At 69.2% G+C, this 56341-nt stretch carries 55 protein-coding genes (1 of these 55 cut by a window edge); 17 read left to right on the top strand and 38 right to left on the bottom strand.

Annotated features, from left to right (window positions below):
• The 4 genes from B0293_RS37555 to ligD (B0293_RS37540) all read right to left on the bottom strand — a co-directional run.
• Positions 1–312, bottom strand: the start of a protein-coding gene (locus B0293_RS37555; RefSeq protein WP_005154136.1) for an amino acid permease. The gene continues 1077 nt to the left of window position 1, outside the view; only the first 312 of its 1389 coding nucleotides appear in the window; its start codon is at positions 310–312; its stop codon lies off the left edge, out of view.
• Positions 313–347: 35 nt separating this feature from the next.
• Positions 348–1712, bottom strand: a complete 1365-nt coding sequence (locus tag B0293_RS37550) for a pyridoxal phosphate-dependent decarboxylase family protein (protein ID WP_005154137.1) — start codon at positions 1710–1712, stop codon at positions 348–350.
• 78 nt (positions 1713–1790) lie between these two features.
• The gene (locus B0293_RS37545; protein ID WP_085939618.1) at positions 1791–2336 is read right to left on the bottom strand and encodes a MarR family winged helix-turn-helix transcriptional regulator; all 546 of its coding nucleotides are present in this window, start codon (positions 2334–2336) and stop codon (positions 1791–1793) included.
• Between the two features lie 142 nt (positions 2337–2478).
• Positions 2479–3396: a non-homologous end-joining DNA ligase gene (gene ligD, locus B0293_RS37540; protein WP_039916541.1), complete on the bottom strand. Its 918-nt coding sequence runs from the start codon at positions 3394–3396 to the stop codon at positions 2479–2481.
• 46 nt (positions 3397–3442) lie between these two features.
• On the opposite strand from ligD (B0293_RS37540), the gene ligD (B0293_RS37535) reads away from it, so the two are divergent.
• Complete coding sequence (ligD, locus tag B0293_RS37535; RefSeq protein ID WP_005154140.1) at positions 3443–4399, top strand: non-homologous end-joining DNA ligase; 957 nt, start codon at positions 3443–3445, stop codon at positions 4397–4399.
• Here ligD (B0293_RS37535) and B0293_RS37530 read toward each other — a convergent pair.
• The gene (locus B0293_RS37530) at positions 4396–4863 is read right to left on the bottom strand and encodes a MarR family winged helix-turn-helix transcriptional regulator (protein ID WP_005154142.1); all 468 of its coding nucleotides are present in this window, start codon (positions 4861–4863) and stop codon (positions 4396–4398) included. The genes ligD (B0293_RS37535) and B0293_RS37530 overlap by 4 nt on opposite strands.
• A 44-nt stretch (positions 4864–4907) precedes the next feature.
• Here B0293_RS37530 and B0293_RS37525 point away from each other — a divergent pair, with 44 nt between their 5' ends.
• Together B0293_RS37525 and B0293_RS37520 are read left to right on the top strand one after the other, a co-directional pair.
• Positions 4908–5810 (top strand): alpha/beta hydrolase, encoded by a 903-nt coding sequence (locus B0293_RS37525; protein ID WP_005154143.1) that lies wholly within the window; start codon positions 4908–4910, stop codon positions 5808–5810.
• Between the two features lie 107 nt (positions 5811–5917).
• On the top strand, positions 5918–6730 hold the full coding sequence (locus B0293_RS37520; RefSeq protein ID WP_005154146.1) for a DUF4097 family beta strand repeat-containing protein: 813 nt from the start codon (positions 5918–5920) through the stop codon (positions 6728–6730).
• A gap of 80 nt (positions 6731–6810) precedes the next feature.
• Here the strand turns inward: B0293_RS37520 and pip are convergent, their stop codons facing one another.
• The gene (gene pip / locus B0293_RS37515) at positions 6811–7755 is read right to left on the bottom strand and encodes a prolyl aminopeptidase (RefSeq protein WP_005154147.1); all 945 of its coding nucleotides are present in this window, start codon (positions 7753–7755) and stop codon (positions 6811–6813) included.
• Between the two features lie 149 nt (positions 7756–7904).
• Here pip and B0293_RS37510 point away from each other — a divergent pair, with 149 nt between their 5' ends.
• Positions 7905–8987 carry a carboxylate-amine ligase gene (locus tag B0293_RS37510; protein WP_245191897.1) on the top strand — a complete coding sequence of 361 codons (1083 nt, stop codon included), beginning with the start codon at positions 7905–7907 and terminating at the stop codon, positions 8985–8987.
• Between the two features lie 13 nt (positions 8988–9000).
• On the opposite strand, the gene B0293_RS37505 is transcribed toward B0293_RS37510, so the two are convergent.
• Positions 9001–9606, bottom strand: coding sequence for a response regulator transcription factor (locus B0293_RS37505; protein WP_005154150.1), 606 nt, complete (start codon positions 9604–9606; stop codon positions 9001–9003).
• 489 nt (positions 9607–10095) lie between these two features.
• Here B0293_RS37505 and B0293_RS37500 point away from each other — a divergent pair, with 489 nt between their 5' ends.
• Positions 10096–10794 carry a helix-turn-helix transcriptional regulator gene (locus tag B0293_RS37500; RefSeq protein ID WP_005154151.1) on the top strand — a complete coding sequence of 233 codons (699 nt, stop codon included), beginning with the start codon at positions 10096–10098 and terminating at the stop codon, positions 10792–10794.
• A 49-nt stretch (positions 10795–10843) separates the two neighbouring features.
• On the opposite strand, the gene B0293_RS37495 is transcribed toward B0293_RS37500, so the two are convergent.
• The gene (locus B0293_RS37495; RefSeq protein ID WP_039916507.1) at positions 10844–11839 is read right to left on the bottom strand and encodes a DUF1702 family protein; all 996 of its coding nucleotides are present in this window, start codon (positions 11837–11839) and stop codon (positions 10844–10846) included.
• 449 nt (positions 11840–12288) lie between these two features.
• On the opposite strand from B0293_RS37495, the gene B0293_RS37490 reads away from it, so the two are divergent.
• The 3 genes from B0293_RS37490 (at position 12289) to B0293_RS37480 (ending at position 14637) form a co-directional block, all read left to right on the top strand.
• Positions 12289–12894 carry a response regulator transcription factor gene (locus tag B0293_RS37490; RefSeq protein WP_039916510.1) on the top strand — a complete coding sequence of 202 codons (606 nt, stop codon included), beginning with the start codon at positions 12289–12291 and terminating at the stop codon, positions 12892–12894.
• A 167-nt stretch (positions 12895–13061) separates the two neighbouring features.
• On the top strand, positions 13062–13886 hold the full coding sequence (locus tag B0293_RS37485) for an AfsR/SARP family transcriptional regulator (protein WP_005154157.1): 825 nt from the start codon (positions 13062–13064) through the stop codon (positions 13884–13886).
• A 49-nt stretch (positions 13887–13935) separates the two neighbouring features.
• Positions 13936–14637, top strand: a complete 702-nt coding sequence (locus B0293_RS37480; RefSeq protein WP_005154158.1) for a winged helix-turn-helix transcriptional regulator — start codon at positions 13936–13938, stop codon at positions 14635–14637.
• A gap of 50 nt (positions 14638–14687) precedes the next feature.
• Here B0293_RS37480 and B0293_RS37475 read toward each other — a convergent pair whose 3' ends face one another.
• Entirely contained in the window at positions 14688–15308 is a 621-nt protein-coding gene (locus B0293_RS37475) for an L-threonylcarbamoyladenylate synthase (RefSeq protein WP_005154159.1), read from the bottom strand.
• A 362-nt stretch (positions 15309–15670) separates the two neighbouring features.
• Between B0293_RS37475 and B0293_RS37470 the strand changes: the two genes are divergently transcribed.
• Positions 15671–18022 (top strand): sensor histidine kinase, encoded by a 2352-nt coding sequence (locus B0293_RS37470; protein WP_005154161.1) that lies wholly within the window; start codon positions 15671–15673, stop codon positions 18020–18022.
• Here the strand turns inward: B0293_RS37470 and B0293_RS37465 are convergent.
• From B0293_RS37465 to B0293_RS44760, 8 genes are all read right to left on the bottom strand, one after another.
• Positions 18019–18627 carry a response regulator transcription factor gene (locus B0293_RS37465; protein WP_005154162.1) on the bottom strand — a complete coding sequence of 203 codons (609 nt, stop codon included), beginning with the start codon at positions 18625–18627 and terminating at the stop codon, positions 18019–18021. The genes B0293_RS37470 and B0293_RS37465 overlap by 4 nt on opposite strands.
• A gap of 231 nt (positions 18628–18858) precedes the next feature.
• Positions 18859–19050 carry a hypothetical protein gene (locus B0293_RS37460; protein WP_039916523.1) on the bottom strand — a complete coding sequence of 64 codons (192 nt, stop codon included), beginning with the start codon at positions 19048–19050 and terminating at the stop codon, positions 18859–18861.
• A 267-nt stretch (positions 19051–19317) separates the two neighbouring features.
• Positions 19318–19863: a carboxymuconolactone decarboxylase family protein gene (locus B0293_RS37455; protein ID WP_005154165.1), complete on the bottom strand. Its 546-nt coding sequence runs from the start codon at positions 19861–19863 to the stop codon at positions 19318–19320.
• Entirely contained in the window at positions 19835–20311 is a 477-nt protein-coding gene (locus B0293_RS37450) for a DUF6187 family protein (protein ID WP_005154169.1), read from the bottom strand. The genes B0293_RS37455 and B0293_RS37450 overlap by 29 nt, the downstream gene beginning before the upstream one ends.
• Positions 20304–21623, bottom strand: coding sequence for an FAD-dependent oxidoreductase (locus B0293_RS37445; protein ID WP_005154170.1), 1320 nt, complete (start codon positions 21621–21623; stop codon positions 20304–20306). The genes B0293_RS37450 and B0293_RS37445 overlap by 8 nt, the downstream gene beginning before the upstream one ends.
• Positions 21624–21630: 7 nt before the next feature.
• A complete protein-coding gene (locus tag B0293_RS37440) occupies positions 21631–22116 on the bottom strand; it encodes a DUF6423 family protein (protein WP_039916548.1) in 486 nt (161 codons plus the stop codon).
• Positions 22117–22392: 276 nt separating this feature from the next.
• The gene (locus tag B0293_RS37435) at positions 22393–22701 is read right to left on the bottom strand and encodes a DUF6235 family protein (protein ID WP_005154172.1); all 309 of its coding nucleotides are present in this window, start codon (positions 22699–22701) and stop codon (positions 22393–22395) included.
• 113 nt (positions 22702–22814) lie between these two features.
• Positions 22815–22937: a hypothetical protein gene (locus B0293_RS44760; RefSeq protein ID WP_280619600.1), complete on the bottom strand. Its 123-nt coding sequence runs from the start codon at positions 22935–22937 to the stop codon at positions 22815–22817.
• Positions 22938–23254: 317 nt separating this feature from the next.
• Between B0293_RS44760 and B0293_RS37430 the strand changes: the two genes are divergently transcribed.
• Positions 23255–23446 carry a hypothetical protein gene (locus tag B0293_RS37430; protein ID WP_005154177.1) on the top strand — a complete coding sequence of 64 codons (192 nt, stop codon included), beginning with the start codon at positions 23255–23257 and terminating at the stop codon, positions 23444–23446.
• A 113-nt stretch (positions 23447–23559) separates the two neighbouring features.
• On the opposite strand, the gene B0293_RS37425 is transcribed toward B0293_RS37430, so the two are convergent.
• The 16 genes from B0293_RS37425 to B0293_RS37355 form a co-directional block, all read right to left on the bottom strand.
• On the bottom strand, positions 23560–23754 hold the full coding sequence (locus tag B0293_RS37425) for an acyl-CoA carboxylase subunit epsilon (protein ID WP_005154178.1): 195 nt from the start codon (positions 23752–23754) through the stop codon (positions 23560–23562).
• Between the two features lie 11 nt (positions 23755–23765).
• Entirely contained in the window at positions 23766–25307 is a 1542-nt protein-coding gene (locus B0293_RS37420; RefSeq protein WP_407640120.1) for an acyl-CoA carboxylase subunit beta, read from the bottom strand.
• A 158-nt stretch (positions 25308–25465) separates the two neighbouring features.
• Positions 25466–25633: a DUF6222 family protein gene (locus tag B0293_RS43835; RefSeq protein ID WP_005154180.1), complete on the bottom strand. Its 168-nt coding sequence runs from the start codon at positions 25631–25633 to the stop codon at positions 25466–25468.
• A 16-nt stretch (positions 25634–25649) separates the two neighbouring features.
• Positions 25650–26222 (bottom strand): flavin reductase family protein, encoded by a 573-nt coding sequence (locus tag B0293_RS37415; RefSeq protein ID WP_005154181.1) that lies wholly within the window; start codon positions 26220–26222, stop codon positions 25650–25652.
• A 1-nt stretch (position 26223) separates the two neighbouring features.
• Complete coding sequence (locus tag B0293_RS37410) at positions 26224–26664, bottom strand: acyl-CoA thioesterase (protein WP_005154182.1); 441 nt, start codon at positions 26662–26664, stop codon at positions 26224–26226.
• 1 nt (position 26665) lies between these two features.
• Complete coding sequence (locus B0293_RS37405; protein ID WP_005154183.1) at positions 26666–32500, bottom strand: type I polyketide synthase; 5835 nt, start codon at positions 32498–32500, stop codon at positions 26666–26668.
• A 245-nt stretch (positions 32501–32745) separates the two neighbouring features.
• On the bottom strand, positions 32746–33696 hold the full coding sequence (locus tag B0293_RS37400; protein WP_005154184.1) for a carboxymuconolactone decarboxylase family protein: 951 nt from the start codon (positions 33694–33696) through the stop codon (positions 32746–32748).
• Positions 33697–33698: 2 nt separating this feature from the next.
• Entirely contained in the window at positions 33699–35351 is a 1653-nt protein-coding gene (locus tag B0293_RS37395) for a GMC family oxidoreductase N-terminal domain-containing protein (protein WP_005154185.1), read from the bottom strand.
• Complete coding sequence (locus B0293_RS37390; protein ID WP_005154186.1) at positions 35348–35905, bottom strand: DUF5987 family protein; 558 nt, start codon at positions 35903–35905, stop codon at positions 35348–35350. Before B0293_RS37390 ends, B0293_RS37395 begins: the two co-directional genes overlap by 4 nt.
• Positions 35906–35910: 5 nt before the next feature.
• Positions 35911–37263, bottom strand: coding sequence for a cytochrome P450 (locus B0293_RS37385; RefSeq protein WP_005154187.1), 1353 nt, complete (start codon positions 37261–37263; stop codon positions 35911–35913).
• A complete protein-coding gene (locus B0293_RS37380; protein WP_005154188.1) occupies positions 37260–38246 on the bottom strand; it encodes a hypothetical protein in 987 nt (328 codons plus the stop codon). The genes B0293_RS37385 and B0293_RS37380 overlap by 4 nt, the downstream gene beginning before the upstream one ends.
• A gap of 5 nt (positions 38247–38251) precedes the next feature.
• Positions 38252–40216 carry a CRTAC1 family protein gene (locus B0293_RS37375; RefSeq protein WP_005154190.1) on the bottom strand — a complete coding sequence of 655 codons (1965 nt, stop codon included), beginning with the start codon at positions 40214–40216 and terminating at the stop codon, positions 38252–38254.
• Positions 40213–41187 carry a DUF1702 family protein gene (locus tag B0293_RS37370; RefSeq protein ID WP_077241490.1) on the bottom strand — a complete coding sequence of 325 codons (975 nt, stop codon included), beginning with the start codon at positions 41185–41187 and terminating at the stop codon, positions 40213–40215. Before B0293_RS37370 ends, B0293_RS37375 begins: the two co-directional genes overlap by 4 nt.
• A gap of 143 nt (positions 41188–41330) precedes the next feature.
• Complete coding sequence (locus B0293_RS37365; RefSeq protein WP_005154193.1) at positions 41331–42233, bottom strand: helix-turn-helix domain-containing protein; 903 nt, start codon at positions 42231–42233, stop codon at positions 41331–41333.
• A 559-nt stretch (positions 42234–42792) separates the two neighbouring features.
• A complete protein-coding gene (locus B0293_RS37360) occupies positions 42793–44238 on the bottom strand; it encodes a SagB family peptide dehydrogenase (RefSeq protein WP_005154194.1) in 1446 nt (481 codons plus the stop codon).
• A gap of 42 nt (positions 44239–44280) precedes the next feature.
• On the bottom strand, positions 44281–46557 hold the full coding sequence (locus tag B0293_RS37355; RefSeq protein WP_005154196.1) for a TOMM precursor leader peptide-binding protein: 2277 nt from the start codon (positions 46555–46557) through the stop codon (positions 44281–44283).
• Between the two features lie 223 nt (positions 46558–46780).
• On the opposite strand from B0293_RS37355, the gene B0293_RS37350 reads away from it, so the two are divergent.
• The 4 genes from B0293_RS37350 (at position 46781) to B0293_RS37335 (ending at position 50371) form a co-directional block, all read left to right on the top strand.
• Positions 46781–47620: an AfsR/SARP family transcriptional regulator gene (locus B0293_RS37350; RefSeq protein WP_143254740.1), complete on the top strand. Its 840-nt coding sequence runs from the start codon at positions 46781–46783 to the stop codon at positions 47618–47620.
• Between the two features lie 41 nt (positions 47621–47661).
• A complete protein-coding gene (locus B0293_RS37345) occupies positions 47662–48345 on the top strand; it encodes a winged helix-turn-helix transcriptional regulator (RefSeq protein WP_005154200.1) in 684 nt (227 codons plus the stop codon).
• Positions 48346–48461: 116 nt separating this feature from the next.
• Complete coding sequence (locus B0293_RS37340; RefSeq protein ID WP_005154201.1) at positions 48462–49040, top strand: hypothetical protein; 579 nt, start codon at positions 48462–48464, stop codon at positions 49038–49040.
• Complete coding sequence (locus B0293_RS37335; protein ID WP_005154202.1) at positions 49037–50371, top strand: copper resistance CopC/CopD family protein; 1335 nt, start codon at positions 49037–49039, stop codon at positions 50369–50371. The genes B0293_RS37340 and B0293_RS37335 overlap by 4 nt, the downstream gene beginning before the upstream one ends.
• Here B0293_RS37335 and B0293_RS37330 read toward each other — a convergent pair whose 3' ends face one another.
• Positions 50372–50980 carry a maleylpyruvate isomerase family mycothiol-dependent enzyme gene (locus tag B0293_RS37330; protein WP_085939620.1) on the bottom strand — a complete coding sequence of 203 codons (609 nt, stop codon included), beginning with the start codon at positions 50978–50980 and terminating at the stop codon, positions 50372–50374.
• 307 nt (positions 50981–51287) lie between these two features.
• On the opposite strand from B0293_RS37330, the gene B0293_RS37325 reads away from it, so the two are divergent.
• Positions 51288–51944 carry a M protein gene (locus B0293_RS37325; RefSeq protein WP_245191899.1) on the top strand — a complete coding sequence of 219 codons (657 nt, stop codon included), beginning with the start codon at positions 51288–51290 and terminating at the stop codon, positions 51942–51944.
• On the opposite strand, the gene B0293_RS37320 is transcribed toward B0293_RS37325, so the two are convergent.
• Positions 51941–52303 (bottom strand): YciI family protein, encoded by a 363-nt coding sequence (locus tag B0293_RS37320; protein ID WP_005154207.1) that lies wholly within the window; start codon positions 52301–52303, stop codon positions 51941–51943. The two genes, B0293_RS37325 and B0293_RS37320, sit on opposite strands and share 4 nt — an antisense overlap.
• Positions 52304–52469: 166 nt before the next feature.
• Between B0293_RS37320 and B0293_RS37315 the strand changes: the two genes are divergently transcribed.
• The gene (locus B0293_RS37315) at positions 52470–52751 is read left to right on the top strand and encodes a metal-sensitive transcriptional regulator (protein ID WP_005154208.1); all 282 of its coding nucleotides are present in this window, start codon (positions 52470–52472) and stop codon (positions 52749–52751) included.
• 11 nt (positions 52752–52762) lie between these two features.
• Here B0293_RS37315 and B0293_RS37310 read toward each other — a convergent pair whose 3' ends face one another.
• The 3 genes from B0293_RS37310 to B0293_RS37300 are packed head-to-tail and all read right to left on the bottom strand — an operon-like array spanning position 52763 to position 55358.
• Complete coding sequence (locus tag B0293_RS37310) at positions 52763–54922, bottom strand: heavy metal translocating P-type ATPase (RefSeq protein WP_085939621.1); 2160 nt, start codon at positions 54920–54922, stop codon at positions 52763–52765.
• A gap of 47 nt (positions 54923–54969) precedes the next feature.
• Positions 54970–55155 carry a hypothetical protein gene (locus B0293_RS37305; protein ID WP_005154210.1) on the bottom strand — a complete coding sequence of 62 codons (186 nt, stop codon included), beginning with the start codon at positions 55153–55155 and terminating at the stop codon, positions 54970–54972.
• On the bottom strand, positions 55152–55358 hold the full coding sequence (locus tag B0293_RS37300; protein ID WP_005154211.1) for a heavy-metal-associated domain-containing protein: 207 nt from the start codon (positions 55356–55358) through the stop codon (positions 55152–55154). Before B0293_RS37300 ends, B0293_RS37305 begins: the two co-directional genes overlap by 4 nt.
• 96 nt (positions 55359–55454) lie before the next feature.
• Here B0293_RS37300 and cobF point away from each other — a divergent pair, with 96 nt between their 5' ends.
• On the top strand, positions 55455–56225 hold the full coding sequence (cobF, locus tag B0293_RS37295; protein ID WP_039916537.1) for a precorrin-6A synthase (deacetylating): 771 nt from the start codon (positions 55455–55457) through the stop codon (positions 56223–56225).
• Positions 56226–56341: the final 116 nt, after the last annotated feature.

Below are 56341 nucleotides of genomic sequence, written 5' to 3'. Positions count from 1 at the left end.
CCAGCCGACGGTGAATCCCGCCCAGCGCCCGAGCGCCTTCTCCGCGTACACCGAGAACGAACCACTGCTCGGCTCGGCGGCCGCCATCTCGCCCAGCATCCGCATGACGAGCACCATGAGCAGGCCGGCGACCACATAGGACAGCAGGATGCCGGGGCCGGCGGTCTTGATGCCCGCGCCGGTGCCGACGAACAGGCCGGCGCCGATCGCCCCGCTGATGGCGAGCATGGTGACATGCCGCCGCCGGAAGCCGGTGCCGAGCGATCGGGTCTCGATCGCGGTCACGGGTTCGGCGGGACCTGATGCGGGCATGGTGGATCCATTCGTTCGCGGCGGTACTCGAAAGCTCAACCGCGGGACAACTCTTCCAGCCGCTCGTGCAGGCGGTCGACGTGGTCCTCGCTTTCGGGCTTCATCAGCACGCTACGCAGGACCCTCGCCCCGTCCGCGTCCGCGTCGACCCCGGTGTGACGCAGACCGAACTGAGCCTCGCTCACCCGGAGCGTGCTGAGGAACACCGGATCCTTCGCCGCGGCCATCCCGACGCGCATGATCCGCGCGCTCGCCTCGTCGATCTTCGACAGCGAAAGCGGTTCCGTGCGGGGGAAGTAGGTGACGATGTCGAGCTCCGGCGGCTGGTACAGGTCGAACCGTTCGGAGTCCTCCAGCAGTTTCGCCCACCGCAACGCCGCGCGGCGGCCGGCGGCGAGGACCCGGCCCAGCCCGTCGGGGGTGGGCGGCAGCACCCGGAAGGTGAGCCACAACGCGGCGGCGGCCGCGCCCGCCCGGGAGCATTCGAGACTGATCTCGCCGAGGTGCAGGTCTTCCGAGGTGAAGTAGGTGTACGGCGAATCGTGCAGATAGAACCGGCCGACCGCGGGGTCCTTGAACAGCACCGCGCCGCAACCGTAGGGCTGCAGGCCGTGCTTGTGCGGGTCGATGACGATCGAGTCGGCTTCGGCGATGGCCTGCCACGGGGCTTCGGGCAGCCCTTCCGGACCGTCCAAACCGGACAGAAGCCGGAAGAACCCGCCATAGGCCGCGTCGACGTGCACCCGGACGCCGTAGCGTTCGCGCAGCGCCAGCACCTCGTGGACCGGTTCCACCGTACCGAGCGCGGTCGTGCCCGCGGTGACCACCACGGTGCCGATCTTCCCGGTGCGCAGCAGGTCTTCGAGCGCGTCCAGGTCCATCGCGCCGCGGGCGTCGACGGGCACCGTACGGCCCTCGACGCCGAGCACGCCGCACATCCGGCCGTGCGTGTAGTGCGCCTCGGCGCTGTACGCGATCCCCTTGCCCGGATGCGTTTCCCGCGCGACGAACAAGGCCTCCAGATTCGCCACCGTGCCGCTGGTGGTCAGGTGCCCCAGATGTTCCGAGTACCCGAACATGGTGGCGAGCTGCTGGACCACCTCGCGTTCCATCTCGGCCGTCGCGGGACCGCCGTCGAGCGCGTGGTTGTTGGGGTTGACCAGCATCGCGGTCAGGTAGCCGACCACCGCGGCCGGATGCGGTGGTTTGAGCATCTGGCCCGCGTAGGACGGGTGGAAGAACGGGTAGTTGTCCTTCAGGCGCTCGGTGAACTCCTCGAACGCGGTCTCGAACCGCCCGTCGGAGATCTCCAGCGACGGATGCGGCCGCACGGGGGTGAACGTCTCCGCCCACGCCTCGTTCGACGTCAACGCCTGACCGAGCCAGTACCGGAAGTCCATCTAGGGCGCCCTTCGATCGTTCGGCTCCAAAAAACGTAGGAGTCGCCGGAGGTCTCGCGCAACCGTCTTCGGTAGGGGTCAGCTCCCCCGGGTCACCGCGGCCTGACGCCGCTCTTCACCCTTCTCCTCCAGTTGCTTGACGATCTTCCGCAGCGAAACCGCCAACTCGGTGCATTCCGCCGGGCTGAGCATGTCGGTGACGAACGCTTCCTCTTGGTTGAACTCCGGGAACAGCTCCCGCATCAACCGCTCCCCCTCCGGCGTCAGCGCGAGCAACACGAGGCGTCCGTCTTCGGGATGTTTGCGCCGCGTGACCAGGCCGTGGGCCTCCAGGGTCTTCATCACCCCGGTCAGCGTTCCCTTGGTGATGCCGGACTCCGCGGCGACGTGCCTGGTCTCCTTCTCGCCGAAGATCCACACCACCCAGAGCACCACGAACGCGGTCCAGGTGAGCCCCGCGGTGCGCAGGACCGAGTTCTCGAAATGCAGCCGGACCGCCGTGGCAGCGCGGTGGAGGTTGGCCACCGCCTCCATCCGCTCCCACAACAGCGGGATCCCGCCCAGCTTGGCGCGCACGGCGTTCTCGGTCTCGGCCAGCGTGTGATACCCGGTCAACAGCCACATCCTCACCGGCCCCGGAGGTACCAGCCCGGTGGGCACGCACCCCCGCGCACCCGATCCGCCGATCGTATGCGGAACGGCGTGAGTCCACAGTGGTCTTTTCGGGGCCGGATCCTGTCCGGTTTCGGACAACGCCGGGACGGGCTCACCGGGCGGGAACGGCCGCCCGGTGCTCGGTGATGTCGCCGAACAGGTCGCCCATCTCCTCGACGCGCTCGATCACCTGCTCGGCGGTGAACAGCAGGTCGGCGGCCTTGCGGCAGGCCTCGACCTCCTCCCAGGTCACCGGGGTGGACACGGTCGGGACGGCGCGTCCGCGCAGCGAATAGGGCGCGATGGTGGTCTTGGCGGTGCTGTTCTGGCTCCAGTCGATGAACACGCGGCCGGGGCGGATCGCCTTCGCCATGCGGGCGACGACGGTTTCCGGTGAGCGGCGCGCGAGTTCCTCCGCGACCGCCTTGGCGTACTCGGAGGTGCGTTCGTCGGAGCGGGTGCGCACCGGGCAGTACAACTGCATTCCCTTGTTGCCACTGGTCTTCGCGTACACCGTCAGGCCGTCCCCGGTGAGCAGGTCGCTGAGCGTCTCGGCGACCCGGCAGCAGTCGACGACGTCCGCGGGCGGACCGGGGTCGAGGTCGAACACCAGCAGATCGGGCGGCTTCCGCGCGCCGCGCGGGCCGACCGTCCACTGTGGAACGTGCAGTTCCAGCGCGGCGAGGTTGGCCGCCCACATCAGCGTCGGGAGATCACCGACCACCGGATAGTCGAGCGTCTCCTCGCCGCCCCGGCGGCCGCGGTTGGTGAGCCGGGCGGTGCGCACCCATTCGGGCGCGTGCCGGGAAACGTTCTTCTCGTAGAACGGTTCGCCGTCGACGCCGTCCGGGAACCGGCGGAACGTGGCGGCCCGGTCGCGCAGATGCGGGAGCATGACCGGGGCGACCCGGCGGTAGTAGTCGAGGACCTCGCGTTTGGTGAAACCGTGCGCCGGGTAAAGCACCTTGTCCAGATTGGACAGCCCCAGCCGTCGTCCCTCGACCTCGACCGTTATCCGCTCCTCAGGCACCCTTCGACGATAGATCACCGGCGGGGTTTCCGGGGTACCGTGAGGCATGAGCACCGTGCCGGACGCGATCGCCCCGATGCTGGCGACCGACGGCGACCTGCCCACCGGCGGGTGGGGGTACGAATACAAATGGGACGGCTACCGCTGCTGCCTGCGCGTCGCGCGCGACGGCGAGACGCGCCTGACCAGCCGTCGCGGCCTCGACATCACGCCGACGTACCCGGACGTGACCGGCGAAGCGTTCGATGGCCACGAAGTCGTCCTCGACGGCGAGATCGTCGTCCTCGACGACAAGGGACGGCCCAGCTTCCCGCTGTTGCAGACCCGGCACCTGCGTGTTCCGGACGCGTCGCTGCTGGAGCGCAGCCCGGTGCACTTCTTCGCCTTCGACGTGCTGCTTCTCGACGGTGAAAGTCTGCTCGACGAGCCCTACGCCGCCCGCCGGGACGTGCTGACCTCCCTGGACGCCGGCGGTCGCGTCGTCATCCCGCCGGGGTACACCGACGACGACATCTCGCCCGATCAACTGCTCGACGTCGTCCGGCAGCACGGCCTCGAAGGGCTGATCGCGAAGAAGCTCGACAGCCGCTACCACCCGGGAAAACGGACGCGGCAGTGGATCAAGCGGGCACTGTGGCACACGCAGGAGGTCGTGATCGGCGGCTGGCGGCCCGGCGAGGGACGGCCTGCGGGGACGCTCGGCGCGCTGTTGCTCGGCGCGCACGACGAGGCTGGTGAGCTGCGGTATGTCGGCGACGTCGGGACCGGGTTCAGCGACAAAGTCCTCGACGACCTGCACAACCGGCTCACCCCGCTGGAGCGGAAAACGCCTCCTTTCGCTTCGGAGGTCCCGCGGGATCGGGCCCGGCGGGTGCACTGGGTGGAGCCTGAACTCGTCGGCGAGGTCGTGCACCGGAACTGGACCCCGGACGGACGGCTCCGGCACACGACCTGGCGGGGACTGCGGGCGGACAAGACACCCGAGGACGTCACCATTCCTTAGCCGGTGGGGATGCCGATCCGGTGTTGTTCGAGCGCGGATCGCAGCAGGCCGAGAGCGTCGGCGACAGAGCGCGTCCCGAGGGTGTCTTCGATCAGTTCGCTCAAGCAGGCTGTCACGGTGCGCTCGGCGGCCTCGACGCGCCGCCTGCCCTCGTCGGTCAAGGCCAACAGGGAGGACCTGCGGTCCGCGGGGTTGATCTGGCGGACGATCCACCCCTGCCGCTCCAGCCGGTCGACACCCTTGCTGGTGGCACCGGCGCCGATGGCGAATTCCGCGGCGAGGTCGGCCACGCGGGCTCCGGAGTGTTCACGAAGGAATCGCAGGAACTCGAACTGCGAGGTGGCCATCCCGTGCTCCGAACGCAAGCGCTCGTTCAGCGCGTTGTACAGGCGCGTCTCGCAACGGACGAGATCCGCGAAGAGCTTCTGCAGGTCGAGGTCGTCGCCGCGAGAGTTATATGCCATGGCATATAGTGTACTGGAAAACTACTTGGCAGAGGGGTCTCAGGATGAGCAAGCAGCAACTGGCCGACATCGACGCGATGCTCCGCCGCTTCCGCCCCACGGGACCACGCTCCGTCGCGGAGTTGCGCACCGGATTCAAGGCGCTCATGGACACGATGACAGTGCCGGAGAACGTCCACACAGCTCCGGTGATCCTCGGCGACCGGCCCGCCCTGCACGTGACACCGGCCGACGCGCCTCGGCGCGGCACGATCCTGTACTTCCACGGCGGCGGTTTCGTGTTCGGCTCGCCCGAGACGGCGCTGTCACTGACCGCGCAATTGGTCTCGAAGACGGGCTTCGAGGCGTACTCGGTGGACTATCGCCTCGCTCCCGAACATCCGTTCCCCGCCGGTCTGGAGGACAACCTGAGCGCCTATCGCGCGCTCCTCGATCAGGGCGTGAGCCCGTCCTCCCTCGGATTCGCCGGGGATTCCGCCGGTGGGGGTTACACCGTCACCACCGCACTGGCCGCCCGGGACGCCGATCTTCCCCTGCCTGCCGCGATCGTGGCCTTCTCCCCTGGGCTGGACGCCACCCGGACCGGGGAAAGCATGACGGCCAAGGAGGACGCGGACCCGATCTTCACCCGGGACGCCGTAATGAGCACGGGCGCGATGTATCTCGCGGGCCAGGACCCGAACCGACCGTTGCTGAGCCCGGCCGTCCACGCCGACCTGACCGGCTTTCCCCCGCTGCTGCTTCAGGTGGGCGCCAACGAGATCCTGCTCGACGACTCCACCCGGCTCGCCGCTCGCGCCCGCGACGCGGGAGTGGACGTCATCTTGGACGTCACCGCCGACGCCCCTCACGTCTTCCAGGCCTTCGCGGGCGGCGCCCTCGACGAAGCCGACCACGCGCTCGACCGTGCGGCCCTCTTCCTCACCCAGCACCTCCGAGCAGGCTGACACCGCGTTCCCGGCGTGTCAGCGCGGTGGCGGTCCGGTGTCAGGACGGTCGGCGATCGTTGCTTCAACAACAACGAGAGATCACCACCACCGAGGGAGTTCCCACCATGTCTGTTTTCACCACGCCGTCGCCGATCACCGCCACGCTGACCACCGCCGGCGCCCGGGTCCGCGTCACCGCGAGCGACCGCGAAGACACGGTCGTCCTGGTCGAGCCGATCGACGCCGCGAACAAGTCGGACGTGAAGGTCGCCGAGAAGACCAAGGTCGACTTCGCCAACGGAGAGCTCTCCATCGAAACGAGGAAAGCCGGCGGCAAGAGCTGCTCGGTGGCCATCACGATCGAGGTGCCCACCGGCTCCAAGCTGGTCCTGAACACGGCGTGGTCGGACGTGCTCGCCGAAGGCCAGTTCGGTGACTGCGAACTGGAGGTGTCCTCCGGCTGGATCCAGGTCGACCGCGTCGCGGCGGTGCGGGGCAACCTGGCCGCGGGCGAGGTCGCCGTCGGGCACGTCGCCGGGACCGTGAACGTCGAAGGCAGCACGGCCGGACTGCGGATCGGCGAGGCCGAAGGCACCTTCAAGTACGTCGGGGCGGGCGGGCAGGTCTGGATCGGGCACGCCCGGTCCAGTGTCGACTTCTCCGGATCGAGCGGGAGCTTCGACGTCGACCGCGCCGACGGCGACGTCGTCGCGAAGGCGGCCAACTGCCCGATCCGCGTCGGACGGCTGTCGCACGGCGCGGCCGAGCTCGTGAACGCGTCCGGCGGCATCGAGGTCGGCGTCGACGGGGACGCCGCGTCGGTGGACGCGAAGAGCACGAAGGGTTCTGTGCGGAACTCGCTCCTCGCGGGCGGCGAGGTCAAGGTGTACGCCCGCACTCGGCTCGACGACATCGTCGTTCAGCGCGCGGCCGCTTGAGTTCCTGACCGCGGCGACATCCTTTCAGGGTGTCGCCGCGGTTTTCTCTTTCGCGTTCAGTCGACTGAATGCGGGCCGTGTCACCACCCGCGGGAGGCGAAACGATCCAGCGCTTCCAGTTTCCAGGTCCGTTTGACGTCGCTCGAGTGATGCCCTGAGTCGTCGTCGATCAGCAGTTCCGAACCCGGCCAGGCGCGGGCGAGGTTCCACGCCGTGTCCACCGGGCAGCTCAGGTCCCGGCGCCCGTGGATCAGGACGCCGGGAATGTCCCGCAACAGACCGGCGTCGCGGATCAGCGCGCCGGGTTCCAGCCAGCCCGCGTGGGAGTAGTAGTGCGTGACGATACGAGCGAACGCGAGCTCCCATTCGCCGATCGGGCCATTGTGGACGGTCGCGCCGGGCTCCAGGGAAAGGACGGTGTCCTCCCAGGCACACCAGGAACGAGCGGCCTCGGTGCGCACGTGCGGGTCGGGGTCCTCCATGAGCCGCGCGTAGGCGGCGACCAGGTCACCGGAGAGATCACCGCGGAAGCGGGCCCACTCTTCGGGGAAGAACCGGCCGGCGCCGCGATACAGCCAGTCGATCTCGGAAGGACTTGTCGTACTGATCGAGCTGACGATGATCTCCGTGACCCGCTCCGGAAATCGTTCGGCGTAAGCGAGCGCGAGCGTCGTTCCCCACGAGCCGCCGGTGACGAGCCAGCGTTCGATGCCCAGGTGCTCCCGCAACAGTTCCATGTCGGAGAGGAGATGTTCCGTCGTGTTGTGCCGCAGGTCCGTCGCCGGATCGCTCGCGTGCGGGGTACTGCGGCCGCAGCCCCGCTGGTCGAACAGGACGACGCGGTAGCGGGCCGGGTCGAACATCCGCCGCATGCCCGGCACGCAGCCCTGTCCGGGACCGCCGTGCAGCACGACCGCCGGTTTCCCGGCCGGGTTCCCGCAGGTCTCCCAGTGGACGAGGTTGCCGTCACCTACCTCGAGCAACCCTTCTTCGTAAGGCTCGGCGGGTGGATACAGGTCGATCATGAACTCAGCCTAGACCGTCCGTGAGACCACGAAACACTTTCGCCGCAACGAAGTTCAGCACACCGGCCCTTTCCTCACCGGGCCTGAAGGGGGAGATTCGTCAGTACCGGCGAAATCACCAGAAACGGAGAACCATGGCGCCTGACGGCATGAACTTCACCCTAGGCGTGGAAGAAGAGTTCGTCCTCTTGGACCCGTTGGACGGCTCGGTCGCGTTGCGCGCGCCCGATCTTCTCGAAAACCTCGCCGCTGAAACGGACGTCACCGGTGAGCTGATGCGGTTCCAGATCGAGACCGCGACCGGCATCTGCCACGGCCTGGACGAAGTGCGCTCGGATCTGACCCGGCTGCGGCAGATGGTCGCGGCGGCGGCGGAGGCCGACGGCTGCCTGATGGTGGCGGCGGGGGTCCCGCCCGGTGACCTGCGGGGAGACGCGCTCATGCCCGAACCCCGGTACCGGCGGCTGGCCCAGGCTTTTCCCGATCTGATCGACGAAGCGGGAACGTGCGCCTGCCACGTGCACGTCGGCTTGCCGTCGCGGGACGTCGGCGCGCGGGTCCTCGCCGGGCTCCGGCCTTGGCTCGCGCCGTTGCTGGCGATCAGCGTCAACTCGCCGGTCGAGCACGGCACCGATTCCGGATGGTCGAGCAGGCGCTTCCCGCTTTGGGACCGCTGGCCGACGGCGAGACCGCCCGACGAATGGCCCGGCGCGGCCGCCTACGACCGCAGTATCCGGGAAGCCTTGCGCCACGGCGCCGCCCTCGACACGGCGGGCGTGTACTTCTACGCCCGCCTTTCCCCGCGTCACCCCACTGTGGAAGTACGGATCGCCGACGTCTGCCTGGCCGTCGACGACGCCGTGCTCCTCGCGGCGCTGGTGCGCGGGCTGGTCGCGACCTGCGTCAGGACGGCGATACTGCCGAGAGCCCGCGGGCCCCGGATCGCGACGGCCCTGACGGCCGCCGCGCGCCGGGGACTCGACGGGCCGGGCATCGACGTCTTCACCGGCGAGGAGGCCGACCAGCGGGACCTGCTCGGCGAACTCGTCGACTTCATCCGTCCCGCCCTCGACGCCGCCGGTGACACCGAAGACGTCGAACGGGGACTGGACTCGCTGTTCGAACACGGGACAGGCGCGGCCCGGCAACGCCGTTTGCTCGCGGAAGCGGCTTCCCCCGGCGAATTCGCCGCGGATCTCGCCCACGCGACGATGAACGTGCCCACCCGGTGAAGGTGAGCCGGCGTCACAGCCAGCCGGACTCCCGCGCGATCCGCACCGCGTCGACCCGGTTGCGGGCGCTGAGCTTCGAAACGATCGTCGTCAGATAATTCCGCACGGTACCGGCGGACAAGAACAGTTCCGCCGCGATCTCGGTCGGGTCGGAGCCGACCGACGCCAGCCGGAGCACCTCGATCTCGCGTGCGGTGAGCGGGCATTCCTCGCTGTCCCAGGCGGCGAGCGCGAGATCGCCGTCGACGACGCGCCGTCCGGCGGCGACCCCGCGGACCGCGTTGGCCAGCCTGTCGGCGGGCGCGTCCTTGCGAAGGAAGCCATTGACCTTCGCGGCCAACGCCCGCCGCAGGGTGCCGGGGCTGCCGAGCGAGGTGAGGATCAGCGTGCGCACCCCGGGCAATTGCTCGTGCAGTTCGGCGGCAGCGGTGAGCCCGTCCTTGCCCGGCAGGTCGATGTCGATGAGCGCGATGTCGGGGCGCGCGGACTGGGCGAGCGGGAGGATCTCGTCACCGCTGGCGCATTCCGCGACGACCTCGATGTCGGCTTCCAGCCCGAGCAGCGCGACCAGGGCCCCCCGGACAATGTGCATGTCCTCCGCCACCAGGACCTTGATCATCGATCCATCTGCCTTTCGCCTGTGCCCGCCCCACGAGCCGACAATACTATCCTCACACAACCTTACCGCGAAATGGAAACCGGCCCTTGACCGCCGCGGGGGGACGCGGTCAAGGGCCGGTTCTGTGTTGCCGCGGGAATACGTTCTTCGGACCGCGCCAACACGGCCGGGGGACTTCCGGCGTGAATGCGCTACCAGGAATTTTGCGGGCCCCGCCTGCGAAGATCCAGTGTTCACGCCATTGCCGACCAGTGGCTTTCGCATGGTCATCCCATGATGCGCGACCTTCCACGGACCCGCCGCGACGACCGTGAAATTTTCACGTCGCCGCACACATGAATCCATATCCGGCGGTGAATCAAGCACTTCAGGAGAAGCGGCGGCGAACACTAGTGTCGGAAACCGCAAAGCACGCCAGAATTCCTCGAGCGAAAGGACGGTACAATGGATGAGACTGTCCGGCGAGCCGTGGAGCGAGCCATTGCCGCCATGAACGAGAAACTGGGCGAAGAGCTCACTATCGACGACATCGCCCGTGCCGCGACGTTCAGCAAATTTCATTTCACCAGGGTGTTCCAGCAGGCCACCGGCGTTTCGCCCGGCAGGTTCCTGTCCGCGCTGCGGCTCGACGAGGCCAAGCGTCTGCTGCTGACGACCTCGATCACGGTCGCCGACATCAGCCACCGCGTGGGTTACAACAGCGTCGGAACCTTCAGCACGCGGTTCAGCAGCCGCGTCGGACTCTCTCCTTCCACGTACCGCCAGCAGGGCGGCTTCCAGCACCGCCTGGCGGGCGAACCCCGTCCCGGGACGAAGCCGGCGATCGTCCGCGGCTTCGTGTCGGCGCCACCGGAGATCTCGCCCGGCCTCGTCTTCGTCGGTCTCTTCCCGACGCGGATCCCCGAGGGCGCGCCCGTGCGGTACGCGGTCATCGACGCTCCCGGCCCCTATCAGCTGACCGACGTCCCGGAGGGCACCTGGCACCTGGTCGCGCACTGCGTGACCGGACCGCTCACCCGCCGCGGAACCGGGTACACCGGGCACCATGGCCCGATCACCGTCGAGCCGGGCGTCACCGCGCGGCTGGCGGACCTGCGGGTGCGCCCGAAGCGCCTGTTCGACCCGCCGGTCCTGATCGCGCTGCCCGACCTGCGGTACCGGCCGGAGCCGGTCAAGCGCGCGGCCTGACCCGAGCAGCGAAAAAGGGGCCTTCACGTCGAAGGCCCCTTTTCGGCGTCTACGCGGACAGGCGGCCCGCCGAAGGAGCGAGACCCTCCCGGATGTTCTGCCGCCAGAGTTCATAGGCGGGCGTCCCGTCCGCGGCGTTCTCGACGACCTCGGTCGAGTCGGCCAGGTCGACGGCCTCCTCGATGCTCAGCCCGGCGAGCGTCCGCGCGGCGCGCCGGGTGTGCGGCGGGACGAACGACGAGAACGTCCTCGCCTTCACCGCGAACACGACACCGAGGCCGAGTTCGTCCTGGTGCTCCCCCGCCGACTCGCGCAGCCTGGCCAGTCCGGGCTGGCCACAGCCGCCCGCGAAGGTCGAGGCCAGCCCGACCCCGGCCCACAGGTCCGGACGGCGTGCCGCGGGGAAGCGGTTCACCGCCGCCGCCACCTTCACCGGGTCGGCGCCGTTGATGAACCACAGCGCCCGCCCGATGCCCTGGTCGCAGGCGCGCGGGAAGTACGCGGGGGCGCCCGCCCACGGGTACGGCTTGGGCACGTACTGCTCGTCGACCCATTTGCGCGTGTCGAAGTACGCGCGGTCGAACGCGTAGCCGTCGACGGCCAGCCAGCTCATCGTCGGATGGAACGGCACCCCGTCCAGGTCCGGCAGGACCTTCTTCCACAGCGGCCGGGGCAGCCGGGCCATCGCGAACCCGATGCCGATGTAGGTCAGGAACACGTGCGGGAGGCCGGGTCCGCTCATCAGTTCGGCCGTGCGATCCTTCCGGCCGCCGGGCATGACGTCGAGGATGGTGAACGCCATCGCCGCGCCCTCGTAGGCGAACCCGCGCATCTCCTGCTCGACCATGTCCAGCCGCCGCTCGGCCTCCCACAGCGCCGGCCCGTGGATCCCCCATTCGAACCCGCACACCACCGCCTGCGGGATCGACTCCAGCCGGGCGGTCGACGGCGTCGGCGGCACCCCGAAGCCGCGTCCCTCGAAACCGACCGAGGCCAGCGAAGGTGCGAACAAGGCTTGTCGGAGGGCACCCAGCAGTGAGCTCATCACATACGTCCTTTGTGGATAGTGGGGGCTTCGCGCGCGAACTCGGCTCCTGCCGAGGACACCACGCCGCGCTCGCCGTCCGCTCGACAGCCGATCGAGGTAGGCGCCGGTACCGCCGAACAGTCCATTCCGCCCCGTCGACAATGGGAATTTCACCCGTTCGCCGGGTGAATTCACCGGAGTGGAACGTACTCGCCAGAGAATGAAAAGCACTTTCGATGGCAATTTTACCGTCTTCTAGCCTGACACCGAGTAATCGATCGATAGCAGTTCTATGAACCTCGAACCTTCGTCATCGCCGCAGCTCACCAGGGCCGGTGATCGGCCGAGCAGGCCGCCGGAAAAAGCACAACCTTGAATCGTGCGTTACAGATTCACTCTTCCGGGTTTGCTATGTACACTGAGAGTTAGCGTGTTTTGGGGGAAGTTTGGGCGAAGAGGAGGCCGGAGTGATCCGAGTCCTATTGGCCGAGGATATGCACATGGTCCGCGGCGCCTTGGTCGCCCTGCTGAACCTCGAACAGGACATCGAGGTCGTCGCGGAGGTCGCCTCGGGCGACAAGATCCTCCCGATGGCCGCCGAGTACCTCCCGGACGTCGCGATCATCGACATCGACCTGCCCGCCAAGGACGGTCTCGCCGCCGCTTCGGAGCTCTACCAGCAACTTCCCAGCGTCCGCACGCTGATCCTCACCTCGCTCGGCCGCCCGGGCACCGTGCGCCGCGCGCTCGACGCGAAGGTCAACGGCTTCCTGCTCAAGGACGCGCCCGCCGACAAGCTCGCCAACGCCGTCCGCTCGGTCGCCATCGGCCGCCGGGTGATCGACAGTGAACTCGCGTTGTCCGCCTGGGAAACGGAAGACTGTCCGCTGACCCCGCGGGAAGCCGAGATCCTCCGCCTCGCCGCGAACGGGCGCACGGTCGCCGACATCGCGGCGGAACTGTTCCTGTCACCGGGAACCGTGCGGAACTATCTCGCCACGGTGGTCACGAAACTCAACGCCCGCAACCGGGTCGACGCCATCCGCATCGCCACCGATTCAGACTGGCTCTGACCCTTGTCCGCGTCTTCTCTTTTGCCACAAAAGGTTCCGCGCACCAGGTCGTGACGATCGCATACGGCGCAACGAAGAAATCATAGCCCGCCGGTGTTTCCGCCACTGTTCCGAAGGTTCCGCCTCTGTCACCGTCACAGAGGGGGAGTCCGCCGGAGGGGCAGGGGATGCACGCGATGACGATCGAACCGGGAGACACGGCCACCGCGCCGGTCGCCTCGAACCGAGCGCCGGACCCGGTGCGCGCACGGCTGCTCGGACCTCTGGAACTGCACGCCGGCGGCGCCGATCGCGCGCCCACCACACCGAAACTCCTGCAGCTGCTGGCGATGCTGCTCATCCGTCCCGGCAAGACGGTCCATGTCGACTCCCTGGTCCACGAACTGTGGAACGACGCGCCCCCGCGCAGCGTCCGCCGGACCCTGCACACCTACGTCCACCATCTCCGCCGTCACCTCGACCCCGGCGGCGACGGCGGCATCCTCGTCACCGGCCCGCCCGGGTTCCGGCTGGACGTCGATCCCGCCATGGTCGACGTGTCGGAGTTCCAGCGTCTGCACCGGCTCGGGCGCGACCTGCTGGACGAAGACGACAACGCGGCGGCCGCGCACGCGTTCCGTACCGCGCTGGACCTGTGGTCCGGTCCCCCGCTGGCCAACATCCACTGTGGACCGACCCTGGCCGCCTACACCGTCTATCTGCTGGAGCACCGGCGCAACGCCCGTGACCTGTGGATCGAGGCCGAGATCCGGTCCGGGCGGCACCGGGAGATGCTCGGCGTGCTGCGCTCGCTGGCCACCGCGAACCCGTTCGACGAAACCCTGCACGGCCAGCTGATCCGCGCACTGGGACTCAGCGGCCGGCGCAGCGACGCGCTGGCGGCCTACCACTGGCTGCGGACGCGGCTCGAGGACGAACTGGGGGTGGAACCCTGCGCCGAACTGCGAGAGCTGCACCGCGAACTGCTCTCCGAGGGAAATCCGATCCGTTGAACGAGCACCACCCCGCCACCACCAGATCAAGGAAGTTGAGGAGTCAAGCATGACCGCTCGCACCTATGGCCAGTTCTGCGGCCTCGCCCGCGCGCTCGAGATCATCGGGGAACGCTGGTCCCTGCTCGTGATCCGCGACCTGCTGCTCGGCCCGAAGCGCTTCGACGAGCTGCAGCAGGGCCTGCCGAAGATCCCGCCGAGCATCCTGTCGACCCGGCTCAACGAACTCGAGCGGCACGGCGTCGTCCAGCGCCGGGTGCTTTCGCAGCTCGACGCCGGGGTGGTCTACGAGCTGACCGAGTACGGCAACGACCTCGACCAGATCGTGCTGCAGCTGGGTCTGTGGGGCGCCCGCTCGCTCACCGAACCGGCGGCGGACGACCTGTTCACCCTCGACGCCGCGATCCTGTCGCTGTACACGACCTTCCAGCCGGACGCGGCCCGCGGCGTCCGGGGCGCCTTCGAACTTCACTACGGCACCGACCGAATGGGCGACCAGATGATCGTCCACGCGGTGGTCGAGGACGGCGCGGTCACCGCGGGCGAGGGCCCGCATCCGGACCCGGACCTGGTCATCGAGCCGCGCGGACCGCTCATGCTCAAGCTGCTGAACGGCGAGCTGGACGCCACGAGCGCGCTCACCTGCGGCGCCGTCGCCATCAAGGGCGAACCGGCGATGCTGGACCTGTTCACCCGGCTGTTCCACATCCCGTCGGCCCCGTCGAAGACCGAAGGGCTCCTCACGCACTGAAGGCGGAGAAGGCACTTCCGTGGCGGGACCGGGCGACCGGTCCCGCACGGTCATTCGAAGCGCGAGGTGTCGCCGGCGCCCCGGCGCACGATCTCCGGCTCGCCCGACGAGAAGTCGATGACCGTGGTGGGTTCGACCCCGCAGTCGCCGGAGTCGATCACCGCGTCCACCACGTGCTCCAGATGTTCCTTGATGTCCCAGCCCTGGGTCATCGGCTCCTCCTGGTCGGGCAGCAGCAGCGTGCTCGACAGCAGCGGTTCGCCGAGTTCGCCCAGCAGTGCCTGGGTGACCACGTGGTCCGGGATGCGCACGCCGACGGTCTTCTTCTTGGCGTGCAGCAGACGGCGCGGAACCTCCTTGGTGGCCGGGAGGATGAACGTGTAACTGCCCGGCGTGGACGCCTTGACCGCGCGGAAGACCGCGTTGTCCACGTGCACGAACTGGCCCAGCTGGGCGAAGTCCTGGCACACTAGGGTGAAATGGTGGCGGTCGTCCAGTTTGCGGATGCTCCGGATGCGGTCGATGCCCTGTTTGTTCCCCAGCTGGCAGCCGAGGGCGAAACAGGAGTCCGTCGGATACGCGATGAGCCCGTCCTCGCGGAGGATGTCGACGACCTGTCCGATCGCGCGCCGCTGCGGATTTTCCGGATGTACGTCGAAATACCTGGCCATGCGCCGAGCTTAAGGCCAGCGGCCCGCGCCCGCCGCGAGAGCCCGCCCGTCGCGGCGTACCCGGTGGCGTACACAATGGAATCGCGGAACCGCCCATGTCTTCCATCGTGGCGTGTTCCGCGACGCGCCGCGTGGTCCGAACGCCCCACACCCGCGCGGGTGACCACGGCGATTTTCCCGTAGCCGGCGGGGAAAACTTCTCCTTGATCCGCCGTTTCCCCTCCTCGAAAGCGGCGACCCGGGTAACGAACATGGGTTACGATCCGAAACACACCGCGATGGGGGCCGCGCGGCGGCCCCCGCCGTCGCGAGGGGGCAGCACGACAAGGAACAAAGCGTCTTCTGCTACCACTGGGGTGCCTGTGCCGGAACAGCTCGCGGTGACCGCCGAACCTCTGGGTACCGCCGGGATCGACCGGCGCCCCCGGAGAGCACTGCTCCTCGCCGGGCTGATCATCACCGTCGTCTTCGTCAACTCTTGCCTGTTCGGTCTCCTCGCGGTGCTTTTGCAGCCCGGGGTGGACTTCTGGCAGGGCCTGCTCGCGGTCCTGTACGTCGCACCCGTGCTGGCGATCCAGCTCCTGTTCTTCAGCCGCCCGGCGGTCCGTCTGGACACCAGGCTCGCGAAGGCCATGCTCGTGGTCCAGGCGTGCCTCGCCTACCTGCCGACGCTGCACTTCGACGCGGCGCTGAGCTCGCTGACCACCCTCGCGGCGGGCAGCGCGCTGCTGCTGTTCCGGCCGCGGACGGGCTGGACGGTGTTCACCGTGTTCATGGCGGGCACGACGTGGATCCTGTGGGTCTACGACGACACCTGGCTCAGCGCGACGTTCGACAGCATCACCGCGATCTTCTACGCGCTGGTCGTGTATCTGCTGACCTGGCTCGCGCGGCTGGTCACCGAGTTGCACCAGGCCAGGACCGAGCTGGCGAGGCGGGCCGTCGCCGAGCAGAGGCTGGCCTTCGCCAGGGACCTGCACGACCTGCTCGGGCTCAGTCTGTCCGCCATCGCGCTCAAGGGCGAACTGGTGCACCGGCTGCTGCGCAAGTCGCTGGACCAGGCGCGTGAGGAACTCGCCGAGATCACCGGGATCGCCCAGCGGACGCTGTCCGACGTGCGGTCGGTGGCGCGCGGGTACCGGGAGCTGTCGCTCGACAAGGAATCGCGGACCGCGGTGTCGCTGCTCTCGGCGTCCAACGTGGCGGTGCGGCTCGATCTCGAACAGGTCGAGCTGCCGGTGAAGCTGCGCACCCTGCTGGCGAAGGTGCTGCGGGAGGGTGTCACGAACGTGCTCCGCTACACCGGCGTCGAACAGTGCGAGATCACCGTGCGCGAGAACGCGGGCCGGGTCGCGCTGGAGATCGTCCACGACGGAACCGCGCACGAGGACGTCCCGGCCGAAACGGCCGAGAGCCTGGACAAGGTGACCGAGGAGGTCTCCGGGCACGGCGGGACGCTGAGCGCGGGACCCGACGCGGAGGGCCGGTGGCGGCTGCACGCCGAGCTCCCGATACCCGAGCAGGCCGAACCCACCGAGACCGCGCTGGCCCAGGCGCCCGACCACTGGTCCCGGATCGACGCCAGGAACGTCCAATGGACACTGACGGCGGTCTTCATCCTCTTCGGCCTGTCCGCGATGACCCGCGCCTTCATGCTCTCCGGGTACTCCGACCTGTGGACCGCGCTCACCGAGGACACCTGGTACATCGCGTTCACCGCCGGCTATCTCATCGCGCTGGTCACCCTGCAGCTGTCCTATTTCGCCCAGCCGAACGCCCGGCTGCGCTCGCGGCAGAGTTACGCGCTGCTGCTCGTCCAGGCCTGCCTGACGTTCCTGCCGCTGATCCCGCTCGGGAGCACCTGGGTGAGCCTGCCCAGCCTGTTCGCCGGCACCGCGCTGCTGGTGCTGCCGCCGCTGCTGGGATGGACGGCGTTCGCCGTGACCGCCGCCAGCGTGGTGCTGGTCCGGCTCGAATACGGCACCGACTTCATCGGCGGCTTCTACAGCTTCGCGTCCATCCTGAACACCGGCCTGATGGTCTTCGGTCTCATCTGGCTCATCCGGCTGGTGACCGAACTGGGTGAGACCAGGAAGCGGCTCGCCGAGGTCGCGGTCGCGGAGGAACGGCTGCGGTTCGCCCGCGACCTGCACGACCTGCTGGGGATGAGCCTGTCGGCGATCGCGCTCAAGAGCGAGCTGACCAGCCGGATCATGGACATCGACACCACCAGGGCCTCCGACGAGCTGCTGGAGATCCTCGGGCTGACCCGGCAGGCGCTGACCGACGTCCGCTCGGTGGCGAGCGGTTACCGCGAACTGTCGCTGGATCAGGAGTCCCGCTCGGCGCAGGCGGTGCTGGTGGCCGCCGACGTCCAGGTGCGGCTGGAGATCGAGCACGAGGACCTGCCGCCGACGGTGCGGACGGTGCTGGCCGTGGTGCTGCGCGAGGGCGTGACGAATGTGTTGCGGCACAGCAAGGTCGAACGCTGCGAGATCGCCGTGCGGCGGATCGGCGACGGGGTCGCGCTGGACATCGTCAACGACGGCGTCGAGAACGGACGGCCGTCGAAGCCGGAGCGGCCGGTGCGGGTCGAGGCCGCGGGCAGTGGCATCACGAACATGTCCGACCGGGTCGCCGGGCTCGGCGGCGAGCTGACCGCGGGGGTCGAGGCGGACGGGCGCTTCCGGCTGCGCGCCGTGGTGCCCGTCTAGATCCAGCCGGACTCTTTGGCGATGCGGATGGCGTCGACCCGGTTGCGCGCGTTGAGCTTCGAGACGATCGTGGTCAGGTAGTTGCGCACGGTTCCGGTGGAGAGAAAGGCCTTCGCCGCGACCTCCAGGGTGTCGCGGCCCTCCGCGGTCAGCCGCAGGACGTCGATCTCACGCGGGGTCAGCGGGCATTCCGCGGTGTCCCAGGCGGCGAGCGCCAGATCGCCGTCGACCATCCGCCGTCCGGCCGCCACGCCGCGCACGGCGTTGGCGAGCTTCTCCGCGGGGGCGTCCTTCAGCAGGAACCCGTTCACTTTGGCCGCCAGGGCCCGGCGGAGCGTCCCTGGCCTGCCGAGGCTGGTCAAGATCAGCGTTCTGACCTCGGGAAGCTGTTCGTGCAGTTCGGTGGCCGCGGTGAGCCCGTCCTTGCCGGGCAGATCGATGTCGATGATCGCGACCTGGGCGCGGGAAGTCCGTGCGGAGGTGAGGATCTCGTCCCCGGAAGCCACTTCGGACACCACTTCGATATCCGGTTCCAACCGCAGCAGTGCGACCAGCGCTCCCCTGACGATGTGCATGTCTTCGGCCACGAGAACTCTGATCACCATCGCGTCGCCCCCTTTTCGAGCACGCCCCCGCGCCCAAACATAAACACGCCCGCACGGAACACGTTCCACCGTTCGGGTGGTGAGTCGGCTGGGCTGCTTCGAGGGCGCTACGGCATAAGGGTCACACGCCTACGGATTCCGCACCCGGTCGGTGACTTTCCGTCCTCATGCTTCCCCGGACGCACGAACCGGCCGTTTCCCGCGTCCGGGAAACGGCCGGCTGGAGGATTTTCAGCTCGCTTCGGCCAGCGGCGGAGCGGTGCAACAGGCGCCGGTGAAACAGTTGAAGGCCTCGCCACGCGACTTGTTGGTCCAGTGGTCGAAGCGGTCGATCACCAGCTCGACCTGGTTCCCCGCGGAACCGGTGTCGATTCCCTGGACGGCGAAGAGCGAGCGGACGTTGTCGGTCACAGCGTTCTTCATCGATGGCTCCCAGACGGTTTCGGCGTTTCCTTCGATGAGGAAATCGTGCTTCGCGGGGCCGGTTCGCGGCCAGTGCCATGCATCATCGCGAAGATGTGCTTTTCGCCTACGCCATAAGGTTCGTCCGGTTGCTCCGCTTCCGCGCCCAGGTGCGTCGAACGGAGCAGTGGAGGCCGTTTTCGATTACGGGTCGTGTCCGATCGGGCTCGGAGTGGCGCGGTGACCGCTTGTGGTCACCGCACCGGATTCCTCACCTGAACGGTGCAGTCATTCGGCGAGCAGGCGCGCCAGACCGGCGTACCCGCCCTCCTTCAGCCGCACACCCGAGGTCCGCGCGTAAGCGGCGTCGGCGCGGATCCCGAGTCCCTCGACCATCCGGTTCATGAAGTTGAACAGGGCGCACACGAGAACGGCGTCGTGCAGCGCGGTCTCGTCCCAGCCCGCGGCGAACACGGCTTCGGCGTCCTCTTCGGTCACCTGTGACGGCGTGCGCGTCAGCTTGCCCACATAGGCCAGCACGGGCTTCATGCGCTCCTCCACGGGCGAGGAGTCGAGATCGGTCAGCGCGGCCGCCAGAAGTCCTTCCGGCACACCGAAAGCCTCCGCGGTGACGGTGTGGACCCCATGGCAGTAGCGGCAATCGTTGACGCCGGAGACGTAGGCCGCGATGAGCTCCCGCTGCCCAGCGTCGAACGCCGACGGCGACCGCATGATCAGTTCGTGGAAGTCCAGCAGTTTCGACGCCGGGGCCGGGAACTTCTGGAAGACCTGCAGCAAGGTGGCGTCAGTCGGCAAAGACCCGAGATAGGACATCGTGTGTACCGCTCCCCTTTTCCGGCGTCCGCCCTCGTTCGGCGAACTTCTCGACGTCGTCGCGACGCAGCCAGCAGGCCGCGAGGCAGGCCACCGACGCCGGTCCCAGCCCGGTCACCGTGGCGACGACCCGCGCGGTGGTGTGTTCCCATTCTCTGCGCAGGGAACCGGCCGCCGTCATCTCCGGACCTGCTTCGATCAGCGGGCGGACCGCGCGCCAGCGGAGGATCCCGGCTTCGGCCAGCGCCTCCGTGCTCAGGTCGAGCGCGTCGTGCCGGGCCTGGTCCACGGCGAGGGCGACCAGCGCGGGCTCGTCGGCGAGCCGTGCCAGCCCGACACCGGCGAGCAGCCGTTCGGCGTCCAGGCCCATCAAGATCACCCCCGCCTCGGTCGAGGGGGCGTCGTCGATCGAGGGCAGGGTGAAGCGGGAGTCGTAGGGCTCAGACACGGGCGTGATCCTTCGCGGCCGTCCGCACCGGGGTGTCCCGGCGCAGGTTCTCGGCGACGGTGGCCGCGACCCGCGCGGTGGCGACACGGTGGCCGTCGATGTTGCGGGCGGCGGGGCCCAGCGCCATCCCCGCGGCCGCGCCGACGGCGAAGACCCTGGGCGCGCCGACGTAGGCGAAAGTGCGCTCGTCCAGCTGAGGCCAGCCGCCGCGGTCGAGGACGGCGTCGTCGGGCATCAGGCCGTCACCGATCGACGGCGTGGTGCCGAGCGCCAGGACGGCGTGGTCCACGGGAACACGCGAACCGTCTTCGAGGTGGAGGGCGACACCCGGGGTCACCTTCGTGATCGCCTTGCCGCGATGCACGACCAGCCGCCCTTCGGCTTCGGCCGCCTCGAGCATCGGCCGGAACTCGAACATGATCGACGCGCGGCGGAAGCGGCCCATCAGTTCGAGCCTGTCGGACCAGCTCACGCCGTCGAAGCGAGCGCGGCCTTCCGGGCGGAAGAACGACGAGTTGACGTCGGCGCACTGGTAGCGCTCGCCGGCTTCGCGGACCACCCAATGCACTTCACGGCCTTGGGCGAGACCGGTGGAGATCAGATGCGCGGCGGTGAGGCCGGCACCGACGACGGCGAGCCGTTTCCCGCCAGGGGGAACGGGTTCGTCCCAGTAACTCACGCCACGCGGCGGGTGGCCGCCGCCCCACCAGGTGTCCGGCGCGGACCGGCGTTCCTCGCCGAGGCACAGCACCGCGTGCCGCGCGGTGACGGAGAACCGGTCGGCGCGCACGGTGACCGCGTCCGAGGTCGGCAGCACCTCGCGGACCGAACCGCGCCAGGTCCGTTCGGTGACGTGATGACTCGCGGCGAGATGACGGCAGTAGGCCTCGAAGACGTCGACGGGGACGACCGAGCGGTGCCCGGCCTGCGCCATCCGGATCTCCCGGCGCTCCACCGGGGTCAGCACCGACCAGTGCAGCCGGGCGAAGTCCAGGAGTTCGCAGTCGCGGTAGCCCTCGACGCCGGGGTGGTGTTCGTACGGCGACCGCAGCACGCGCTGGCCGAGCAGGTCGACGCGGTCGAAGAACCGGCCACAGGGACGGCCGTCGCGGTCGACGACGACGACGTCGCGGACGCCGTGGTGCCACAACGCCGAAGCGACCGCGAGCCCGGCCGGGCCCGCGCCGACGATGACGACGTCGGCGCCGGGCGGCGGTTCGGGGGTCACGGCGGCGCGGGTGGCCGGGAGCACCGGCCATTCCCGCCCGCGCGGGGAGTCGAGCAGATGGGGCTCCGGGACGAAGGTGATCACCGGCTGCTCAGCCGATCACGGTCACCGGGACGATCAGCTCGATCACGGGGCGCTGCTTCATCCCGTTGCTGATGATTTCGTCCAGTGTCTGCTGGGACTGCTCGGCGGTGTCGGTCGCGATCGGGCTGTAGCGGGAGTACGAGTAGGTCGGCTTCCGCCCGCCCGCGTCCAGCGAGTACACCTTCAACACGGCCTCGCCGGGCCGGACCTCACCGTCGTAGAAGGTGAGCCGGCGCTGGTCCGGTGTCATGAAGGACTTGGAGAACTGGCGGGAGAGCACCAGGGTGTCGGCGTCGTCGACGAAGGTCGAGTCCTCGTCGGTGACGACCTGCATCGCGACCCAGGTCTTGTCGGTCAGGTTGGTCTCGGACTTGATCACCTGCCAGCGACCCGGCTCCGGCAGGTTGACACTGACCGAGACGTCGTGCTCGGTGGTGTCGATCGCGCCGGAGATCATCAACACCCGGCGGCGGACGTCGGCGACCCCGGCCATCTGGATGTCACGCGCCCGCACCCGCGTGGAAACGTCCAATCCCGGGAATTCAGGTGACGACATCTTTCAGCCCTCCAGACCTCGATTAACGCAATTTCGACCAGGCGTTATTTCCCCATCCGTAAACACCCGAAGAATTTCACGCCGAAGCCGACGATGTCAAGGTGAGGAACGCATGATCCATTGCTGCGAAAGGATGCCGGTACAAGTCCCGCCACTGGTCCGTTCGGCGGTACGAGACCTGCGCCTTTCGGCCTCACCCGCACGTCCGGCGAGTCAGGTACCGTCGGAGTCCTCAGCCCAGGCCGCGGCGGGCGTCCCGTGCTCCAGCGCGCCGATGTAAACGATCTCGAACGAGGAATCGGTGCGCTTGAGCCCTATTTTGATGACGAGGTCGTGTTTCACCAGAATGATGAACTGATGCGGATCCCGGCCATCTCCGAAAATGTCGTAGATGAGAAAAGCGGATCCGTCGGCTACCGCGAACAGGGCTTCGTAGATAACATTGCGGTCGGCCTGCGGGGCGTTGATCGCCCATTCTTCCAGCACCTGCAAACCCGACGTGAGCTGGAGGCGCATAGCCATCCGAAGGCCTCCTCGAGGTCTCGCCGGGTCGCGGATGATCTTCATTCTCCCGCGCGGGATACCCGGTGGTCTTCTTTGTCCTTGCTGTCCTCGCCGGTGATGGTCCATGTCCGTCAGTTGTAACCGAGGACGATGTGCTCGGCCGGGAACTCGCTTTCGGCCGCCTGCCTCGGCTCCGGGACGAACACCGCCGTGTCGGCCTCGGCGGCCCCGCGCGGGTCGAAATCATCGGTCACGACCCAAATTCGCACCTGTGCCGTCATGACGTTCCTCCCGGCCTTCGATGAACGGCTCACTTGACAACCAAGGATGGCCCCCTCCGATCGGAGACCGATCGGGACGCGATCGAAGTCGGCTGAAGAACCCGATGAGCAAATAACAAGTCGCCGGTGAGGGGGTCCCGGTAGTGCCCTTGTGGTACCCCGGAACACAAGGAGCGCATCATGACCGAACGCCTCGACCCGTACGAGATCTTCGCCGACGACGAACTCGACGTCGACCTGCTTGGCCTGACGTGGCCCGACCCGGCCGTCCCGGAGCAACGGGACCGGTCGTGAGCGCCGCGGATCGCCAGCGGACCTGCGCGGCCTGCGGGAGCCCTTTCGCGCCGAGGGAGCGGACGGGACTGGAGGCCGTGATCGACGGCGAGGTCCTCTACGTCGCCGTGCACCCTTGGCACAGCACGCATCCGCCGCGTCGGGAAACCGAGGCGGCGCGCCGGCTCACGACCACCGGCCCGGCGTGATCGAACGGCCGACTCGCGTGATCAGATGGACGACACGTGTGATGGGACGGACAACTCATGAGTTGTCCGTCCCATCACACGTGTCGTCCGTTGGATCACGCGAGTCGGCCGAATCAGCGCAGGGCCGAGGTGCGCCAAGTCGCGGACGTGAGGGGCGACCAGGCGGAGCGCACGGGCGCGACGGAAGGAGGCGGCGCCGCGGAAGCGAGCGCGGTGAGGACGGCGACGAGCGCCGCGAGTTCGGCGTCTTCCGGGTCCCCCCGCAGGACCCGGAAGACCGGCGCACTGTCCATTTCGGACGGTGACATGGTTCCCCCGTTCAGATCGGGTGGTTGCCGTGCTTGCGCTGGGGCGCCGCCTTTCGCTTGTCCTGCAACATGTCCAGCGCCCTGGCGACGGCCGATCGGGTGTCCGCCGGGTCGATGATGTCGTCGACGAGCCCCCGTTCGGCCGAGTACTGCGGGTTCATGAACTCTTCGGTGTACTCGGCGACCAGGTGGGCGCGCAACGCGTCCGGATCCGGCGCGACGGCGAGATCCTTGCGGAACAACACGTTGACCGCGCCCTCGGCGCCCATCACGGCGATCTGGTTGGTCGGCCACGCCAGCGACAGGTCGGTCCCGATGGACCGCGAGTCCATCACGATGTACGCGCCGCCGTAGGCCTTGCGCAGGATGACCTGGATGCGCGGCACGGTCGCCTCACAGTAGGCGTGCAACAGCTGCGCGCCGTGCCGGATGATCCCGGAGTGCTCCTGCTCGACCCCTGGCAGGAATCCGGGGACGTCGACCAGGGTCACCAGCGGGATGCTGAACGCGTCGCAGAACCGCACGAACCGCGCCGCCTTCTGCGAGGCGGGGCCGTCGAGCACGCCGGCGAACACCACCGGCTGGTTGCCGACCAGGCCGACCACGCGCCCGTCGACCCGCGCGAGCGCGCACAGCACGTTCTGCGCCCATCGTTCGTGCAGTTCGAAGAATTCGCCGTCGTCGGTCAGCTCCGCGAACACGTCCCGCATGTCGTACGGCTTGTTCGGCTCCACGGGAACGAGTTCGGCGAAGCGGGGCCGCCGATCCTTGCCCGCGTCCTGCGACGGCTCGCGCGGCGCGGGCTCCAGGTAGTTCGACGGCAGCAGCGACACCAGGTAGCGGACGTCGGCTAGGCAGCTCTCCTCGTCGTCGTGCACCACGGTCGCCACGCCGGACGACGCGCCGTGCACGTCCGCGCCGCCCAGTTCGTCGTGGCTGACGCGTTCGCCGGTCACGGTCTCGACGACGTCCGGCCCGGTCAGGTACATGCGGGCGGTGTCGCGCACCATGAAGACGAAGTCCGCGAGCGCGGGCGAATACGCCGCCCCGCCCGCGCACGGCCCCAGCACCACGCTGATCTGCGGGATGACGCCGGACGCCTCGACCTGACGGCGGAAGATCCCGCCGTAGCCGTTGAGCGCCATCACGCCTTCCTGGATCCGCGCTCCCCCGCTGTCGTTGAGCCCGATCAGCGGCGAACCGGTGGCGATGGCCAGGTCCATCACCTTGTGGATCTTCGCCGCGTGCGCCTCGCCGAGCGAACCGCCGAAGACGGTGAAGTCCTGCGCGTAGACGAACACCCGCCGTCCGTCGATGGTGCCCGAGCCGGCGATGACGCCGTCGGTGTACGGCCGGTTCTCCGCCAGCCCGAGTCCGCTCGCCTGATGCCGCCGGTACAGCTCGACCTCGGTGAAGGACTCCGGGTCCAGCAACAGATCCAGCCGTTCACGCGCGGTGTGCTTGCCGAGCGAATGCTGCCGCCGGACGCCGTCGAGCCGTCCGTCGACGATGTGCTCGCGCAGCTCGTCGCGCTGGGTGCGCAGCAGCGGCATCGTCGGTTCGGGCGGATGCACCGGTTCGGCGCCGCGGGCGAGCGGGATCACCTGTCCGTCGGTCGCCCTCGGGATCCGGTGGTGCCGCAGCCGGTCTTCCGGCAGCGGCACCACCTCGGAGTCCTCCGTGCGCTGGGCGCCCGGATCGCCTTGCAGGGTCACGCCGCCTCCTTCAGGCGGGCCTCGCGCTCGAGCTCGTCGAGTTCGATCTCGCGCACGATGTCGCGCCAGCACACCCCCCGTCCGAGCCGGGGCATGGTGGTGACCACCGGCGGCCGCTCCGGCGAGAGCGCCGGGGCGGGCGTGGCGGATTCGTTGATGGTCATGACAGTTCCTCTCCCTTTAGGCCGATGCCCGTACCCGGCCGTCGATCTGGTGGTAGCCGCCGCTGTAGAAGACCAGCGAGTCCTGTGCCGTGCCCCGGCTGGAGGCGACCACCTTGCCGAGGAAGATCGAGTGGTCGCCGCCTTCGTAGACCTCCGCCAGCTCGCATTCCAGCCACGCCAGCGCGCCGTCGAGCAGCGGGGCGCCGGTCTGCGGCCCCGCCGTCCAGTCCACCGAGTCGAACTGCGCGATCCCGGCGGGACGGCGCCAGTCCGCGAAGTACTTCGCCAGGTCCTTCTGGTCCGACGCGAGCACCGTGACCGCGTACGAGCCCGCCGTCACGATCGCCTCGTGCATCCGGGCCGCGCGGGAAACGCAGCACAGCACCATCGGCGGTTCCAGTGACACGGAGGTGACGGCGTTGGCGGTCATCCCGTGGGCCCGTTCGCCCCCGGCGGTCAGCACGGTGACCCCGGTGGCGAACTGGCTCATCACCTCCCGCAACCCGGCCTGCGCGGACAACCGGCGCCGCGAGGCGGGTGTCGGCAGCCGTTTCAGCACCGGCCGCGAAGGCTCCTCGACACTGCCCACGTCACTCCCCCTTGCCGTCGACCGCGTACGGGGCCAGCGCCTCGCGCAGCTGTTCGGGCACCCGGCTGGGCACCGTCGCCGTGTTCGGACCGCGCATGCACGCGATCCGCTGCCGTCCGCGGGCCACCAGCCGCTCGCCCTCGGCGGTGAGGTGGACGTAGTCGAAGGTGAACTGGATCTGGGTCTGGGTCAGCTCTTCCAGCCGCAGCCGGATGGACAGCTCGTCGAACGCGGTGATCTCCGCGTAGAACTCGCAGTCGACCTTGAGCGTGAACAGCTTGAGGTCGTGGCGGACCTCTTCGAGCACCGCCGGCGCCTTCTCCTTCAGGAACATCTCGCGGCACCGGCCCTGCCAGCGCACGTAGTTCACGTAGTAGACGTTGCCGACCAGATTGGTCTCCTCGAACCCGACCGTGTGAAGGATCTCGTAGTAGTCGGCCATGTCAGTTCTCCTCTCCCTGGAGCACCGCGAAGACGACGGGATCGGTCCGGTCGTTGACGGTCGTCACCCAGGTCGCGATGCGGGCACTGCCGTGGGAAAGCACCGCCCAGCCGTCCGGGTCGACCCGGTGCACGGTGAGCGCCTGTGTCATGTCTCCGGTCTTGCGCACGCATTCCAGCGCGCTCCAGACCCTGGTGTGCGCGACCGAAAGCGGCTCGCGGGCGTCGGCGGCGAGCAGTTCGCCCACCGAAAGCAGATCCTCGCCGAGCAAACCCGCCCAGTCCTCCGGAGTCCGTTCGACCGCCGTCTCGACGTCGCACGCGATCCGGCCGGTGCCCGCGATCGCCAGGGTGAGGTCGGCGCTGTGCGACGCGCTCACCTCGACGCCGTCGGCCTCTGGTTTCCCGTCCGGGCGGTAGCGGATCTCGAGCGGGGTGTCGACGGCGCGACCGGCGGCCAGCGCGGTCTGCGCCCGCCGTTCCGTCGTGGTCTCGACGGGAACGCCCACCGGATCCGGTTCGACGACGATCGCGCGGGACGAGCCGAGCAGCCGTTCGACGGAACGCTCCAAATAGGACCCGAGCATCGACGGGACCCAAGGCCCTTCACCGTCACGCTTGCGGACCGCGCGCAGCTTCAGCCCTTCCCACCGCTCGACGAGCTTACCGTCCGGGTTGCGGACGTCGAGGTCGTAGACGTAGCTGTCGCCGTCCTGCGAACGCTCGCGGGCGTCGAGGAGCACGTACTCCGGGTCCTGCTCGCCGGGCTCGGCCAGGTACAGCCGCTCGATCCCTTGCGGCAGCAGGGTCGCGTCCGGGACACAGCACTGGATCGCGTGCATCATCGCGTCGCGGGTGCCCGGGTCGGCCAGGAGCTGTTCCTGCGGGAGGAACGGCGCGAACCAGTCGACCTCGGCGCCGGTCGCGATCTCCGCGACCGCGTGCCGCGCACTCGCCCTCCGGTAGCCGGTGACGCGCTGGAAACGCTTGCCCTGGAAGAGAACCGTGCCGTACAGCTCGGTCGTCGGGTCGACCGGCACCGGCGGCAGCGCGACGTCGCGGACGACGGTCTCGCCGAGCGGATCCGGCCGGGAGAACCGCAGCCGGGCGCGGAAGTGGTCGGCGCTGAACCCGGTCTCCCCGCTGCGCAGCACCACGTCCACCGTTTCGGCGTCCCTGGCCAGCGCGGCGAGCCGGACCGTGGTCGACCCGCCCGGCGAGACGATAATCGGGCGCAGGAACTCGACGTCGGAGAACACCGGCGCCGGCAGGGTTTCCGCGGCCAGCGCGGCCTTGGCGACCTGGGTCATCGCCTCCATGCCGATCACCGCCGGGAACAGCAGCTGACCGTCGAGCAGGTGGTCGGCCAGATACGGGTCGCTGCCCGCGGAGAGGTCGGCCTCGGTGATCAGCTCGACACCCGGGTAGTGCACGACGGCGCGGTCCACGAAGCGGGTCAGCGGCAGTTCGCGCTTCTCCACCGGCAGGGTGGCCAGCCCCGCGGTACGACCGCAGACGACCAGTACCGAAGGGGCGGACGGATCGCCGACGACCTGGCGGAGGATCTCGATCCCCTCCTCGGTCGGGATGGGCGTGATGCCGTCGCGCATCAAAGCGCTGACGACACCGAGCTTTTCGCCCATCCCGGTACCGGACCAGACCGACCATTCGAGTGCGATCGCCCGTGCCTTCGGGTGCTCGCGGCCGAAGCGCACGGTCAGTTCGGTCATCCAGTCGTTGGCCGTGGCGTAGTGCGCTTCACCGCGCAGGCCCGCCCGCCCGATGATGCTGCCGAAGGTGACCAGCAGCTTGATCTTGTCCTTGTCGACGGCGTCGAGGACGGCGTTGAGGCCGCCGATCTTCGGCGCCAGGGTCTTGCGGAAGCTCTCCTCGGTCAAGGAGAACAGCGAGGCGGGCTCGTTGCGGCCCGCGCCGTGCAGCACCGCGGTGACCGGGCCGAACTCGGCCTGGACCCGGCCGATCGCGTCCGCGATCTGCCTGCCGTCGGTGACGTCGGCGCGTTCGTAGCGGTAGGTGATGCCCGCCGCCGCCATTCGCCCGAGGTTCTCCGACAGTTCGGCGTCGTCGGCCGGGTCGCTCCGGCCGAGCAGCGCCAGTTTCGCGCCGGAGTCCTTGGCCAGCGCCAAAGCGCTCTCCGCCGTGATGCCCTTGCCGCCACCGGTGACGAGCAGGACGTCGTCCGTGCCCAGCGGTGTCCCCTCCGCCTCGGCGGGGGTCAGCGCGGCGAGCTTCGGCACCATGCGGACACCCGCGGAGTCGTAGCGGACTTCGCTGAAGTCGTTGGTGGCCGAGACCTCGGTGACCACAATGGACACCGCGGCGCCGAGGGCCTCCGGGTCGACCGGGCGGACATCGGCGAGATCGACGATCGTGGTGCGGGCCGAAGGGTCCTCCAGCCGCAGCGTCTTCGCCAGGCCGGAAGCGCCGAATCCGTGCTGTACCACGACGAACCGCGTGCCGTTGGGCGCCGCCAGCACCGCGCGGCCCGCGTCGAGGAACAGGCCGACGTCGTTCACGTCGCTGTCTTCGTTCAGGCACAGGAGGACACCGTCGCCGACACCCGCGCCTGCCAGCGCCGCGCGCAGCGGCTCGGCCAGCGGATGGCCGTCCGGGGCGAACGCCGTCCACTCCGCTTTCGCAAGACCCGCGGTGGAGATGCCCGGCGTGAGGTCGGGCGCCGGCTTCGGCGCGACGACGTACTCGACGGCGAACGGCCGGACCCACGGCCCGACACCGGCGACCTCGGCCTGGTTGCCGTCGGCGGGTTTGGCGGTCTGCGCGAGTTCGTCGATCATCTCGGCGAGTTCACCGAGACAGACGGTCGCGAAGTTCGGCATGCCCTCCAGTGCCGGGCGGCCGAGCGCGCGGGTCACGTCGTTGACCAGCTGACCGACGGTGATCGACGAAAGGTGCAGGTCGTCGAGCGGATGCGTGTCGGCGGTGACCGCTTCGAGCGGCAGTTCGACGCGCTCGGAGGCGAGCTTGCGCAGCAGGTCGAGCGTGCTGCTGCCGCCGTTCTCCGAAGCCTCCCCCGCCGTGGCCTCGGCGGGGTCGGCTACCCGGTCGCGGGCCAGCTCGGCCCCGATCGAAGGCGCGGCCTCACACGGGCTGGCGAGGAAGGAGAACTCGCCGTCCACCGGCAGGGCCCGTACGACACGGCCGGCGAACAGCGCGGAGGTCTCCAGACGGACACCGAGCGCGAACGCGGCACCGGCGACCTTCAGCACCGCGGCCAGTGTCGGGCTGTCGGTGTCGATCGAGAGCACCGGCGTACCGGGCGCGATCTGGCCGAACAGCCCGGTGAGCACGCGGCCGGGTCCGACCTCGATCACCAGGTCGCTGCGCTCGGCGACCTTCGCGGCCGCCTCCCGGAACCGCACCGGCAGGACCACCTGGTCGCGCAGCAGATCGCGCAGGTCCTCGGCGGCGTGCAGGACGTCACCGGTCACCGTGGACACGACGGGCCGGTCGAGCCGGGTGAAGTCGATCGTGGTGAGTTCCCCGGTCATCGCCTCGGCGGCCGGGGCGACCGCGGGCGAGTGGAAGGCGTGCGAGACGTTGATGCGGGTGGCGGTGACGCCCTCCGCGCGGGCACGGGCGACGACCCGGTCGATCGCCTCCGACGGTCCGGAAAGGACGGTCTGCTCGGGCGCGTTGTAGCCCGCGATGACGACCTCTTCGCCCTCGGCGAGCCGCTCCGTGACCCCCGGCGTGGCGGCGATTCCCGCCATGGCGCCGTTTCCTTCGCTGGCTCCCGCCATCACCTTGCCGCGGATCTTGGCCAGCTTGAGGACTTCGCGTTCGGTCAGCGCGCCACCCCAGTGCAACGCCGTGAGCTCACCGAGGCTGTGCCCGGCGGCCGTCCGCGCCTCGATGCCGAGGCTCTTGAGGACGCGGAGCCCGGCGAGCGAACCGGTGACGATGCGCGGCTGCGCGACGTCGGTGGCGACCTGGTCGGCGCCGGTGGACAGGCCCGCGGCGCGGTAGATGTCGTCGGCGTGGGCGAAGCGTTTGCGCACCGCGCCGACCGTGCCCTGGCCGGAACCCTGACCGGGGAACAGGAATCCGATCTTCGGATCCGTCGAGCGGGCGCTGGCGAAGATGCCTTCACGGGAGGAGAAGACTTCCGGCTCGCCCTCGCCGAGGAGGTCGAGGAGTTTGGCCAGCTTGCGCTCGGCGTCCTCCGGGCTGGTCGCGACGATCGCCGCGCGGACCGGTTTCCCGGACAGTTCCGTGGAAAGCGTCCCGGCGAGGTCGGCGAGCTCCGCGAACGAAAGCTTCGGCACGACCTCCAGCAGCCCGGTCACCCGACCGCGCAGCGACGCGGCGTCGTCGGCGTCGAGGAGCAGCAGCTCGCTGTCCTGCCGACCGGCGACCAGGGCCCGGGTCTTCTCGTCGAGTTCCTTCCGCCGCGCCGCACCCGGCGCTTCGGTGACGGTGACGTGCGAATTGATACCGCCGAAGCCCATCGCGGAGACACCCGCGCGAACGGGGTGGTCCGCGGGCCACAGCCCGGCCTCGGCCGGGACGTACATCCGCGCGGAGTCGCCGACCAGCGACTCGTGCGGGTCGAAGTGACCGGTCGCGGGCGGGATGACCTGGTGGTAGACGGCGAGAGTGGCCTTGATCAGCCCGGCGACCCCGGCCGCGGCCTTGGTGTGGCCGATGTTGCCCTTGATCGTGCTCAGCGCGGCACGGTCGGCGAGCGGGTCGGCGTCGCGGCGGGCGGTGGAGAGCGCCTCGATCTCGGTGGCGTCGCCCAGTGCGGTCCCGGTGCCGTGGCCCTCGAAGTAGGAAACGGTCTCGACGCCGTAGCCTGCCTTCTCGTACGCCCGCTTGAGCGCGAGGCGGTGCCCCGACGCCTCGGGCCGCGTGATGCCGCCCTTGCCGTCGGAGGAGACACCCCAGCCGCCGATGGAGGCGTAGATCCGTTTGCCCTGCGCGATCGCGTCTTCCTCGCGCATCAGCACGAGCATGCCGGAGCCCTCGCCGGGCCAGAAGCCGTTGGAGTCGGCGTCGTAGACCTTCATCTCGCGCTTGGCGAGCGCACCGGTCTTGGCGAAGCCGATCACCTCGAACGGGTCGATCGACAAGTCGACACCGCCCGCGACGGCGACGTCGAGGTCACCCTCGGACAGCGCGTTCGCCGCGGTGACCACGGAAAGCAGCGACGACGAACAGGCGCCGTCCACGGTGAACCCGCCGCCGCCGAAGTCGAAGAAGTTGCAGACGCGGCCGGCGATCGTGTTCGCCAGGCCGCCCGCGAGGGTGTCCTCGTCGATCTCCGGGAACGGCGCCTTGTACTGCGCTTCGAGGTCGTGGAGGAACTCCGCGGTGTCGCCCTCGGCCCAGCCGCGCTCGGCGAGCGCCGCCGCGACCGTGCGGCGGACGTACGGCCAGCGCAGCCGCATGATGTTGGCGCGCGAGAACTCTCCGGTGAGGCTGTTGCCGATGACCACGCCGGTGGCGGGCCGCGGCAGCCCGTCGCCCTCGGGGAAACCCGCGTCCGCCAATGCCTGCGCGGCGACGTCGAGGGCGAGCCAGTGCGTGGTGTCGGTCGACCGGAACGTGCTGCCCGCGACCTTGTACTTGATCCGGTCGAACTCGTAGTCGCGGAGGACCGCGGCCTTCTGGGCGTAGAAACGGTCCGGCGCCTTGGGGTCGGGAGAGTAGTAGTCCTCGCGGTTCATCCGCTCGTCGGGCAGCCTCCGGAACGCCCGACGGCCGGCGAGGACGTTCTCCCACAGTTCTTCCGGGGAACCGGCGTCCGGATATCGGAGACCGATACCGACAATCGAAATCCGCTCAACGCTCATGCCACCGCACTCCCCTAGCTCTCAACCACTCAAGTCACGGAATCCGGTCTCGGCGCCGGGACTCTGTTCCCCAGGAACACGGGCGCCGTCCGCATCTGCAGTCCGGTCAAGCATGACCCTGAGCCGGGCTGACGGTCTTCTCTCATGTTGTTGAAGGCGGGCCGAAGCGCCATGAAAGGTCCTTTCCTTGCGAATTTCGCAGGAAAGGACCTTTCACAGCTGCCGAGACCGCCGAATTCGGCCGGTTAATTGCGGGCAGGAACCAGCGAGACGCAGTGAGCGGCGGCGGTGAAACTCGCCCACCCCACCAACTCGACCAGTTCTCGATCGTCCAGTCCCGCCGCCGCGACCAAGGCGTCGTCGACCTGGTAGGGCGCTTTCGCGACCACCAAGGCCAAGCGCACGGCGGGATCGCCCGCCCCGGCCGCCCAGGACCGGCTCGGCCCCGGTGGGGAACCGTCCCAAGTGGACAGTTCCCGCACCACGGCGTCCCGCACGGCGGAAGAGACCGCCAGCGATCCGAACGCCGCGGAAGCCCGCGAGAAGGCGTCCTCGACGTACGGATTTCCCGCCGCCCAGGAGAAGTCCCGGGAGCCCGCCGGCAGCAGGTCCAACGACTCGCCGGGCATCGCCCCGGACCCGGGCCGGAGGAGCCTGCCCAAGATCGCCTTCGCCTTCTCCCGTGCGGAATCCGGCACGGACGACGGCAGTGGAGACGTCCCCAGGAACACGCTCACCACCCGGTTCAGGTAGTGGAAGGCGAACGCGACCGCCGTAAGCTCCGTCCGGGCCGCGGGCGACAAGTCACCGTCCAGCGGGTCCGTGACGGCTTGCCCCGCCGCGATCGCCGAAGCCTCCGGGGAACGCCCGAGCGAATCCAGCGCCATCCCATGGACTTCGACACAGTAGGGACACGAGTTCCGCTGGGACACCAGGGAAGCGACGACCTCCCGGTCCGCCCGGCTCGTCTCCCCCGCCGCCACCAGCGACTCCCGCAGCATCACCCAGGCCGCCGCGAGCACCGGCGGGGACGGCGAATGCAACGCCACCGGCGGTGCCAGCATGCCGAAATCACGCTCCAGCTGACGGTAGACGTCGCGCACGAGCCCGGTCGCCCGGCCGAACGGAACCGGCCGGACGTGCCGGACTTCGCGCAACACCCGCCGCAGCGCGAGCCGCACCGGTTTGGGAGCCATGCTCAGCTCCCCGCCACCAGCGACAGCTTGCTGACCGCCCGCCGCCCGGTGATGGAACCGTCCGGGGCCGGAGCGCCGTAGGTGACGTCGACGCCGCGTGCCTGGAGCGCCCGCACGATCCCCGGGACCGACCGTTCGGCCAGCGCCGCGATCGTCATCGCCGGGTTCACCGTCAGCGCGCCCGGCACGGAGGCGCTGTCGGTCACGAAGATCCCGGGGTGGTTGCGGAGCTCGTGGTTCGGGTGCAGCGCCGAGGTCTCCGGGTCGTCACCGATCCGGCACGACGCCAGCGGGTGCACGGTGTACGCGCCGACGACGTCGTTGGTCCACGGCGCCACCTTCGCCAGGCCGTCCTTCTCCAGGATCTCCTTGCACTCCGCGTCGGCCAGCGACCAGCCGTGCAGAGTGTTCGGCGTCGGGTCGTACTTCAGCGGACCGCGGCCGAGCATCTGCTGCGAGATGCGGTAGGCGTTGCCGGTCGGTGGCGGCGTGCCGAAGACGCCCTCGTTGTCGTCCTCGGTCATCAGGAAGATGGTCAGCCAGGAGGCCCACTTCTTGAGGATCTCCTTCTTCTGCGTCCCGAACCAGCGGGGTTCGTCGCCGTCGGGTACCTGCGCGAGGATCGTGCCGAGACCCGGCGGGAAGTACAGCTGCTCCAGCGAATACCGCTCGTACTCCGGCAGCGAGCCGTCGAGCTTGTCCCAGTTCGCCACGGTCGGGCCCTTGCCGATGTGGTTGGCCTCGTAGACCTTGCCGTCCTCACGGGACAGCCCGAGCACCTCCCGGACCCGCTCCTCGTTGATGATCGCGGTGTTGAGCCGCTCACCGTTGCCTGAGAAATACCGGCCGACCGCGTGCGGCATCTCGCCCAGCGCCGACTCCGAACGCTGCAGGATCACCGGAGTCGCGCCGGCACCCGCGGCGATGATGACGATCTTCGCGTCGATCGTCCCGCCGCCGGACTGCACCCGGTAGTCCTCGTCGTCGACGATGGTGAAGTGCACCCGGTAGTCGCCGTCGTCGATGCGCTCGATCCGCTGGACCTCGTGCAGCGGCCGGATCTGCGCGCCGTGCGCGAGCGCGGCGGGCAGGTAGTTGGTCAGCAGCGAGCGTTTCGCGTCGAACCGGCAGCCCGCCATCATGAAGTTGCAGTTCACGCACCGGTCGTTGTCCACCGCGACCGGCGCCGGGTTGGCGGTCCGGCCGGAGTGATTGCAGAGCGCCCCCCACAGCCCGCCCGCGTAGGACACGTCGTTCCAGTCCTGTTTGGATACCGGGAGCGAGTCCGAAACCCGGTCGTACCAGGGCTCCAGCGAGTCCCGTGTGATCGTCGAAGGCCACATGCGACGGCCGATGCTGCCGTGGCGCTCGAAGACGAACTTGGGCGCCCGCGGCATCGCGGCGAAGTACACCACGCTGCCGCCGCCGACGCAGTTCCCGCCGAGCACGCTCATCCCGTCACCGACGACGAAGTCGAACGCCCTGGTGTACGACGAACCGAGCAGGTAGTCGTGCTCGAAGTCCTTCGTCTCCAGCCACGGCCCGCGTTCCAGCACGGTGACCTTCGCGCCGCCCGCGGCCAAGTGGTAGGCGGGGATGGAACCACCGAACCCGCTGCCGACGATGACGACGTCGGTCTTGTCGTAGGCAGTCATGCGGGGCTCCCGGAGGGCGTGGTGTCGGGGTGGAGTCGCGCCAGCTCGCGGCGGTAGGAGAATTTGGGGAACCGCCACAGGCCGTCCTCATCCGGCGCGGTGTAGCCCATCGCCAGCAGACCGGGGTGGCCTTCGGCGATGGCTTCGGCGGTGTGCTTGTGCGCCGCGCTGTCGAAGGACATGTTGCAGAACAAGGCGAGGCTGACCCAGCCGTCCTTCTCCGGATGTCCCGGCGCCGTCAGCGACCGCACGAGCGCCGTCCTGTCCGCGAAGGACAGCGCGACGAACGCCGGCAGCGACTCGTCCAGCGTGAGGTCGTGTTCCTTGGCGTAGACCTTCGCGTGATCGTTGAGGGACTGCGCCAGATACGGCAGCCCGACGGTCACCCCGGTCGCCTCGGTGTGCAGCAGTTCGAGCGCGCCCGCCACGACCGCGCCCGGCCCTGGCGAGGCGCCGGCGATCGCGTGATCGCCGGGGAACCGCTTCTCCCCCGGTACGATCGTGTCCGCGTAGGCCTCCAAAGTGGACACCTTGACCTGTTCGTCCGAATCCACGGAACCTACCTCCTGTTCCTGGTGTGCACGGTCATCGGCAATCCGCCGCGCACCCGCAGCGAGAGCATCGCCTCGGGAACGACGTCGTAGCCCGGGAGTTTCCTGAGATCGAGGTCCCGCAGGACCATCGTCAGCACGAAAACGGCCTCCATCACGCCGAGGCTGTTGCCGATGCAGAACCGCGGCCCGGCGCCGAACGGGATGTAGGCGTACCGGGGCCGCCCGCTCGGCCGGTCCGGATCGAACCGGTCCGGGTCGAACTTCTCCGGCTCCGGCCAGAACGCCGGATGCCGGTGCAGCGTGTAGGGCACGACGACGACGTCGGATCCGGCGGGGATGTGATAGCCGCCGATCTCGTCGTCGACCTGCGCCACCCGCGGCAGCAGCCACACCGGCGGATACAGCCGCATGACCTCTTCGACGACCCTCGCCGTGTACGGCAACCGGTGCAGGTCGTCGTGCGTCGGCAGCTGGTCGCCCAGCACCGCCTCGGCCTCGGCGCGCAGTTTCGCCGCGACGTCGGGATGTTCGTCGAGCAGGTGGAACGCCCAGCCCAGGGTGCTCGCCGTCGTCTCGTGCCCGGCCAGCAGCAGGGTGATCAGCTCGTCCCGCATCTGCTCGCGGGTCCCGCCGGTCGCGATGAGCCGCGAGAGCACGTCCTCACCGTTCTCCACCGGGTTCGCCAGCCGCTGTTCGACGAGCTCCTCGGCGATCCGCCGGAGGTCGGCCCGCGACTCGCGGAAGCGCAGCTGTTTCTTCAGCGGCGCCCACTCCGGGACCATGCTCAGCGTCACCGCTTCGAACATCGCCTGGTCCTGCACGGCTTCGAACGAATGCCCCAGTGACGTGAACCCGCCGAGGTCCGCGTCGAGCAACGTCTTGCCGAGCACGCCGAGCGTCAGCCCGGTCATCTCGTGCAGGATCTCGACCGGTCCTTCGGTGTCCCGCAAGCGTTTCACGAGACCTTCGACCTCGTTCGCGACGACCGAGGCCTGCCGCGCGATCCGCCTGGGCTGGAACACCGGCTGGATGGTCCGGCGCTGTTTCTTCCAGACCTCGCCGTCGCTGGTGAGCAGCCCGTCGCCGAGTGCCCGCCGGGCCTCCTGGAGGCCGATTCCCTTGTGGTAGTTGGCCGCGTTGTCCGCGAGCACATGTTTCGCCAGTTCGGGGTGGTTCACCAGGTACATCGTCTTGGGACCGATCGCGATCCGGACGACGTCCCCGTGCGCCTCCGCCGAATCCGACATGAGCGCCAGCCGGTCGGTGAAGAGCTTCTTCAGCAGACCGAAGGTCGCCCGGCGCGGCGGCCCGGGGGGCGCGAGACGCGCCCCCCGGGTGAATTCCGCGGCCTCGGTCATGCCGCCACGGCCCCGGTTTCCGTCTCCGGCTTCTCGGCCGGCTTCGGCAGGGAGGTGACTTCGGCCGACTTCGCCTGCTCGGCCTCCCACTTCTCTCCTGCCTTCTTGGAGAAGTGCAGGCCCCACAGGAACATCCCGCGGATGAGGCAGACCAGCGCGGTCGCCAGGAACAGGCCGTAGGCGACGTGCACGATCATGAAGAACCCGTACGCCAGCGCCACGCCCGAACCGAACAGGACCTGCGACGCGGGCTTCGACGGGGTCGTGCCCGGGTCGGTGACCATGTAGTTCGTGTAGAGCACGAACGCCACGCCGGTCATCATCCCGAGCGCGCCGGGGATCGCGGTGTCGAACACCAGGCCACGGATGATCGCCTGGAGTGCGAAGGTGATCAGCCAGGCGCCGATCAGCCACATCCGCTGGGTCAGCATCGCGTTGAGCACGGTGCCCGAGATCATGATGATGCCGACGATCAGCCAGCCGACCCACGAGTCGACCTGCTCGGTGAAGTGGTACGGCGGCGCGATGCTCGCCCACGGGAACACCAGCAGGATGATCGTGATGCCGAAGTTCGACGGGTTCATGTAGTGGCGGAGCCGTCCCCGCACCGGGGCCTGGAGGACCCACTTGGCGCCGACGGCGACCACGACGCCGAACATCATGACCAGCACCTGGTCGTTGACGTAGGTCAGCATGTTGAGCGCGAGACCGGTGATGTGCGCCGGGAAGAGGAACTCCACCAGTCCCTTGAAACCGTTGCCGCGGAAGCGGACGTCGCGGCCCTGGACGCGGGCCCCGATGATCTCCAGCAGGATTTCCGTGGTGTACGCCGTCGCCAGCGCGATGAACGGATAGGTGTAGGGCTGCTCGAAACCGAGCACGGTGTAGCCGATGATGTTGAAGATGGTGATCGAGATCGCGAACCGGCGTAGCGCCGTGATCGTCTTGTTGCTCTTCGGTGCCGCTAGTGTCTGCTCAGCCATGACGGTCACTTCTCCTTAGCCTGAGCGCCGAGCTGGAACGTGTGGCTGCCCGGGTTCAGCTGGACTTCCTGAGTGCGGATCTGCCCGGTCAGGTCGCGCCATTGCAGGTGCGCCTTCACCGGGCCGGTGACCTTGCCGAGCCCGATCTGGATCTCGTGGCTGCGCTTGCCGGAGTGCCCGCTGCCGCCGTCGACGCGGTCCATGTACTTCTTGCCGTCGGCGGTGACGACGGTGACCTGCGCGCCGATCGCGGCGGTCCCCGCGGCCTGGAGCGGGCCCTCGGACGACGCGTTGTCGTGCACCAGCTTCAGGTTCAGGTATGAACCGGAGTCGGGGCTGACGTTGTGGTAGAAGATCGGCTGCTCCCACTGGCGGGCCACGGCGAAGTCGAGCTTGCCGTCACCGTCGGCGTCACCGGTGGCGATACCGCGGGTGGGCACCGGGACCGCGAGACCGAGGCGCGGGGCCAGGTCGGTGTAGCGGCCGTCGGCGCTCTTGGCCCAGAAGTGCAGGGTGTGGTCGCCGCCGACGTCGTCACCGGCCCGCATGTTCGGCCAGAAGGTGGGGTGCTTCAGCAGTTCGTCGTTCGACGTCGCGAGTTCCTGCAGCTGCGGCCAGCGGTTGACGTCGCCCTTGACGAAGCCGGTCGCCTGCGTGATCACCGATTCGCCGCTGTTGTTGTAGTCGGCGATCTTGACGTCCCAGCCCCAGCCGGACCACGCGGTCCCGGCCTGTGCGCTGCGGTCCACCCACGGCGCCTCGCCGCCCTGCAGACGGCCGCGCAGGTCCGCGGTGTCCTTGGCGGTGTTCATGAACTGGAAGTGGCTTTCCTCGATGCCCCAGGACGTCGTGATGTTGCTGACGTACAGGTCGTAGAGACCGTCGTGGTCGAGGTCGGCGAAGTCGACGCCCATGCCCTTGAAGGAGTCGTTGCCGAGCACCTTCGACTTCGGTTCGTTCGGCCCGCGGATGCCCTTCACCTCGGCGAACTCGACGTGACCGGGGCGGGACTTGTTGTACAGCAGGCGGTCGTGCCCGAAGTCGTTGCCGATGTAGAGCTCCGGCAGGTTGTCGCCGTCGACGTCGGTGGCGCTGGACGCGAGCGACCAGCCGCCGCGGGCGTCGGCCGGGATGGCCTGGTCGTCGCAGACGAACGTGGCCGTCGGCTTGGCGCCCTGGGTGGCGCCGGTGAACCGGAAGATGTACTTGCCGCCGCTGTTGTCGGCGTGCGACATCGACTTGTTCATCTCGACCCCGCCGTCGACGCGGTCGTCCAGCACCGCGCTGTCGGGGAAGTAGTTGCCGATGAAGATGTCCTGGTGACCGTCGCCGTCGAAGTCACCGACCGTCGCGGCGTTGGTGTTCCACAGTGGACCGGCGTACTCGCCGTTCTTGGAGTTGTTGCCCGGCACCAGTTCCACCGGCTCGTAGGCCGACGGCTCCAGCTTGGTCGCGCCCGGCTTGGAGAGGAACAGGATCGGGGTGCGGCCCCAGTAGTAGGCCAGCAGGTCGACCCGGCCGTCCTCGTTGAAGTCACCCGGCACGCAGCCCATGGGCGCGATGTACTTGCCCATCGGCAGCGGAGCCGCGTCGAGCGCGAACGGCTTGTAGCGGTCGCCGCCCTTGCCCGGGGTCGGGGTGACGACCACCTGGTCGCTGCGCGGGTCCACGAAGCACAGGTCGTTCGCGAGCTTGTCGCCGTCGAGGTCGTTGACCGCGATCGCGGCGCCGACCGAGGAGATCCAGGCACGGATGTGCTCGTACTCCTTGTTCACCGTGCGGATCGACTGGCTCTTCGCGGCTTCCGGCAGGGCGATCGTCAGGGGTTCGAACGCGTACTTCGAGGCCATGGTGTCCGCCTCGGCGGTCGAGACCGTGGGCAGCTGCGCCACCACGAACAGTCCCGCCATCAGCAACAGCGCCACGATGCCCGCAAGCTGCTTGCGGAGCCAGCCCAAGGTCGCGGTCATTTACCTGCACCTCCAGAGAGAATCGCTTCGGCGATGCGCTGTCGCCAGGTTTCGAAATGCGGGAGTTCGCCGTCGACCACCACGGCCGGACGGACCTCCTGGGTGATGGCCGCGGCGCGCTCGGCCGGCAGCCCGCAGATCGCTTGCGTGGCGACCTCGGTCTCGGGGATCAGCAGCCCGGCGCGGACGCGGGCCTCGGCGGCGAAAGCGGAGCCCTGGGCCAGGTTCCCGCGGTGCTCACCGGCGAACTCGGCCAGCTTCAGCAGCTCGTCGGACGTGACACCGCACGCGTAGGTCGAGGCGAGCCCGATCCCCGCGTAGAGATCTCCGTGCCGGTGCTCGGGGAAACGCGCGACCGTGTCGGCGACGAGATCGACGTCGGTACCGCAGATGAACCACAGCGCGCGGCCGATGCCCTGGTCGATCGCGCGCAGCGAGTAGCCGTTGTTTCCGGGCGGCCACGAGAAGTCCGGGTCCTGGTACTGGCCGTCGACGTACTTCGCCGTCTTGAAGTACGCCTGGTGGAACCCGTACCCGTCGAGCACCAGCCAGCGCAGCAACGGGTCGAAGTCCCCGGCGGACGGCCAGCGGAAGCGCGGCAGCCGCGCCATCGCCCAGCCGACGCCGACGTAGATGATGTAGTCGTGCTTCTCACCGGGGCCGGCGAGAAAGTCCGCGATGTGCCCGCGACCCCCACCGGGCAGGCCGTCGAGCATTCCGTAACCCATTCCCGCGCCTTCGTAGGCGAAGCCGCGGTATTTCACCGGAATACGTTCCAGCCATTCTTCCGCCTGAGCGACGGAACGCGCTTCGACCGCGTGAGCGTAGCCGAGCAGGAATTTCTCGCCGACGGTCTCCAGCAATTCTTGAGCGGCTGGGCTCTTCTTGTGGAAACCGCGCTTGTCCAGCGACGTCTCGGAGACGTCCGGGGTGATCATGCGACGCCTGAACGTGCGCCAACCATTGCCCAACGCACTCTCCCCCTAACGGGTGGATTCGAATTCTGCGGACTGGTTAAAGGCTCACATGTGCGACGACAATGCAGCTACTCCACGGTTGCGCCCGCGGTTCTCCCGGTTTGCGGGATCGGGAGAACGCGGGAATAGCCCCGTGTTCAGGCCACCGCACGGAGGTAGTCGGGAGCGGGCATGGTCATCCGGTTGCCGGTGGAGACCGGGCCGCCGGCGAGCGTGATCGCCATCGGCGCGTCGGTCGGCCGCGGGGTGCGCATCGGGATCCGCAGATGGACCCGGCCGTACCGGGTGATGTCGACGCGGCCGGGCAAGGTGCCCACGGAGAAGGAAGAGGCCGCGGTCCCGGCGGCGTGCTCGGCGACCGCGATGACGGTCCACCGGCCCTCGGGGACGTTCTGGATCTCGATGTCGGCCGACAGGACGTTCGCCCTGCCACCGAACGCGACCGGGCCGCACTGCGGGATCGACTCGGCGAACAGTCCGATGAGGACACTCGCCGGGCCCGCCCCGCGCGGGGTCTCGACCCGGACGCTGACCGTGCCGGTGCCGCTGCGCATCGTCGCGCAGCCCATTCCGGCGCTGTGCAAGGCTTCCAGCGTCGGCAGCCGCTGGAAGTGCGGGGCCAGCGCGACGAGCAGCTTGCCGACCTCGGGGTCGCGGTACTGGGTCGGGGTCATCCCGACCGCGCGGGTGAACCGGCTGGTGAACGTGCCGACACTGCTGTAGCCCACACTGCACACGATGTCCGACACCGTCAGCGATGTCGTCAGCAGCAGTCGTTTCGCTTCGAAGAGCCGGATCGCGGTGAGATACCGGCCGGGGGTCACGCCGGTCGCCTTGGTGAAGATCCGCGAGAAGTGGAACGGGCTGACGAAGACCTCCGATGCCAGGTCGCCCAAGGTGATCGGGTCGAAGTACCTCGCGTGCATCGATGAGATGGCCTGCAGCACCGCGGGTTGCAGGGGGGACGCCGGCTCGGGGAGCCGACCGGATTCGATGAGGCCTTTCTCGTTCGCCGCCGTGGCGACTGTTCGTAGCTGCATCAGACCAACCTCGGATTCGCTGTCGCTTTTCCTCTGCACGCCAGCAAACGCGTCATCGATTTCGGAGTGCTCGACACGCGATCGAGAAGGGGACTGCCCAGGGTTGTCCGGGGCTGCGCGATCGGCAAACGGTCGAAGCGGTGGCACGAACGGAGAACCCGGTGCTTCAGACTCACGAGATCCGCCTTCGATCACGCGAGATCCGCCTCTGATCACGCGAGGTCGGTCTTCAAACACGCGAGAGCGGTGTTCGATCACGCGGACAGGTCGAGCCCAGTGCCGCGCCGCGTACACCCCCGGCGCCCCGACCGCGAAGTCCGGGAAGGCCTCCTTCACTACCTTCATTCGGTACCGCGGGTGAGCGCGTGTCGCGATCGACGCCTTGCCCTCCCTTGCCCGCAGTGCCACCGGCCAACGTTGCGAAAGTGGCTTTCGCAACGCCCCCGCCCGCCTAGAGGCCGACCACACCGAGCGCGACCAGGTGACCGAACACGGAACTCGCGTGATCAGAGACGGATCTCGTGAGTTCCGCCTTCAATCACGCGAGAGCGGTCTTCAATCACGCAGGCAGGTCGAGCGCGCATTCGCCGACGCCTACCTCGGCGGGCCACTGGAGCTTCAGCGCGCGGTCCACGCGGTCACCGGCGTCGACCGGGACGGCGTGCGCGGTCAGCCCCATGGCGCGGGCGACGAGGTAGAGCGTCTGTTGCAACGCTCCGACGTGCGCCAGTGTCGTGGCGTACGCGCCGCCGCCGAGCACCGACGCCATCCGCGGCATCCGGGTGGTCACCGTGATCAGCGCCGAGGGCCGCCGGTGGTTCCCGCCGCCGATCATCGCCATGTCGAGCATCGCGTCCAGATCGGACTCGTCGTCGTTGACCAGGCTGAGCCGGTGTTCGAGCGGATCGTAGTGGTAGATCCCGCGCTCCAGCCCTGAGCAGCGGTTGACCGAGATGTACAGCTCGAGCTCGTACAGGCAGGCCACGCTGAAATACGGCCGCTGCGACGCGCTGTGCGCGGGACCGTTCGGGAGATGCGCGGGCCCGATCGACCGGATCCGCGCGCCGCGGAACAGGAATTCGCCGATCTGCTCGGCGGACAGCACGCCCTCGGTGAACTCGGGGCAGGTGTGATCGCTCTCCAGCAACGCCGTCAGCGTCGGATCGGTCGCCTCGCGGTCGGCCAGGTCCGGCCGGTAGAGCGCGTAGACCGGTCTCTCACCGGTGGAAGCCTTGACCACCGGCGGTTTCCCGATCCCCGCCACGCCGGCCGGGCCACCGGGCCGCCAGGTGCGGCTCGTGGTGTGGAACAGCAGTTCGTCCGGGGACCACAGGCTCAGTTCTGGGTCGTCGTCCTCGGCGAATCGGCCGTGCTCCCCGGCGACCTGGACGACGCCCGCGGCGACGAGATAGGACACGATCGCGCTGACCACCCCGGGCGCGATCCCCGTCGTGGTCACGATCTCCCCGACCGACTTCGCCGTCGCCAGTGTCGCCGCGACGTGCACGGCCCACGGTTGGTACAGCACGACACGGTAGTGCGCGGACGGCGACTCCAGCCCCATCCCGTAGGCGTCGGAACGCAGGGAACTGAAGCGGGACAACCGGATCGGGTGGGCGGGCGGGATCTCCACCGGGGCGAACACCGGGGCGAGCGCCACCGGGATCACCGACAGCAATGGCCCCTTGCCGTCGGCGAGACCGAGCGAGTGCACCACGGACCCGCCGAGTTCCTTGAGCGCCCGCCGCAACGCGTCGGCCCCGTCGGCCGTCCAGCTCAGCTCGCCTTCGAGATCGGGTTCCCGCTCGACCGGCTCCCACGACGACGTCACGTTCGCCAGCGAGACCGGGCCCAAAGCCATCCGCCGCAACGATTCCCGGACCAGCGGTTCCGCACGATCGAAGTCGTACTCCCCCCAGCGCGTGACGACCACCAGTGAGCCGTCCTCACCGATTTCGACAAGACTGTCGTCGGTGAGCGACCACAAGGGGATCGGCTCGGCCACACCGTCGTGCGGTTCTGTCGTCAAGGGGTGCTCCAACTGCGTCTACAAGAACATGGGGAAGGGGTTCAGCCGGTCGTACGGGGTCGGCTCGGCGAGCCTGCCCAGGCGCACCGGCACGTCGAACAGCCGTCCGGGGGCGAAGCGGCTCCAGAACGGCCGCAGCCCGGGAACGACCACCCTGACCACCGGAAGATCGATGTCGGGCCTGGTCTGATCCAGCACGAGCGTCTCCATTCCCAACGCGGAAAGCTTGCGTACCAAGCACTCCACGTCGTCCCGCACGTCGGGCCGCCGGACGAACTTGAAGTCCGCGGCCCGTTTCGCCGAGCGTCCCGGCGCCGGCAGCAGATACGACTGGTTCGCGACCGTAGCGTGCCGGAGCCACTGCGCCGCGTCGGGATCGTCGAGTTCGACGTCGTTCGCGAGCACCGCCGGGATCATCTGGTTGAGCTCGCTGACCGCCCTCCGCAGCGCCGTCCTGGGGTCCAGGTGGGCACCGAAACCCATCATGACGTTCTCGCGCGGCCCGGCGATACTCCTGGACAGCGCGACCATCACCGGGACACCGAGGTCCGCGGTCAGGTCGAGGACCCACAGCTCCCGGCCCGCCCGCGCGTACTGGCCCACCATCTCCTCGGCCCACGGATCGTCGAAGGACGCGATGTCCACGCCGGGCACGGGAAGCCTGTTGTACCACCACATCGCGACGGCGTCGCGTTCGACGAGTTCGAGCAGCCCTTGCAGGACGGCGTCCTCGATGCTGCTTCCGGCCGCGCAGCCGTTGGAGTCCGCGCGCATGCCCTTGATCCCGCACTCCGGCGGCACCCCGTAGTAGAGGTACGCCGTCGGCATCAGCTTCCGGCGCTGCTGCGACAGCGACCACAGCGGCGTCCAGTCGACGGCGGCCTCGTCGTCGAACCGTTCGGGGACGTGCTGGAAGTTCGCGTGCCTGGCGTTCCATTCCTCGCGGCCGTCGTACTGGCGCTCGTCGAAGAGCATGCACGAGTTCGGGTGGATCGCGTCCGCGCCGAGCGCGCGGAAGGTGTCGCGGATCCGCAGTTCGTCGCCCTGGTAGTTGGCCGAGAACCGTTCGATCGCCTCGCACAGCGCGCCGACCTCGGCGTCGATCGGGCTCGCGCCCTTTCCGCCGTTGTCCCCGCGCAGCCCGGCCTGGAGCCCCGCCTCGCCGCGCACGCGGCGCGCGACGTTCAGCCCGGAGCGGTACGCGTTCACGAACGCGGGCGCCCTCGGGTCGCGGGCGATCTCCTTGACGATGCCGGTGACCGGGCTGACCAGGTGGCCGTAGCGGTCGAGCACCTCGACCGGGGTGAGCGTCCGATGCCCACCGCCGCCCGACGTCGCCTTCTTGGCCTCCAGCAGCACGACCGGCTCGGCCGTCCGCGCGGCGACGATCCCTTCGTCACCGCATTCCGCGCACTGCGGACGCCGCCGCAGTTCGTGCAGCCGCCCCTGGAGGTCGAGGGTGTCCAGGATCCAGACGGCCTGCTGCCCCGGGTAACGGTGTCCGGCCAGCCATTTGGACGCTTCGAGGGAGATCAGGTGCGACGCGGCCGCGGTCAGCGGCGGCACGGCGGGCATCGGGAACGCGGCCGGGCCGTCGTGCCCGAGGACCTCCTGCACGCACGCCTCCGCGTGCCGGTGCCCCCACAGCCGGTTGGTCAGGCAGTGCCAGCAGCCGGACCGCCCCGGCTGCATGATCGGGCCGATCCACACCTGCGAGCCCGACGGTCTGGCCAGCAGCCACGGCCGCCCGGTGCGCCGGTGCTCGGCGTCGATCTCGGCCAGCCTCGGGTCGAGGTAGTCGTCGCACAGCACGATGGCCAGTTCGGAGGCCGTCCCGACCACTTCGATGCCGCTCGCGACGAGCGCGCTCTCCACCTGCGAGGTGTCCACGCCGCGGCCGATCGCGGTCAGGCTCGCCGTCGCCGGCTTCTGACGGCAGGCCACCGCGGACGCGTCGAGCCCGCACGCGTCCCAGTACGCGAGCGCGCGTTCGTCCCCGGTGAGCTCGTCCGGGACCCGGACGGTGACCAGACCCGCTTCGACCAGCCTGGCCAGGACGCCGGTGACCTGTTCGGCGCTCATCCCCTCGGGGCAGGCGGACAGGAGGCTGTCGAGGTCACGGGTGCCGTCGAGCAGGGCCGCGACCGACGCGACCTGCGCGCCGCGCATCGCGATGACACCCTGTTCGGAGAACAGGTAGGCACCGTTGCCCTCGCTGATCTCCGCGCGCAGGTGCCGTTTGAACCCCAGACCGCCGCTGATCGAACCGGATCTGTTCGGGACTGCCTCGCGCATGGGAACCCCCGTAGGTCGGTGCGATCCCCGAATCCTGCTGCGCGGGGCCGGGTACCGGCCAGTGCGCGGTTCACGCCTCGGGCATGAAAAACCCATGTTCTTCCGGGACGCACGCACGCGGGACCTGGTGGACGGCTCACTGGCCCGGTGACCGGACGCTCTGTCACTGTCGAAGCACTGGGAAAACAGGCCAATACGCGTATCGAGCTGGAGGGCGCTTGCGATGTACCCCGGATCACGAGTAATGGACACGCGGCACGGCTCGGCACCCAACCCGATTCCGGCCCCGTCCGCAAGCCCCCTCCGTTTCACCCTCCTCGGCCCGCTCGAACTCGTGCGGGACGGAATCGACTACGCGCCGACGACGCCGAAGCTGCTGCAGGTACTCGCGATGCTGGTGATGAGCCCGGGGAAGATCGTGCACATCGACACGATCGTCCAGGAACTGTGGGCCAACGACCCGCCCCGCAGCGTCCGCACCACGATGCACACGTACGTCTACCAGCTGCGCCGGTGCATCGACGAGAACGACCTTGCCCCGTACGGCGAGACCATGCTGGCCACGAAACCGCCGGGGTACGTGTTCCGGATCGAGCCGGAGCAGGTGGACGTCTTCGAGTTCCAGGCGCTCCAGAAGGCGGGCCGGGAGCTGCAACTGCGGGGCGAGCACGCCGAGGCGGCGAAGTCCTTCCGGGCCGCGCTCGACCTGTGGTCCGGGCCGCCGCTGGCGAACGTCCACTGTGGACCTGTGCTGTCGGCGTACGCGGTCGAGCTGGTCGAACAGCGGCGCAGCACCCTGCACCTGCGGATCGAGGCGGACATCGCGGCCGGGATGCGGCACGAGCTGATCGGCGAACTGCGGTCCCTGGTCACCGCGAACCCGCTGGACGAGGCCCTGCACGGCCAGCTGATCCGCGTCCTCGGCCGCAGCGGCCGCCGATCCGACGCGCTCGCGACCTACCGCCAGGTGCGGTCGAGGCTCAACAATGAACTGGGCGTCGAACCCTGTGACGAACTGCAGATCCTGCACCACGACCTGCTTTCCGAGGGCGAGCCCGCGTGAAAACCACTGCTGTCACGGGAAACGAAAGTGAGGATCGACGGATGAGTCGTACCTATGGACAGTTCTGCGGTCTGGCCCGCGCGCTGGAGATCATCGGCGAACGCTGGTCGCTGCTGATCGTCCGTGACCTCGTCCTCGGCCCGAAGCGGTTCACCGAACTCCAGGCGGGCCTGCCCAGGATCCCGGCGAGCACGCTGTCCGCGCGGCTCAACGAACTCGAGCAGTCCGGGGTACTCCGCCGCCGCGTGCTCCCCCAGCTCGACGCCGCGGTCGTCTACGAGCTCACCGAGTACGGCAGCGAGCTCGACCAGATCGTGCTGGACCTCGGTCTCTGGGGCGCGCGCTCGCTCGGGCAGCCCGCTCCCGAGGACGTCTTCACGCTGGACGCGGCGATCCTCTCGCTGTACACGACCTTCCGGAGCGAGAAGGCCAAGGGCATCCAGGCCACCTACGAGCTGCACTACCCGGGCGGGATGGTCCTGCACGCGATCATCGAGGACGGCGCGCTCAAGGTCGCCGACGGCGCGCACCCCGGCGCCGACGTGCTCATCGAACCGCTGGGCCCGTACATCAAGGACCTGCTGAGCGGGGAGCTCACCGCCGACGACGCCCTGCGGACCGGCAAGGTCCGGATCGAAGGCGCCGTCGAATACCTGACCCTGTTCACCGAGCTCTTCCACATCCCCGCCGCGCCCCAGGCGTCCCGCGGGATCGTCGTCCGCTGAGCCATCCGGCGTAGTTCCCGCAGGTCGGATCAGCAATCCGGAGTAACGAAAACGGCCGGAACGCGAGTTATCTTCGACATCCATCGTCGGCCGGTCTTCGCCCAAGGAGCCTTTTCATGGCCTCACTCGATTCGCACCGTCCCGGCCTGCTCGCTTCGCTCAACGGGAAGTACCACCGCGCGGCGCTTCTCACCTTCGCGCTGGTGGTCGTCGCCCACTGGGCGGAGCACCTCGTGCAGGCGTTCCAGATCTACGCCCTCGGCTGGAAGACCGCGGACGCCCGCGGCGTGCTCGGCATCCCGTTCCCCAAGCTGATCAGTTCCGAGTGGCTGCACTACGGCTACGCGATCGTCATGCTGATCTTCCTGTTCGCCCTGCGCAAGGGCTTCGCCGGTCGTTCGCGGCAGTGGTGGAACCTGGCGCTGGGCCTGCAATTCTGGCACCACATCGAGCACCTGCTCCTGCTCATCCAGGCGCAGAGCGGCTGGCGGCTCGGCGGCGGCACCGCGCCGAGCAGCATCATCCAGCTGTTCATCCCGCGCGTCGAGCTGCACCTGTTCTACAACACGATCGTCACCATCCCGATGATCATCGCGATGATCGTGCACCGGAAGGCCTCCGCCGTCGAACGGCAGCTGACCGGCTGCACGTGTTCGCCCGAGAGCCGGCGTGAGCTGGCCACCGCGGCATCGTGACCCGGAGACTCTTCGCGCTCCTGGCCCTGGTGGCCGCTTGGCTGGGGGTCGCGGTTCTCTCCGCGGCCCCGGCCTCGGCCCACGTCGAACTCCTCGACTCGAACCCCGCCGACGGCGCCCGGCTCACCTCGGCGCCGCCCCTGGTCTCGATCACCCTGTCGGAGAACATCGGCATCCAGCCGAACTCGATCAAGGTCGTCGACACCCACGGCACGAACGTCGTTTCCGGACCGGTGTTCCAGCCCGGTGACATCGCCGAGCAGGTCGCCGTCAAACTCGAACCCGATCTCCCCGACGGCAGCTACCTCGTCGAGTACGCCTTCGTCTCGACCGACTCGCATCCGGTGCGCGGCACGCTCGCCTTCGTGATCGGCACCGGCCCCCTGATCACCTCGGCGGGCGCCGTGTCCGCCTCCACCGGCACCGATCCGGTGACCGACGCCTTGTTCACCACCTTCCGCTGGGGCTCCTTCCTCGGCGTCGCACTGCTCGGCGGGCTGGTGTTCCTGCTGGTCTGCCGCCCGGGCGGCCGGACAGACCCGGCCGCGCGGAAGCTGCTGACCACGGGCCTCTGGCTCTCCGGCGTCACGGCCGTCGCCGGGTTCCTGCTGCAGGGCCCGTACGTCGCGGGCCGCGGCGCGGGCTCGATCTTCGACCCGGCGCTGATCGAGGCGACCCTACGTGTGGCGTACGGGAAGCTCCTGCTCCTGCGCCTGGCCGCGATCGTCGCGCTCGCCGTCCTCGTGCGACGGCTGCTGGCGGAAGACCTGCCGGACCGGCTGCGGTCGCGGTACGAGAACCTCGGCATCGCGGCCGGGTTCATCGTGATGCTGAGCTTCTCCGCGACCGGGCACGCGGTGGCCGACAAGATCATGTTCCTCTCGGTCAGCGCCGACCTCGCGCACTTCGGCGCGATGGCCGTCTGGGTGGGCGGGCTGATCCAGCTGGCCGTGCTCCTGCGCGGCAGGTACTCGGCGGCGGAGGCCGAACCGGCGCTGGCGCGGTTCCACCCGATCGCCACCTGGTCGATCGTGATCATGGTGGTCAGCGGCGCCTACCTCGGCTTCCGGCTGGTGCCGTCGGTGGAGGCGCTCTGGACGTCGGCCTACGGCATCGTGTTCGTGCTGAAGCTGACCGGGTTCGCCGCGTTGCTGCTGGTGGCGAACATGAGCCGTAACGCGGTGCGCCGCGGGATCTCCGGCCGCGGCGGTACCGGCGTCGTGACCGCCGACCTGCGGAAACTGCGGGTCAGCGTCGGGGTCGAGGTGCTGATCGTGGCCGTGGTGCTCGCGCTGGCCGCGGCGCTGTCCTCGATGTCCCCGACCGGCTGATCACCGTTCGACGGCCACTTCCGGCGGGAAGAACGGCCCCCAGGTGAAGGCCCGGAGCCACGGCTCGGGATCGCCCAGCCAGTCCAAGTCGGCGATCTGGGCCGGGCTCCGGCGCCCGGCGAGCGACCGGTAGACGTCCACCGGCGAGCCCGAGAGCACCGCAGCGACCGGCTCGGTGCCGGCGATCCAGGTCGCTCCCTCGATCTCGATCCGCATCCCGGGCAGTCCGTGGCTCCCCAGTGAGGAGCCGAGGCCGCTGACGAGCACTTCGAAACTCCGCAGCCAGGCGGCGTGCGCCTCGGGCGGCGGAGCGCCGAGCGCGAACCGGAGATCGAGTTCGTGGGTGAAGGCGTCCATCACCATGATGTCGCCGCGGCTCTTGCCGTCGCCGTCGGCGGCGAGCAACGCGTCGGCCTCGGGTCCGCGCTCGCTCCACAGCCGCAGCAATTCGGCGGCCGACGCCCTCTCCGGAATCGGGCAGGGCTCGCCGCCGAAGCGGGTGATCACCCGATCGCAGATTTCGGTCAGATGTGCGAGCAGGTCCCGGACAGTCCACTGTGGACAACCCGGGACGGTCCGCTCACCCGAGCCCGCGTGATCGGCGATCAAGATCACGATGTTCTCTCTGACCTGCCGATATCCTTCGGCCGCTGTCGCCGTATTCCAGCCAGGGACCCGAATTCGGCTGCTCGTCACGCGGCCACCTCCACTCAGGGTGAAACGATGATCGCCCATTCTCCCACCGGGGGAAGGAGGCACCTTCTTCCCGTTTGCGCCCGACCGTTCGGCGCAAAGATCACCCACCCGTGACGCGTGTCCTCGCGGCTTCAGGCACACTGGACGGGAAAGCCCCGTGCCGCAAGGAAAAAATCACGCACCGGTGACGGATCGCCCACTGTGGAGGTGACCAATGGAAATGCCCGGCTTCGATCTGGCGTGGCGTGGCTTCAACCGCGCGCAGGTCCGGGAATTCGTTCGCGAGGTGGAGGCCGAGCTACGACGAGTCGCCGCCGAACGCGACGAGGCGATCCGGCGCGGGGAGGCGCTCGCCGCCAGGCTCACCGCCGCACAAGAGGAAAACCGCGAACTGAAGAACAGCGTCGACCGGATCAGCCGGGTGCCGATCGCCCCGGACGCGCTGCAGGAGCGGTCGCGCCGGATGCTCGAACTCACCCGTGAAGAAGCCGCCGACATCACCGCGCGTGCCGCCGAGGAGGCCGCCGAGGCCGAAGCGGAACGGAAACGGATCACCGAAGACTTCGAGCGCGCCATGACGCTGCGCCGCGCGGAGGCGATGCGCGCGCTCGCCGCCCGGGACGAAGCCTCGCAGGCACGAGCGCGGAAAATGCTCGAAGACGCCGCCGAACAGGGCGAGCGCCTGGTCGCCGAAGCGCGGCAGAAGGCCGACGTGGCCCTCGGCCTGCGCGACGACGTGCTGAAACAGCTGGTCGGCTGCCGCGAACTGCTCGCGGAAGCCGGAACGGTACTGACGATCACCGCCGAACCGGAAGTGCCCGTTCAGCGCCGGAGCAGGCCGGAGGCCCGCACCGGCACCGAAGCGGCCGCCACCTAGGCTTCATCTCCAGACGAATACACCACGGGCCGGATCTCCATCGCGTTGATGTGCGCGTCCGGGACCTGGCCCGCGATCTCGATCGCGCGCTCCTTGCTGTCGCATTCCACCAGGTAGAAGCCGGCCAGGTACTCCTTCGACTCCGCGAACGGGCCGTCCGTGACCACCGGGACGCCGTCACGCACCCGGACGACCGTGCTCTCCTTCGGCTCCCCCAGCGCCTGCGTCCCCAGCAGTTCGCCGCTCTCGGTGAGCTTCTTCATGAAAGGGTCGATGCGGGCGACCACCTCGTTGCGCTCCTCTTCGGGGAGGGCGTCCCAGGCGGTGGGGTTCATCGTGATCATGATCATGTACTTCATCGGTGTTCCTCCTGGTCGTCCGGCCGGTGCCCGGCCGCTCACGCGGGAGTCGGAGCCGCCGGATCGTCCTCGACATCCTGGCACCCTCGATTTTCACCCACTCGGGACGGATACGTGGGGAGGGTATAGTGGCGGCAGCAGTGAACGACGAGAGAGCGGGTGCGGGATGACGGGATACGGCAGCGAGCGGGAGGCCTACCTCAAGCGCCTGCGCCGGATCGAGGGGCAGGTCCGCGGGTTGCAGCGGATGGTCGAAGAGGACAAGTACTGCATCGACATTCTGACCCAGGTCTCCGCGGCCACCAAGGCGCTCCAGTCGTTCTCGCTCGAACTGCTGGACGAGCACCTCGCCACGTGCGTGGTCCAGGCCGCCGCCGCGGGCGGCGAAGAGGCCGACCTCAAGGTCCGGGAGGCGTCCGACGCCATCGCCAGGCTGGTCCGCTCCTGACCCGTTCCTGATCAAGCGACGCCGCGGAACCGGCGCAGCCGCAGGCTGTTGGTGACGACGAAGACCGACGAGAAGGCCATCGCGGCCCCGGCGATCATGGGGTTGAGCAGGCCGAGCGCGGCCAGCGGCAGCGCGGCGACGTTGTAGGCGAACGCCCAGAACAGGTTGCCCTTGATCGTGCCGAGCGTGCGGCGCGAAAGCCGGATGGCGTCCACGGCCGCGCGCAGGTCGCCGCGCACCAGCGTCAGGTCGCCGGCCTCGATCGCGGCGTCCGTTCCCGTCCCCATCGAGAGGCCGAGGTCGGCCTGCGCGAGCGCGGCCGCGTCGTTGACGCCGTCGCCGACCATGGCGACCACACGCCCGTCGGCCTGCAACCGCTTGACGACGTCGACCTTGCCGGTGGGCAGCACCTCCGCGACGACCTCGTCGATCCCGACTTCGGCGGCGACCGTTCGCGCGGATCCGGCGTTGTCGCCGGTCAGCAGCACCGGCCGGAGCCCGAGCGCCTTCAGGGCGGCGACGGCCTCGGCCGACGTCGGCTTGACCGTGTCGGCAACGACGACCACGCCCCGCGTCTCACCGTCCCAGGCGACGACGACGGCGGTCGCGCCACGGTCCTCGGCAGCTGCCTTGACCTGGGAGAACGCGTCGCCGACGGTGATGCCGAACTGGTCGAGGAGAGCGGGCCGCCCGGCCAGAACGGTCTTGCCCTCGACCTCGCCGACGACGCCCAGGCCCTCGACGTTGCGGAACTTCTCGACCGGCGGCAGCGCGCCCAGCCGGTCCTCGGCGGCCACGACGATCGCGCGGGCGATCGGATGCTCGGACGCGTGCTCGACCGCCGCGGCGAGCCGGAGAAGGTCGTCGTCGCCGTGCAGGTCGGTGACGCTCATCTTCCCGGCGGTCACCGTGCCGGTCTTGTCGAGGACGACGGTGTCGACCTCGCGAGTGGATTCGAGTACCTCGGGTCCTTTGATGAGGATGCCCAGCTGCGCGCCGCGCCCGGTGCCGACCAGCAGCGCGGTCGGCGTGGCCAGGCCGAGCGCGCACGGGCAGGCGATGATCAGGACCGCGACGGCGGCGGTGAAGGCGGCGTCCGCCCCGCTGCCCGCCCCGAGCCAGAAGCCGAGCGTGCCGACCGCGAGCGCGATCACCACCGGCACGAACACGGCCGACACCCGGTCGGCGAGCCGCTGGACGCGTGCCTTGCCGTTCTGCGCGTCCTCGACCAGCCGCGCCATCTGCGCGAGCTGGGTGTCGGCGCCGATCCGGGTCGCGCGGACGACGAGCCTGCCGCCGGCGTTGACCGTCCCGCCGACGACGGTGTCGCCGACGGTCACCTCGACCGGGACGGCCTCACCCGTCAGCATGCTCAGGTCGACCGCGGAGCCGCCGTCGGTCACGACCCCGTCGGTGGCGATCTTCTCCCCCGGACGCACGACGAACTCGTCGCCGGTCTTCAGCTCGGCGATCGGGACACGGCGCTCGGCCCCGTCCTTGAGGATGGCGACGTCCTTCGCGCCAAGTTCGAGCAGCGCGCGCAGGGCCGCGCCGGAGCGGCGCTTGGAGCGGGCCTCGAAGTAGCGGCCCGCGAGGAGGAACGTGGTCACTCCGGCGGCGACCTCGAGGTAGAGGTTGCCCGCGCCGGAGCCGCGCTCCATGGTCAGCGCGAAGCCGTGCCGCATCCCGGGTGTCCCGGCGGTGCCGAACAGCAGCGCGTACAGCGACCAGAGCGTGGCGGCGGCGACGCCGAGGGAGATCAGGGTGTCCATGGTGGCGGCGCCGTGGCGGAGGTTCGTCCAGGCGGGGCGGTGGAACGGCCACGCGCCCCAGGTGACGACCGGCGCGGCCAGGACCAGCGAGATCCACTGCCAGTAGGTGAACTGCCAGGCCGGGACCATCGCGAGCACGATCACAGGGACGGCGAGCGCGGCCGAAACCAGGAGACGCGTCCGCAGCGAGCCGGTCTGGTCCTCGTCCTCGTCCGCACCGGGCTTCGGCGGCTGGGCCGTGTAGCCCGCGGACTCGACGACACCGACGAGATCCTCGACCGAGACCGCCGCGGGGAAGTCGACCTGCGCCTTCTCGGTGGCGTAATTGACCGTGGCGGAGACGCCGTCGACCTTGTTCAGCTTCCGCTCGACGCGCGCGGCACACGAAGCGCAGGTCATCCCGCCGATGGCCAGTTCGACGCGCTGGGACCGGGACGTCTCGACGCTCACGGCATGCCTCCCATGTCGTGGCCCTCGTGATGCCCTTCGTGCGTGGTGGTCGGCTGGTACGTGCTGGTCGGGGCGGGCGGAGCCTCGTCCACCGGCCCGACGGCCGACCCGATCGTCCAGGCGACGACGAACACCGCGACCAGGGCCGCGGCGAACGCCGACACCTTGACGGCGGTGCTCACGAGACGAGCTGGTAACCGGCCTCGGTGACGGCCGCGTCCACCATCTGGACATCGAGCGCGGTGTCGCTGGTGATGGTTACCTTGCCGCTGGCGACGTCCACGTTCACGGCGCTGACGCCCGCGATCCCGCTGACCTCCTCGGTGACGGAGGAGGCGCAGTGCCCGCAGGACATGCCCTTGACGGTGTAGGTGGTTTCGGCCATCGGTACGAACTCCTCTACAGGACAGGCGAAGCGATCACTTCCTTTATACCCCATGGGGGTAGGGGTGTGCACCGAGGGTGCGGGCACACTGCGGGAATGAGGAAGATCTCCGCCATCGGCATCGGCGCCGGCGACCCGGACCACTTGACCGTCCAGGCCGTCCGGCGGCTGAACGAGACCGATGTGTTCTTCGTCCTCGACAAGGGTTCAGAGAAGCAGGACCTGGTGGGCTTGCGCCAGGAGATCCTCGACCGGTTCGTCGAGCGGCCCGGCTACCGCGTCGTGCGGGCACCGGACCCCGAACGCGACCGTACTCCAGATGACTACCGGAAGGCCGTCGCGGACTGGCACCGGCTCCGCACCGACGTCTACGAGAGCATGATCGCTTCGCTGGGTCCCGATGAGCGGGGCGCGTTCCTGGTGTGGGGTGACCCGGCGCTCTACGACTCGACCCTCACGCTGCTGGACGCCGTGCTCGCCAGGGGGAACGTCGAGTTCGAGTACGACGTCGTCCCCGGGGTCAGCAGCGTGGCCGCGCTGACGTCGCGGCACCGGACCACGATGAACCAGATCGGCCGGCCGGTGCTCGTCACGACCGGTCGGCGTCTCGAGGCCGGCTGGCCCGCGGACGTCGACGACGTGTTCGTGATGCTGGATGCCCAGTGCACCTTCTCGCGGTTCGTGGACACGGGACTGGAGATCTACTGGGGCGCGTACCTCGGGACGCCCGACGAGCTCCTGCGCTCCGGTCCCCTGACCGCCGATCTCGCCGAGGAGATCCGCACGGTTCGCGCCGCGGCGCGGTCACGGAAGGGCTGGATCATGGACATCTACCACCTGCGACGCCCCGTCCCCTCCCGCGTTTAGTCCTCTGGATGCGCCCCGCCTCCCCCCTCGCTTAGCCCACCTCGCGTGCTCGTCCCCGTAACTCGCGTGTCCGGAGCCGTAACTCGCGTGATCGGAGGCGGATCTCGCGTGTGCAG

Origin of the sequence: Amycolatopsis azurea DSM 43854 (assembly GCF_001995215.1) — a bacterium.
Classification (GTDB): Bacteria; Actinomycetota; Actinomycetes; order Mycobacteriales; family Pseudonocardiaceae; genus Amycolatopsis; species Amycolatopsis azurea.
This window is presented reverse-complemented; position numbering and strand designations above follow the sequence as displayed.

Excerpts from the sequence above, each read along its gene's own strand:
- B0293_RS37345 (WP_005154200.1), top strand. The coding sequence starts at position 47,662 with ATGAGTCGTACCTATGGACAGTTCTGCGGTCTGGCCCGCGCGCTGGAG.
- B0293_RS37550 (WP_005154137.1), bottom strand. The coding sequence starts at position 1,712 with ATGGACTTCCGGTACTGGCTCGGTCAGGCGTTGACGTCGAACGAGGCG.
- ligD (WP_005154140.1), top strand. The coding sequence starts at position 3,443 with ATGAGCACCGTGCCGGACGCGATCGCCCCGATGCTGGCGACCGACGGC.
- B0293_RS37530 (WP_005154142.1), bottom strand. The coding sequence starts at position 4,863 with ATGGCATATAACTCTCGCGGCGACGACCTCGACCTGCAGAAGCTCTTC.
- B0293_RS37405 (WP_005154183.1), bottom strand. The coding sequence starts at position 32,500 with ATGAGCGTTGAGCGGATTTCGATTGTCGGTATCGGTCTCCGATATCCG.
- B0293_RS37320 (WP_005154207.1), bottom strand. The coding sequence starts at position 52,303 with ATGAAGTACATGATCATGATCACGATGAACCCCACCGCCTGGGACGCC.
- B0293_RS37485 (WP_005154157.1), top strand. The coding sequence starts at position 13,062 with ATGCACGCGATGACGATCGAACCGGGAGACACGGCCACCGCGCCGGTC.
- B0293_RS37315 (WP_005154208.1), top strand. The coding sequence starts at position 52,470 with ATGACGGGATACGGCAGCGAGCGGGAGGCCTACCTCAAGCGCCTGCGC.
- B0293_RS37440 (WP_039916548.1), bottom strand. The coding sequence starts at position 22,116 with ATGGCCGGGGTCGCCGACGTCCGCCGCCGGGTGTTGATGATCTCCGGC.
- B0293_RS37495 (WP_039916507.1), bottom strand. The coding sequence starts at position 11,839 with ATGAGCTCACTGCTGGGTGCCCTCCGACAAGCCTTGTTCGCACCTTCG.
- B0293_RS37385 (WP_005154187.1), bottom strand. The coding sequence starts at position 37,263 with ATGACCGAGGCCGCGGAATTCACCCGGGGGGCGCGTCTCGCGCCCCCC.
- B0293_RS37545 (WP_085939618.1), bottom strand. The coding sequence starts at position 2,336 with ATGTGGCTGTTGACCGGGTATCACACGCTGGCCGAGACCGAGAACGCC.
- B0293_RS37355 (WP_005154196.1), bottom strand. The coding sequence starts at position 46,557 with ATGCGCGAGGCAGTCCCGAACAGATCCGGTTCGATCAGCGGCGGTCTG.
- B0293_RS37340 (WP_005154201.1), top strand. The coding sequence starts at position 48,462 with ATGGCCTCACTCGATTCGCACCGTCCCGGCCTGCTCGCTTCGCTCAAC.
- B0293_RS37365 (WP_005154193.1), bottom strand. The coding sequence starts at position 42,233 with ATGCAGCTACGAACAGTCGCCACGGCGGCGAACGAGAAAGGCCTCATC.
- B0293_RS37460 (WP_039916523.1), bottom strand. The coding sequence starts at position 19,050 with ATGAAGAACGCTGTGACCGACAACGTCCGCTCGCTCTTCGCCGTCCAG.
- B0293_RS37475 (WP_005154159.1), bottom strand. The coding sequence starts at position 15,308 with ATGGCCAGGTATTTCGACGTACATCCGGAAAATCCGCAGCGGCGCGCG.
- B0293_RS43835 (WP_005154180.1), bottom strand. The coding sequence starts at position 25,633 with ATGACCATCAACGAATCCGCCACGCCCGCCCCGGCGCTCTCGCCGGAG.
- B0293_RS37510 (WP_245191897.1), top strand. The coding sequence starts at position 7,905 with ATGAACTTCACCCTAGGCGTGGAAGAAGAGTTCGTCCTCTTGGACCCG.
- B0293_RS37525 (WP_005154143.1), top strand. The coding sequence starts at position 4,908 with ATGAGCAAGCAGCAACTGGCCGACATCGACGCGATGCTCCGCCGCTTC.
- B0293_RS37300 (WP_005154211.1), bottom strand. The coding sequence starts at position 55,358 with ATGGCCGAAACCACCTACACCGTCAAGGGCATGTCCTGCGGGCACTGC.
- B0293_RS37465 (WP_005154162.1), bottom strand. The coding sequence starts at position 18,627 with ATGGTGATCAGAGTTCTCGTGGCCGAAGACATGCACATCGTCAGGGGA.
- B0293_RS37420 (WP_407640120.1), bottom strand. The coding sequence starts at position 25,307 with ATGCCGCTGCTGCGCACCCAGCGCGACGAGCTGCGCGAGCACATCGTC.
- B0293_RS37375 (WP_005154190.1), bottom strand. The coding sequence starts at position 40,216 with ATGACCGCGACCTTGGGCTGGCTCCGCAAGCAGCTTGCGGGCATCGTG.
- B0293_RS37350 (WP_143254740.1), top strand. The coding sequence starts at position 46,781 with ATGTACCCCGGATCACGAGTAATGGACACGCGGCACGGCTCGGCACCC.
- B0293_RS37500 (WP_005154151.1), top strand. The coding sequence starts at position 10,096 with ATGAACGAGAAACTGGGCGAAGAGCTCACTATCGACGACATCGCCCGT.
- B0293_RS37400 (WP_005154184.1), bottom strand. The coding sequence starts at position 33,696 with ATGGCTCCCAAACCGGTGCGGCTCGCGCTGCGGCGGGTGTTGCGCGAA.
- B0293_RS37395 (WP_005154185.1), bottom strand. The coding sequence starts at position 35,351 with ATGACTGCCTACGACAAGACCGACGTCGTCATCGTCGGCAGCGGGTTC.
- pip (WP_005154147.1), bottom strand. The coding sequence starts at position 7,755 with ATGATCGACCTGTATCCACCCGCCGAGCCTTACGAAGAAGGGTTGCTC.
- B0293_RS37310 (WP_085939621.1), bottom strand. The coding sequence starts at position 54,922 with ATGACCTGCGCTTCGTGTGCCGCGCGCGTCGAGCGGAAGCTGAACAAG.
- cobF (WP_039916537.1), top strand. The coding sequence starts at position 55,455 with ATGAGGAAGATCTCCGCCATCGGCATCGGCGCCGGCGACCCGGACCAC.
- B0293_RS37435 (WP_005154172.1), bottom strand. The coding sequence starts at position 22,701 with ATGGCTATGCGCCTCCAGCTCACGTCGGGTTTGCAGGTGCTGGAAGAA.
- B0293_RS37520 (WP_005154146.1), top strand. The coding sequence starts at position 5,918 with ATGTCTGTTTTCACCACGCCGTCGCCGATCACCGCCACGCTGACCACC.
- B0293_RS37380 (WP_005154188.1), bottom strand. The coding sequence starts at position 38,246 with ATGGCTGAGCAGACACTAGCGGCACCGAAGAGCAACAAGACGATCACG.
- B0293_RS37455 (WP_005154165.1), bottom strand. The coding sequence starts at position 19,863 with ATGTCCTATCTCGGGTCTTTGCCGACTGACGCCACCTTGCTGCAGGTC.
- B0293_RS37410 (WP_005154182.1), bottom strand. The coding sequence starts at position 26,664 with ATGGCCGACTACTACGAGATCCTTCACACGGTCGGGTTCGAGGAGACC.
- B0293_RS37505 (WP_005154150.1), bottom strand. The coding sequence starts at position 9,606 with ATGATCAAGGTCCTGGTGGCGGAGGACATGCACATTGTCCGGGGGGCC.
- B0293_RS37480 (WP_005154158.1), top strand. The coding sequence starts at position 13,936 with ATGACCGCTCGCACCTATGGCCAGTTCTGCGGCCTCGCCCGCGCGCTC.
- B0293_RS37425 (WP_005154178.1), bottom strand. The coding sequence starts at position 23,754 with ATGTCACCGTCCGAAATGGACAGTGCGCCGGTCTTCCGGGTCCTGCGG.
- B0293_RS37325 (WP_245191899.1), top strand. The coding sequence starts at position 51,288 with ATGCCCGGCTTCGATCTGGCGTGGCGTGGCTTCAACCGCGCGCAGGTC.